Annotated in this window: 34 protein-coding genes (2 of these 34 cut by a window edge); 21 read left to right on the top strand and 13 right to left on the bottom strand. The window is 69.2% G+C overall.

Annotation, left to right across the window (positions count from 1 at the left end):
• From OV287_RS01280 to OV287_RS01260, 5 genes are all read left to right on the top strand, one after another.
• A protein-coding gene (locus OV287_RS01280) for a sensor histidine kinase (RefSeq protein ID WP_267532121.1) crosses the window boundary here: on the top strand, positions 1-2,474 show its 3' portion. 34 nt of this gene lie to the left of the window's left edge; the window shows 2,474 of its 2,508 coding nt (coding positions 35-2,508); its start codon lies beyond the left edge, outside the window; the stop codon is at positions 2,472-2,474.
• 131 nt (positions 2,475-2,605) lie between these two features.
• The gene (locus OV287_RS01275; RefSeq protein ID WP_267532120.1) at positions 2,606-5,125 is read left to right on the top strand and encodes an ATP-binding protein; all 2,520 of its coding nucleotides are present in this window, start codon (positions 2,606-2,608) and stop codon (positions 5,123-5,125) included.
• 105 nt (positions 5,126-5,230) lie between these two features.
• Positions 5,231-6,643, top strand: coding sequence for a vWA domain-containing protein (locus OV287_RS01270; RefSeq protein WP_267532119.1), 1,413 nt, complete (start codon positions 5,231-5,233; stop codon positions 6,641-6,643).
• A gap of 16 nt (positions 6,644-6,659) precedes the next feature.
• Positions 6,660-7,754, top strand: coding sequence for a hypothetical protein (locus OV287_RS01265; protein WP_267532118.1), 1,095 nt, complete (start codon positions 6,660-6,662; stop codon positions 7,752-7,754).
• 184 nt (positions 7,755-7,938) lie between these two features.
• A complete protein-coding gene (locus OV287_RS01260) occupies positions 7,939-9,648 on the top strand; it encodes a lamin tail domain-containing protein (RefSeq protein WP_267532117.1) in 1,710 nt (569 codons plus the stop codon).
• 93 nt (positions 9,649-9,741) lie between these two features.
• Here the strand turns inward: OV287_RS01260 and OV287_RS01255 are convergent, their stop codons facing one another.
• Entirely contained in the window at positions 9,742-10,107 is a 366-nt protein-coding gene (locus OV287_RS01255; protein ID WP_267532116.1) for a hypothetical protein, read from the bottom strand.
• A 218-nt stretch (positions 10,108-10,325) separates the two neighbouring features.
• Between OV287_RS01255 and OV287_RS01250 the strand changes: the two genes are divergently transcribed.
• The 6 genes from OV287_RS01250 to OV287_RS01225 all read left to right on the top strand — a co-directional run bounded on the left by OV287_RS01250 (position 10,326) and on the right by OV287_RS01225 (position 18,828).
• Positions 10,326-11,993 (top strand): hypothetical protein, encoded by a 1,668-nt coding sequence (locus tag OV287_RS01250; RefSeq protein WP_267532115.1) that lies wholly within the window; start codon positions 10,326-10,328, stop codon positions 11,991-11,993.
• 8 nt (positions 11,994-12,001) lie between these two features.
• Entirely contained in the window at positions 12,002-12,658 is a 657-nt protein-coding gene (locus tag OV287_RS01245; protein WP_267532114.1) for a hypothetical protein, read from the top strand.
• Positions 12,659-12,783: 125 nt separating this feature from the next.
• Entirely contained in the window at positions 12,784-13,179 is a 396-nt protein-coding gene (locus OV287_RS01240) for a BlaI/MecI/CopY family transcriptional regulator (RefSeq protein ID WP_267532113.1), read from the top strand.
• On the top strand, positions 13,176-15,245 hold the full coding sequence (locus tag OV287_RS01235; RefSeq protein ID WP_267532112.1) for a M56 family metallopeptidase: 2,070 nt from the start codon (positions 13,176-13,178) through the stop codon (positions 15,243-15,245). The genes OV287_RS01240 and OV287_RS01235 overlap by 4 nt, the downstream gene beginning before the upstream one ends.
• 103 nt (positions 15,246-15,348) lie before the next feature.
• Positions 15,349-16,233: a 4-hydroxy-3-methylbut-2-enyl diphosphate reductase gene (locus OV287_RS01230; protein ID WP_267532111.1), complete on the top strand. Its 885-nt coding sequence runs from the start codon at positions 15,349-15,351 to the stop codon at positions 16,231-16,233.
• Between the two features lie 27 nt (positions 16,234-16,260).
• A complete protein-coding gene (locus OV287_RS01225) occupies positions 16,261-18,828 on the top strand; it encodes a DUF5916 domain-containing protein (protein WP_267532110.1) in 2,568 nt (855 codons plus the stop codon).
• 268 nt (positions 18,829-19,096) lie between these two features.
• Here the strand turns inward: OV287_RS01225 and OV287_RS01220 are convergent, their stop codons facing one another.
• Both OV287_RS01220 and OV287_RS01215 read right to left on the bottom strand, forming a co-directional pair.
• On the bottom strand, positions 19,097-19,684 hold the full coding sequence (locus OV287_RS01220) for a hypothetical protein (RefSeq protein ID WP_267532109.1): 588 nt from the start codon (positions 19,682-19,684) through the stop codon (positions 19,097-19,099).
• Between the two features lie 217 nt (positions 19,685-19,901).
• Positions 19,902-21,677: a DUF885 domain-containing protein gene (locus OV287_RS01215; RefSeq protein WP_267532108.1), complete on the bottom strand. Its 1,776-nt coding sequence runs from the start codon at positions 21,675-21,677 to the stop codon at positions 19,902-19,904.
• Positions 21,678-21,791: 114 nt separating this feature from the next.
• On the opposite strand from OV287_RS01215, the gene OV287_RS01210 reads away from it, so the two are divergent.
• The 5 genes from OV287_RS01210 to OV287_RS01190 all read left to right on the top strand — a co-directional run bounded on the left by OV287_RS01210 (position 21,792) and on the right by OV287_RS01190 (position 28,666).
• Positions 21,792-23,330 (top strand): hypothetical protein, encoded by a 1,539-nt coding sequence (locus OV287_RS01210; protein ID WP_267532107.1) that lies wholly within the window; start codon positions 21,792-21,794, stop codon positions 23,328-23,330.
• Positions 23,331-23,570: 240 nt separating this feature from the next.
• Positions 23,571-26,273: an AsmA family protein gene (locus tag OV287_RS01205; RefSeq protein WP_267532106.1), complete on the top strand. Its 2,703-nt coding sequence runs from the start codon at positions 23,571-23,573 to the stop codon at positions 26,271-26,273.
• Positions 26,274-26,470: 197 nt separating this feature from the next.
• Positions 26,471-27,574, top strand: a complete 1,104-nt coding sequence (locus tag OV287_RS01200) for a hypothetical protein (protein WP_267532105.1) — start codon at positions 26,471-26,473, stop codon at positions 27,572-27,574.
• Positions 27,567-28,100 (top strand): hypothetical protein, encoded by a 534-nt coding sequence (locus OV287_RS01195; RefSeq protein ID WP_267532104.1) that lies wholly within the window; start codon positions 27,567-27,569, stop codon positions 28,098-28,100. Before OV287_RS01200 ends, OV287_RS01195 begins: the two co-directional genes overlap by 8 nt.
• Positions 28,097-28,666, top strand: a complete 570-nt coding sequence (locus OV287_RS01190; RefSeq protein ID WP_267532103.1) for a hypothetical protein — start codon at positions 28,097-28,099, stop codon at positions 28,664-28,666. Before OV287_RS01195 ends, OV287_RS01190 begins: the two co-directional genes overlap by 4 nt.
• A gap of 14 nt (positions 28,667-28,680) precedes the next feature.
• On the opposite strand, the gene OV287_RS01185 is transcribed toward OV287_RS01190, so the two are convergent.
• The 9 genes from OV287_RS01185 to OV287_RS01145 form a co-directional block, all read right to left on the bottom strand.
• Complete coding sequence (locus tag OV287_RS01185; protein WP_267532102.1) at positions 28,681-29,322, bottom strand: hypothetical protein; 642 nt, start codon at positions 29,320-29,322, stop codon at positions 28,681-28,683.
• A 169-nt stretch (positions 29,323-29,491) separates the two neighbouring features.
• Positions 29,492-29,935, bottom strand: coding sequence for a DMT family transporter (locus OV287_RS01180; RefSeq protein ID WP_267532101.1), 444 nt, complete (start codon positions 29,933-29,935; stop codon positions 29,492-29,494).
• 30 nt (positions 29,936-29,965) lie between these two features.
• Positions 29,966-30,970 carry an alpha/beta hydrolase gene (locus tag OV287_RS01175; RefSeq protein ID WP_267532100.1) on the bottom strand — a complete coding sequence of 335 codons (1,005 nt, stop codon included), beginning with the start codon at positions 30,968-30,970 and terminating at the stop codon, positions 29,966-29,968.
• An 81-nt stretch (positions 30,971-31,051) separates the two neighbouring features.
• On the bottom strand, positions 31,052-35,176 hold the full coding sequence (locus OV287_RS01170; RefSeq protein ID WP_267532099.1) for a protein kinase domain-containing protein: 4,125 nt from the start codon (positions 35,174-35,176) through the stop codon (positions 31,052-31,054).
• Between the two features lie 88 nt (positions 35,177-35,264).
• Positions 35,265-39,377 (bottom strand): protein kinase domain-containing protein, encoded by a 4,113-nt coding sequence (locus OV287_RS01165; RefSeq protein WP_267532098.1) that lies wholly within the window; start codon positions 39,375-39,377, stop codon positions 35,265-35,267.
• 156 nt (positions 39,378-39,533) lie between these two features.
• Complete coding sequence (locus OV287_RS01160) at positions 39,534-40,532, bottom strand: glutathione S-transferase family protein (protein WP_267532097.1); 999 nt, start codon at positions 40,530-40,532, stop codon at positions 39,534-39,536.
• A 134-nt stretch (positions 40,533-40,666) separates the two neighbouring features.
• Positions 40,667-43,018: an ATP-binding protein gene (locus OV287_RS01155; RefSeq protein WP_267532096.1), complete on the bottom strand. Its 2,352-nt coding sequence runs from the start codon at positions 43,016-43,018 to the stop codon at positions 40,667-40,669.
• A 33-nt stretch (positions 43,019-43,051) separates the two neighbouring features.
• The gene (locus OV287_RS01150) at positions 43,052-47,140 is read right to left on the bottom strand and encodes a protein kinase domain-containing protein (RefSeq protein ID WP_267532095.1); all 4,089 of its coding nucleotides are present in this window, start codon (positions 47,138-47,140) and stop codon (positions 43,052-43,054) included.
• Between the two features lie 102 nt (positions 47,141-47,242).
• Positions 47,243-51,373, bottom strand: coding sequence for a protein kinase domain-containing protein (locus OV287_RS01145; RefSeq protein WP_267532094.1), 4,131 nt, complete (start codon positions 51,371-51,373; stop codon positions 47,243-47,245).
• A 304-nt stretch (positions 51,374-51,677) separates the two neighbouring features.
• Here OV287_RS01145 and OV287_RS01140 point away from each other — a divergent pair, with 304 nt between their 5' ends.
• Positions 51,678-52,955 carry an NAD(P)/FAD-dependent oxidoreductase gene (locus OV287_RS01140; protein ID WP_267532093.1) on the top strand — a complete coding sequence of 426 codons (1,278 nt, stop codon included), beginning with the start codon at positions 51,678-51,680 and terminating at the stop codon, positions 52,953-52,955.
• 107 nt (positions 52,956-53,062) lie between these two features.
• Complete coding sequence (locus OV287_RS01135) at positions 53,063-54,391, top strand: sigma-54 interaction domain-containing protein (RefSeq protein WP_267532092.1); 1,329 nt, start codon at positions 53,063-53,065, stop codon at positions 54,389-54,391.
• A gap of 82 nt (positions 54,392-54,473) precedes the next feature.
• Here OV287_RS01135 and OV287_RS01130 read toward each other — a convergent pair whose 3' ends face one another.
• Entirely contained in the window at positions 54,474-55,895 is a 1,422-nt protein-coding gene (locus OV287_RS01130; RefSeq protein ID WP_267532091.1) for an IS4 family transposase, read from the bottom strand.
• Positions 55,896-56,120: 225 nt separating this feature from the next.
• Between OV287_RS01130 and OV287_RS01125 the strand changes: the two genes are divergently transcribed.
• The 3 genes in view from OV287_RS01125 to OV287_RS01115 are tightly spaced (at most 23 nt apart) and all read left to right on the top strand, a layout consistent with a single transcriptional unit that may run on beyond the window.
• Positions 56,121-56,819, top strand: coding sequence for an MBL fold metallo-hydrolase (locus OV287_RS01125; protein WP_267532090.1), 699 nt, complete (start codon positions 56,121-56,123; stop codon positions 56,817-56,819).
• Between the two features lie 23 nt (positions 56,820-56,842).
• On the top strand, positions 56,843-57,463 hold the full coding sequence (locus OV287_RS01120; RefSeq protein WP_267532089.1) for a rhodanese-like domain-containing protein: 621 nt from the start codon (positions 56,843-56,845) through the stop codon (positions 57,461-57,463).
• Positions 57,460-57,671 carry the 5' end (the start) of a sulfite exporter TauE/SafE family protein gene (locus OV287_RS01115; RefSeq protein WP_267532088.1) on the top strand. 685 nt of this gene lie beyond the right edge of the window, so only the first 212 of its 897 coding nucleotides appear in the window; it begins with the start codon at positions 57,460-57,462; the stop codon falls past the right edge of the window. The genes OV287_RS01120 and OV287_RS01115 overlap by 4 nt, the downstream gene beginning before the upstream one ends.

Below are 57,671 nucleotides of genomic sequence, written 5' to 3'. Positions count from 1 at the left end.
CCCTCACCTGGCCCGCCGCGGTGTTCGGCCTCATCTTCGGCGTGGCGATGACGTATGCGCCCTACGAGTTCCACGCGGCGTACTTCCGGCCGCTCTACCCGCATGTGCGCACCATGGGCGTGGCCTACCTGGGCAGCAGCATCGTGCTCATGGCCACCATGCTCTACCCCCATGCGCCGCGCTGGTTGGACGTGCTGGGGCGCGTGGGCTTCGGCGCTGTCACCGGGCTGTACTGGTGGGTGCTCAACGTGCGCACCGGCGGCCTCACCGGCGCCATCCTCTACCCGCTGCTGCTGGCGGGCCTGGCGCTGGAGACGTCCCCCGCGTGGCGGCGGCGCGAGGTGTTCCGCGGCGTGGTGGCGCTCATCGCACTCGCCTTCGGCCTGCTCATGCTGGTGGCGCGCCAGCGCTTCCCCCCCGTCTTCTACGCCTCGGTGGCGCCGATGCTGGTGCCCATGGGGCTCATCTTCATCGGCTGTGGCGCGGGGCTGCTGGCCCCCGTGAGTGAGCGCTGGCCCCGGCTGCCACGCATCCTGCTGGGCGTGCTCGCGGTGGACTTCTCGCTGCTGGCCTGGGCACTGGCCCGCATCGGCTCGGGGCCGGGCGCCAGCATCTACCTCATCCTCACCCTGGCGTGCGTGGCCTCGGCGGCCGGCTTCCACCCGCGCGCTCCCCGCACCGTGGGATTCAAGCTGCTGCGCGGGCTGGCCTTCGCCGGCGTGGTGCCGCTGCTGGCCCTGGGCGGCTTCGCGGCCTGGCTGGCCCAGGGCGCCATCGAGCGCCAGGTGCGCGACGACACCATCCGCGCCGCGGCCGGCGAGGCGGACTTCCTCGTGCGCTACCTCGACGATGCGCGCGAGTCCCTGCAGTTGCTGCTGGAGTCCCCCGGCTTCCGCAAGGCCTACGCGCGCAGGGACCCCGAGCAGGTGGCGCTCTACCTCAACAACCTCCCCGCCCAGGCCCGCGCCTTCGACGCCGCCATCATCGTGGACAAGGACGGCGAGGGCTTCGCCGCCTCCTACGGCACCAAGGGCCTGGGGAGCTTCGCCCACCGCGACTACTACGCCGGAGTCATGAGCACCGGCGCCCCCTACATCTCCCGCCCATACATCAGCTCGTTGGACCTGCCCCACGTCGCCGTGGCCCTGCCCTTCAAACAGGACGGAAAGCTGGACGGCATGCTCGTGGGCCTGCTCTCCCTGGAGCGCCTGTCCGCCGCCGTGACGCCCGCGGCCCAGCGCTTCCGCGTGCAGGTGCTGGACCGGCGCGGCCTGCTGCTGCTGCGTGACACCCAGCCCGGCGCGCCCCTGCTGAGCGAGGCCCACCTGCCCGGCGTCCTGCGCCAGCAGCTCTCCACCAGTGAGGAGGGCGTGGTGGAGACGTTTGGCCCGGAAGATCAACGGATTCTCCTGGCCGCGGACGCTCCCGTGCCCGGCACCGAGTGGAGCGTCGTCGTCGCCCAGGACATGGGCATCGCCTACCGCGCCATCACCCGCACCAGCGTGGCCTTCATCGCCACCCTCGCGCTCGGCGTGTTGCTGATGCTGGCCCTCTCGCAGTTCGTGGCCCGCGACATCATCCGCCGCCTGGAGACGCTGGTGGAGGCCACCGCCGCCATCGGCCGGGGCGAGCTGTCCCGGCGCGTGACAGAGGAGGAGGATGACGAGCTGGGCGGGCTGTGCCGCGGCTTCAACGAGATGGCTGCCCGCACCGAGACCGCCCAGGGCGAGCTGCGCGAGGCGGTGCGGCTGCGCGAGGAGTTCCTCTCCGTGGCCAGCCACGAGCTGCGCACGCCCCTCACGCCCCTCAAGGGCTTCGCCGCCCTCACCCTCAGCCGCATGGAGAAGGGCGGCGACTTCCCCGAGCGTGAGCGCACCCTCAAGGCCCTGCGCTCCATGGCCCGACAGACGGACCGGCTCACCCGGCTGGTGGACGACTTGCTGGACACCTCTCGGATTCAGGCCGGCCGCTTCGAGCTGGAGCGCGCCCCGTTGGACCTGCTGCCCCTGGTGCGCGAGGTGATTGAGCGCTTCGAGCTGAGGGGCAACGAGGGGCTGCGCTTCGTCCTCGACGCCCCCGCCCAGGCCGTGGAGGGCGTCTGGGACGGCCCCCGCCTGGAGCAGGTCATCACCAACCTGCTGGCCAACGCCGTGCGCTACTCGCCCCAGGGCGGCACCGTGCGCGTCAGCTTCCACCTGTCCCCCGAGGCGGTGGAGCTCCGGGTGCGCGACGAGGGTATCGGCATCCCTCCCGAGAGCATCGCCCTGCTCTTCCAGCCCTTCGCCCGCGCCTCCAATGCCACCGCGCGCCACTTCGGCGGCCTGGGCCTGGGACTCTTCATCTGCCGGGAAATCGTCCAGCGCCATGGGGGCGCCATCTGGGCGGAGAGTCCCGGCGCACAACTGGGGAGCTGCTTCCACGTCCGCCTGCCCCGCGAGGTGCCAGCCACTCTCGCGGCCGCCGTGGCCAGTTAAGGCTAGAAAACGGGAAGACGCGTTTTCTTGGAGGATGGTGCAGAAGGGTGTAGGCAGGCTATCGTAATTCTCCAACGAGGCGGTTCCCTCGGGCTCCCCAACCCGTTGGACCGAAGCCCCCGCTCATCCTCATGCACCCGAAGCCTCAGCAGACCCACGCCACTCCACCACAAGAGCAGCGCTACCGGGACCTCGCCGAGCGGCGGGCGTCCCCGGACGCGCTGGCTCGTCGCGAGCGCTACCTCACCGCGGTGGTGGAGATTCAACAGCGGCTGCTGGCGGCCTCTGCCTCGGAGAACCTCTTCGAGCGGCTGGTAGCACCCCTGGGAGAGGCCTCGGACGCCAGCCGCGCGTACATCTTCGAGGCGCATCGCTCCCCGGATGGCAACCAGCTCTTCAGCCAGCGCGCCGAGTGGTGCGTGCCTGGAGTGCAGCCGGAGCTCCACAACCCAGCGATGCAGAACATGCCGCTGGAGCAGCAGATGCCACACCTGTACGAGCTGCTGTCGCGCGGCCAGGTGCTGTGCGGGCTGGTGAAGGACTTGCCGCCAGAGGAGCGGGAGGCGCTGGAGCCGCAGCAGATCCGCTCGCTGCTGATTCTGCCCCTGTGGGTGCATGGCACGCTGGTGGGCTTCATCGGCTTCGACAACTGCACGGAAGAGCGCGAGTGGGACAAGCTGGAGGTGGACCTGCTGTGGGCGGCAGCCGGGGCCATCGCGCTGGCCATGGAGCAGCGGCAGTCCGAGCGGGCGCTGCGTGAGCGGGAGCTGCGCTTTCGGCGCATCGCGGAGAACGCCTCGGATGTGCTGTACCGCTACCAGCTGGCGGGTACGCGCAGCTTCGCCTTCATCAGCGGCGTGGTGACGAAGAGCCTGGGCTTCACCCCCGAGGAGCACTACCGGGACCCGGGGCTCTGGCACCGCCAGGTGCACCCGGAGGACATGCCGCTCCTCGAGCAGCTGCTGTCGGAGCCGCACCGGATGCCGGACGCGCCCGTGGTGGTGCGCTTCACCCGGCGCGACGGGCGGCTGGTGTGGTTGCAGCAAGTGGTGACGCCGGTGCTGGACGCCACCGGGCTGTGCGTGGCCGTGGAGGGCATTGCCCGGGACATCACCGAGCGCCGCCAGTTCGAGGAGGCCCTCAAGCTGTCCGAGGCCAGCTTCCGCCTGCTGCTGGAGGGCGTGCCGGAGCCAGCGGCCATCCAGCGCGACGAGCACATCATCTACGCCAACTCGGCGCTGGTGACGGCCCTGGGCTTCGAGCGTCCGCAGGACTTGATGAACCGGCAGCTCCAGGAGTTCCTCGTGGACGAGCCGCCGACACCCGAGGGCATGGTGTCGCTGGTGACGGGCGAGAAGCGCCTGCGGCGCAAGGACGGCACGGTGCTGGTGACGGAGTTCGCCTCGCTGCCACTGCTCTTCGACGGAGAGCCGGCCGTGGTGTCCATCGCGCGCGACGTCACCGAGCAGCGCAAGCTTCAGTCGCAGCTCTCGCTGACGGACCGCATGGCCTCCATGGGCACGCTGGCCGCGGGCATCGCCCACGAAATCAACAACCCGCTGGCCTTCGTCATCTCCAACCTGGGCTTCCTCCTGGACGAGATGCGCCGCATGCCCTCGGTGCTGCCGGGCGGCCTGGTGGCGCGGCCCGAGGTGGACGAGTGGCGCTCGGTGCTGATGGAGGCCCGCGAGGGCGCCGAGCGCGTGCGGCAGATTGTCCGCCAGCTCAAGTCCTTCTCCCGTCCGGACGAGGAGCGGCAGGAGGCGGTGGATCTGCACGCGGTGCTGGACTCGGCGGTGATGCTGGCCGCCAATGAAATCAAGCACCGGGCGCGGCTCACGCGCGAGTACGGGCCGACGCTGCACGCGAAGGGCAACGAGGGCCGGCTGTGCCAGGTGTTCCTCAACCTGGTGGTGAACGCGGCGCAGGCCATCCCCGAGGGCGCGGCGGAGAAGAATGAGATCCGCCTGGTGACACGCGCGGGCGAGCCGGGCCGGGTGGTGGTGGAGGTGCGGGACACGGGCACGGGCATCTCCCCCGAGGTGATAGGGCGCATCTTCGATCCCTTCTTCACCACCAAGCAGGTGGGGGTGGGCACGGGACTGGGCCTGTCCATCTGCCACGGCATCATCACCAGCCTGGGCGGTGAAATCTCCGTGGAGAGCCAGCAGGGCCAGGGCACCACGGTGCGGGTGGTGCTGCCCGCGGCCGAGCAGGGGGCCCGAGTGGAGAAGCCGATGGCCGCACCGCAGATCCCCATCACCCAGCGTGGACGGGTGCTCATCGTGGACGACGAGCCGGCGGTGGGACGTGCGCTGAAGCGGATTCTGCGCGAGCACGAGGTGGAGCTGGCCACCAGCGGGCGGCAGGCACTGGAGAAGCTGTCGGCGGACTCGCGCTTCCACGCCGTGCTGTGCGACGTGATGATGCCGGACCTGGGTGGCAAGGACCTGTACGAGGCCATCCAGCAGGCCGGCTCGGGGCTGGAGCGGCGCTTCGTCTTCGTCTCCGGCGGTGCCTTCACCCAGGGAGCCCGAGACTTCCTGGCTCGGGTGCCCAACCCCACGCTGGAGAAGCCCTTCGACGAGACGGCGGTACGGCGCATCGTGCGCGAGCTGGTGCTGAGCAACGCGGCGACAGTGGGGAACTGACGGCATCCTCCAGTTGTCGGACCCTCCTCCTGGTGACGGATGGGGAAAACGGGGCACCTGGGTCAGGCTGTCCTTCCCGCCCTCCCCGCCTTCCGAGGTCTTCCGATGAACCGGACATCCCTGCTGCTGGTCACCGCCGCCGTGCTCGCCCTCGTGGCGGGGGTGGTGGGCCTGCCCCGCCAGAAGGACACGAGCCACACCGTGGCCAGGCCCGGCGAGACGCCCACGGGGGTGGTGCTGCCTCCCGTCACGGCGAAGGACGGCGCGCTGACGCTGACGGGCAAGCTGTCCGGGGCGTACCTGATGGCCGGGCAGAGCGAGGCCTACGCCGTGCTGACGGCGCGCGCGGACCAGCCCCGCGAGGTGAAGCGCGTGCCGGTGAGCCTGGCGCTGGTCATCGACCGCTCGGGCTCCATGCGCGGACAGAAGCTGACGGACGCGAAGCAGGCGGCGCGGCTACTGGTGCAGCGCCTGGGCGAGGAGGACCGGCTGGCGCTGGTGCACTACGGCTCGGATGTGCGCGTCTTCCCCAGCCAGCTGGTGACGGATGAGGCTCGCCAGCAGATGCTGGCGTTCGTGGACGCCATCGAGGACGAGGGCGCCACCAACATCAGCGGAGGCATGCAGGCGGCGGCCCAGGAGCTGCGGCCGTACGTGAAGAGCTTCCGGGTGAGCCGGCTCCTCCTGCTCAGCGATGGGCACCCCACGGAGGGCCTCGTCGAGGACCGGGAGCTGCTCCAGCTCGCGGACAACTACCAGCGCGAGGGCATGACGGTGAGCGGCCTGGGCGTGGGGGACGAGTTCAACGAGCGGCTGATGCGGGGCCTGGCCGAGCAGGGCGGCGGCTTCTACGGCTACATTCAGGACTCGGAGAAGCTGGCGGACATTCTCCGGCGCGAGCTGGAGCAGGCGGCGGGGACGCTGGCGCGCGGGGTGGCGCTGAGGCTGGAGCTACCCGAGGGGGTGGTGGACGCGGAGGTGATGGGCGTGTCGACGCGGCGTGAGGGCCGCACCCTGGTGGTGCCACTGTACGACCTGGCAGGCGGGCAAGAGGTGCAGGTGGTGGTGAAGCTGACGCTGGCCCTGGAGACCACGAGTGCGGACCGGACGGTGCTGGGAGTGAAGCTCCGCTACCAGGACGTGGAGGCGGACCGACTGGTGGAGGTGGCGCTGGCGCTGGCGGCGAAGGTGACGGAGGACGAGGAGGAGGTGCGCTCCCACCTGGACCAGGAGGTGCGGGTGCACGCGGTGAGGGCGCTCGGGGCCCGGGAGATGCAGGCGGCGGCCGAGGAGATGAAGCGGGGCAACCGGCAGAAGGCGCTGGGCATGCTGGACAACGCCCGGACCCTGTTCGGCAGCTCGGCGGATGCGCTCGCGGGGGAGCTTGCGGACGTGGACCGGACGAAGGCAGCCTATCTCAACGCCCAGGATGAAACCTCCGTGAAGCGTGAGGCGTTACAGCTTCATCGCAAGTCGCTGAAGACCTTCGGACAGAACAACTCCTACGGCACAGACTAACCAGGAAAGCCCAGCCATGCCCCTGTCGGTACAGCTCCAGGATCGCGAGGACTTCGAGGTGCGCACACTGCGTGCGCTGGGTGGAGGAGCAGCCGCGGGCCTGCTGGCGGTAGCCGCCTCGAGGATGCACATCCACGTGGACGCGGGCTTCTTCGCGGTGGCGGGGGCGGCGCTGGCCGGGGCACGCACGGACTGGAAGGTGCGCGTGGGGATGCTGCTGGGCTTCCCCGTGCTGCTGAACCTCCCGGACATGCTGTACGTCCCCTGGCCCCTGGGTGAAGCGTGCATGGGCGCGCTGGCGGCCGGAGTGGTGGGCTGGCTGGGGACGAAGTGGAAGCCCAGGCCGATGCAAGTGGTGGCCGGCGCGGTGGGCGCGGGGGCGATGGTGCCCCTGGGGCTGTACGTGAAGACGGTGATGGACGCGCGGCTCTTCGACGGGCGCCTGGGGGCCGTGGGCGCGGTGCTGGGCCTGACGGCGGTGGCGCTCTTCTGGAGCGTGGGCATGCTGGCGGCGCATGTGTCGGTGCACGGCAACGCGGTGGAAGCACGGGGCATGGCGCTGGAGAAGCAGATGTCCGGCGAGGCCCAGGGTCTGGTGGCACGCGCGGTGACGCTGTACCGGCAGTGCCAGAAGGAGACGGCACGGCTGACGGCGGGGCCGGGGAAGTCGGAGCTGGTGGGCGTGCTGGAGAAGATGGTGCGCGAAGTGTTCGCCCTCGCCGAGTCGCACACGGAGTTGGAGACACAGCTGCGCGCAGTGCAACAGGGCGACGTGGACGCCCAGGTGAAGGAGCTGCGAGCCAAGGCGGCTGCGGCGACGGACTCGGTGGCGCGGCGGCAGTTGGAGCTGGCGGCCTCGTCGCTGGGCGAGGAGCTCAACCACCTGGATTTGCTGGGCCGCAAGCGGGAACGGTTGCTGGCGCAACTGCACGCCCAGGTGGCGCTGTTGGAGCGGGCCCGCGTGTCCCTGGTGGGCGTGAAGGGAGGCGACGTGGCCTCCAAGGGCGCTCAGGCCGAGCAGCTCGCGCGCAAGCTTGCCGCACTGGGCCAGGAGGACTCGGGTGCACCCGCTCCGGCCCCGCTGCCCGAATCCACCAAGGTGATGAGCTGAGCGTCCCGCTTCGACGCATGCGTTGAGCCTCAGCGGAATTCACACACCGTTACGCAACAGCCCCCCGTTTTTCGCCGATAACGAGAGGAGGAGAAGCAGGCGAGCACTCGCCGGCTTCACCAGGAGACGTTGTGTCTCCGCAACCTCTCCCACCGCTCCGGCTCCCGGAGCAGGAACCGACATCGTGCGAAAGACAGAATCCTCTTCGAGGCCTTGGCTCCTCGACCGCCAGCTGCTGGCGGCCGTGCTCTCCCTCACGCTGGCGGCCTGCGGGGGCCTGCCGCAGGACGAGGGGGGCGAGGATATCCTGGGCACCCAGGAAGCGGCGGCAAGCGTCCGGCTGCGCCTGATGGCCGCCAACACCACCAGCGGCAACCTGCAGAGCTACGACCCGGGCGAAGGCACCCGCATCTTCCAGGGCACCAGGCCGGACGTGGTGATGATCCAGGAGTTCAACTACGGGGACAACTCGGCCACCGCCATCCGGAACTTCGTCAACACCGCCTTCGGCTCCAGCTTCTATTACTACCGCGAGGCCGGCGCGCAGATTCCGAACGGCATCATCAGCCGCTACCCCATCATCGCCTCGGGCGAGTGGGACGACACCCAGGTCTCCAACCGCGACTTCGCCTGGGCGCGCATCGACGTGCCGGGGCCCAAGGACCTCTGGGTCGTGAGCGTGCACCTGCTCACCACCAGCAGCAGCGTGCGCAACACCGAGGCCACCAACCTGGTCAACTTCATCAAGGCCAACGTGCCCACGGGCGACTACCTGGCCATCGGCGGTGACTTCAACACCGACAGCCGCAGTGAGGCCTGCTTCACCGCCTTCGGCCAGGTGGTGAGCACCGCCAGCCCGTACCCGGCGGACCGCAACGGCAACACCAACACCAACGCCGCCCGCGCCAAGCCGTATGACCACCTCCTCGTCGACAGCGACCTGCGCGCCTACCAGACGGCCACCGTCATTGGCTCGAGCTCCTTCGCCGCGGGCACGGTGATCGACACCCGCGTGTACTCGCCCATCTCGGAGATCTCCCCCGCGCTGAGCGCTGACAGCGGCGCCACCAACATGCAGCACATGGCCATCATCAAGGACTTCCTCATCCCCTCGGATGACACCACCACCGCGAGCATCACGGTGAACGCACCCAACGGCGGCGAGAGCTATGCGACTGGCAGCACCCAGAGCATCACCTGGACGGCCACGGGCGTGACGAGCGTGAAGGTGGAGTACACGCTCAACGGCTCCACCTGGACCCCCCTCACCTCCAGCACCTCCGCCTCCACGGGCAGCTACTCCTGGACGGTCCCGAGCAGCGCCACCACCACCGCCAAGGTGCGCGTCACCGACACCTCCAACTCCGCCATCACCGACACGAGCAACGCGAACTTCACCATCACCACCGGTGGTGGGGGGGGCGCCGCGGTGGTGTTCATCAACGAGGTGCTCGCCAACGAGGCGGGCTCGGACGTGAACGGTGAGTTCGTGGAGATCGTCAACTCGGGAGGCACGGCCGCGGACCTCTCCGGCTGGACGGTCTCCGACGGCACCAGCGTGCGCCACACCTTCGCGAGCGGCACCACGCTGGCGGCGGGCAAGGCGATCGTCGTGTTCGGCGCCGCCGCGGGGATTCCCACGGGTGTGACCAACGCGGTGGGCGCCACCACCGGCATGCTCAACCTGGGCAACAGCGGTGACACCGTGACGGTGAAGAACGCGGCCGGCACCACGGTGAGCACCACCACCTATTCCTCGTCGCTCTCGGGCACGGACGGAGTGTCGGCGAACCGCAGCCCGGATGGCTCCAGCGGCGGCACCTTCGTGCTGCACACCACCTTGTCGAGCTCTGGCTCCTCGCCCGGCAAGCGCGCCAACGGCACCGCCTACTGAGTCGCGCAGTCCGTCACCCCACGCGGTGACGACATGGCCCGCCGCTCCAGTCCTGTCCGGGCTGGAGTTGGCGGGCACTCACGTCGCCAACGGCTACTTCGAGCTCTTCGTCCGCCCCGTGTCCTCGCTCCGTCCACGGGCCTCGAGGCCCAGCGGCTTCACCGTGTGCAGGCGGGCCTCGGCCGTCAGCCTCGAGATGACCTGCCCCGGCGTGCCCTGGTCCTCCTCCTTCAGGCGCAGCTCGATGCGCTGCTCGATGTCCTCGCGCAACCGCTGGGCCTCGGCGAGCGCGGCCTGGATTTGATCCCTCACCTGGATGGAGTGCTCATCCATTGCCGCGGTGCGGTACGCGGCGGTGTCCCGGCGCACCGCGATGCGTCCCGCCGAGCCTCTCACCGTCCGGCGCCGCACCACCGTCCGCTTCTGCTTCCCCGCTCCACCCTTGCGCTTGTCCGCCATCGCGGCCTCCTGCTTCACAGTCCACCTGCCCGGAAGGTGGGGCGTGCCTCCATGCGCTGGAAGTCCCCCTCCCGGTACGGCGCAGGTGCGGCCAGGCAGACAGTCGGCCCACGGCCCGCCTCCCGATAACCTGGTCAATCAATCTGCTGACGGTGCTGAGAGCCTCGTGGAGTACCCGCTGCTCAACACAGCCGCGCACTGGGTAGGCTTGCTCCGGCATGACAAAGGGAACGGCCCGAACCACCGGGTGGATATGTCTGCTGGCCCTGGCGCTCCAGGCCTGCGCGACGACGGGAGCGCTGGATGAGCTCGAGCCCGAGGAGGAACTCCCCTCGGGGGAGATGGGACGGGACCCGCCTCCGCCGTGGGAGATGCGCGACGCGGAGACGGACGAGGAAGCGCGCCGGGCCGAGGCCACGGCGGCCCTGTCGGGCATGCGTGGAGTGGCAAGCCACGTGGAGCAGGCCGGTACCGAGCTGGTCTTCCGCTTCTGGGCGCACAACGGCGCACTGACACTGCTGGCCTGGAGGCGAGATGCCAGAGGAGCGGGCCTCGCGGGGAAGGTGGATTCGTTCGCCCCGGGCTTCGAGCTCGACCTGCCCACCTATGTGGGGAGTCGCACGGGAGAGGTTGTCCTCACCTTGAGTCAGGAGCGGCGGGGCTGGGGGCTGCGGTCCTTCACCACCGCGGAGGGTTCCAAACCACTGGAGGCCAGAACGTTGCCCGTGCGGCGCACAGGGGTGACGGCGGATACCCTCGCCCAGGCGCATGCCGTGGCCTCCCAGCTGACCCGAGGGCTGCGGGTCCCCAAGGGGGGCCGTGCTACTGCATCGGTGGAGGTGCTGTTGGATGACGACCGGATTCTCGGTGCGACGATCGTTCGCTACGAATCCCAGGGCGGCGCTCCTGCCCGCGAGCCCTCACCGAACCTGGTCGCGCAAATCACCCAGGCACTCCTGCCGTTCACCCAGGGCATCGGGCCGCGCACGGTACGGCTGAATCTGGAGGCAGAGCATCGCCAGACCGAGAGCCAAGTGCGTTGGCGCGTGATGGAGGCAGAGACGCTACGCCCGGACTCGCCGGCCCCAGCCGACCTCGTCACCGAGCACTACGCGCTCTACGAGCGCATTCTCCGCGAGTGGAGGGAGGAGGCGAAGGACTCCTTCATCCAGGCTGGGGTCACCAGCACCGAGTTCCTCGCCACATGGTTCATCAGCGGTCTCGCGATACGCGGTGGCCTCGCACTCTTCGAGGCGGTGGCGCCCAGACTGGCCCCCATCCTGGCCCGGGGTGGCTCGGAGGCCGTCGCCTGGTTCCGCTCCTTCCTCGCCCGGGTACGCCCGGCGGAGCGGGAGCAGTTCCATCGCTTGTGGACGAAGGCCCAGACGCAGGGACTCTCGGCTGCGGAGATGGAGCAGTTCCGCAAGCTCATGGCCCGCTTCGAGAACCTCCTCGGGGCCAAGCTGGACGACTATGCAAGTGGGGAACTCCGGAAGATGGCTCACAACGACTTCTACGGGAAATTCCATGCCGACCTCGCGAAGCTCCTGCTGGATGAGCGGGGAATGTTCTATCCCGTGCATCATCGCATTCCCCTCGAGTACACCCATCTCTTCCAGCGGTTGAACATCAACGCGCGGGAGAACCTGTGGGGGGTACATGATCTAGTGCATAGGAAGATCAACAAGGTCTGGACGGTGTTCCGACGGGCGAAAGGCAAGGCCACCGCAGAAGACGTGCGGAAAGTGGCTGCCATCGTCGACCGGCACTTTGGCCGCTGGTTCAACCAACCTTATGAAGCGGGACGCTCCGCATCCGCGCTTGCCAGGGCCGAGGCGGATGCACTCGACGAAGTGAAGGTTCTCGTAGACCTCATCCTGAAATGAGCATGACCATGAATGCGGATATTCCACTTCCGGGTCTCGACAGGCTGATGGAGGTGTACCGGAAGCACGGTCTGCCCTTGAAAATCCTGCCGCCGGGGCGCGCTCCCCCTTCGGCTGGAGAACTCGTGGCGGGCCACCCCTTCGATCCCGTGCTCGCGGCCGTCTACAGACGCCTTGGCGGGGCTGAGTTTGGATTCGTGGATGAATTCAATGGAGAGTTCTTCCTCGACCGAGTCGATGACCAGCTCAACGGAATCGTACTGAGGACCGAGGGATTTCGCGACGAGGAGGAGCCCTGGCGCTCCTCTGTCTTCTTCGGGAACATCCCCGGGCTCGCCTACTACCACGCCGTTGTGCCAAAGCTGGCCGACGAGCGGGGCCGCCAGCCCGTCATCTACATCGATGGCTACATGAACTATGTCCTGCCCATCGCCTCCAATGTAGATCGCTTCTTCGACGCCCTCTCCCACTACATCGACATGCTCATGGTGGACCAGGGCTACCTGTTCGATGGCATGCGAGGCATCCAGTTTCCGGGGAGCGTCCCCGAGCTCATCGCCCGTGACCGGCGGCTCGTCGAGATGCTCCACACCGGCCGCTTCGACTTCATCATGAACCTGGGCGACGAGTTCCAGGACTGGCTCTCCCGCGTGAAGTCCGCGTGAGGGACGCCCCCCCGGCCCGCATCGCCCTCTCCCAGACAGAGGTGTGCCTCATCTACGAAGCCCTTCGTTGACATCTACGAACGCCTTCGTATATTTGTCGGAGGAAGCTGACGGGAGGGAGTGCGATGAGTGAACCAAAGCTGCCGCGCCCAACGGACTCGGAGCTGGGCATCCTCCGAGTGCTGTGGGAGCGAGGCCCGAGCACCGTGCGCGACGTGCACGAGGCCCTGAACAAGGGCGAGGAGGGCACCGGCTACACCACGGTGCTCAAGCTGATGCAGATCATGACGGAGAAGGGACTCGTGGAGCGCGACGAGTCCCAGCGTGCCCACGTCTACAAGGCACGAGCGACGCAGCAGAAGACGCAGCGCCAGCTCGTGACGGATCTGCTGGACCGGGCTTTTGGAGGCTCGCCGGCACAGCTGGCGATGCAGGCCCTGTCGACGAAGAAGGCCTCGGCGGAGGAGCTCGCCGAGCTGCGCAAGCTGCTGGACACCCTGGAAGGGGAGGAGACGCCATGAACGGAGCTGTGTCGCAGTCCTTGGGCTGGGCGTTGCTGCACCTGCTCTGGCAGGGCACGTTGGTGGCGGTAGCGCTGGCCGTGGCCCTGCGCGTGCTCGACCGCCGCGCGGCCTCCACGCGCTACCTGCTCGCCTGTGGCGCGCTGGCGCTGATGCTCGTGCTGCCCGCCCTCACCGGCTGGCACCACTACTCCTCCCTTCAGAATGCGGAGCCGCTCCCGAGCGCTCCCGCCTCCATGAAGCTGACCTCCGCGGCGCTCCCTGCCCCCGGCTTCGTGCTGGAGCGTGCGGTGGACGTGCGCCCCCTGGTAACCCCTCGCGCCCCCGCGCCCACGCCGGTGCTGGAACGCGCGCTGCCGCTGCTGGGCGAGCACATGCACTGGCTGGTGCTGGCCTGGGGCCTGGGCGTGACGGCGTCATCGCTGCGACTGCTCTCGGGGTGGCTGAAGCTGCGCCGTCTGGTGCGTGAGGCCGAGCCCGCGCCCGCCGAGTGGCAGGACGCGATGGAGCGGCTGGCGCGGCGCCTGGGAATGACGCGCCCGGTGCAGCTGCTGCGCTCGGCGGCGCTGGACGTGCCCGCGGCGGTGGGCTGGCTGCGGCCCGTGGTGCTGCTGCCCGTGACGGCGCTCACCGGACTCTCCGCGCGCCAGCTCGAGATGGTGCTCGCGCATGAGCTGGCCCACATCCGCCGCTACGACTTCGCGGTCAACCTGGTGCAGACGCTGGTGGAGACGCTCCTCTTCTACCACCCGGCGGTGTGGTGGATGTCGCGCGTCATCCGCGTCGAGCGCGAGCACTGCTGCGACGACATCGCCGTGGGCACGAGCGGCAACGCGGTCTCGTACGCCCGGGCCCTCACCGCGCTGGAGTCCCTGCGCGTGCTGCCCCTCGGGACGACGAGCCCGGCAATGTCCGCCCTGGGTGGCTCGCTCACGGACCGTGTCCGCCGGCTGGTGGGTGCTCCCGCAGCGCGCTGCTCCTCGCGGTGGGTGGCAGGAGCCTCAGTCGTCACGCTGATGAGCGGCGTGGCGGTGGCGGCCCCCCTGGCGGCCCTCGTCATGCCCGAGCGTCCCGCGGCCTCGGCCGAGGCCCCCGTGCCCCCGGCTCCCGCGAGTGCACCGATGGCCGTCGAGCCCCCCGACGCTCCGGATGCGGTGGTCCTGCCCACGCCGGCCCAGCTCGCGGTGCCGCGCCCGGCTCCCGTGCCCGCGGCCATGGCTCGCGTGCTCCCGGCCCCACTCGCCGTAGCGAGCCCGGTGCTCGCCCAGGCCCCGGCTCCCAACCCCAACCCGAATCCCAATCCGAAGCCGAAGATCGCCGAGGACAAGGACTCGGACTACGACGAGGACGGGGACACCACCCGCGTGGGCGACAAGCCGCTCTCGGTGGATCAGCTCGTCGCGCTCAAGGTGGCTGGGGTCACGCCCGAGCGCGTGAAGGAGCTGGAGTCGATTGGCTACGAGCCCACGGTGGGCAACCTGGTGCAGTTCGGCCACGCCCACGTGACGCCCGAGTACGTGAAGGAGATGACGGACACCCTCGGCCGCAAGCCCACCGCCGAGGAGCTGGTGGAGATGCGGCACCTCGGCGTGACGCCCGAGCGCGTGAAGGGGCTCGCGGCGGCCGGATACGGCAAGCTCTCAGCCGACGAGCTGACCCAGGCGGCGGCGCTCGGGGTGGATGCGAGCTTCATCAACGAGCTGAAGGCCGCCGGCTACGACAAGCTGACCTTCGACGAGCTCGTCCAGCTCCGCGCCCTGGGCGTGAATGGAGAGTACGTGCAGGCGCTGAAGGCCGCCGGCTACGACAAGCTTCCGGCGGAGGAGCTGACGCAGTTCAGGGCGCTCGGCGTGTCTCCGGAGTACCTGCGCGCGCTGCGCGAGGCGGGGCTCGAGAAGCTGCCCGCGGAGGACGTGGTGCAGATGCGTGCCCTCGGCGTGGACGCGGACTTCATCCGCAAGCTGCGCGATGAAGGCCTGGAGAAGCTCTCGGTGGAGGACCTGGTCCGCCTGCGCAGCAGCGGCGTGGACGCGGACTTCATCCGCGAGCTGCGCAAGAAGCAGTAACCGGCAGTCCCCTTCCCCTCACCTTCCACGAGCCCACGGCCGCGCTTCCCGCGCGCGCCGATGGGCTCCCTTTTGCCCGAAGTTCCCCAAAGGAGCCTGAACCATGAATACGCAACGGACGCAGTACACGCTGCTCTTCTCCGCCGTGCTGATGTGGACACTCTCCGCGCTGGCCGCGGCGCCGAACACCGGGACGTGGACGGCCTCGCCGCGCGAGGACAAGCTGCAGATGAACTTCCGCGTGAAGGAGCACGGGAATATGGGGCTCAGCATCCCCCGTGCTTCCTTCCAGGGGCTGAACACCGCGGAAGGCGCGGACACGAAGTTCCAGCTCGCGCGTGAGGCGGGCACCCTGCGCTTCGAGGGCCGCTTCGCCAACGGCAAGGGCGCGGGCCACTACACCTTCGAGCCGAGCGCCGCGTACCTCGAGGAGATGGGGAAGCTCGGCTACACGAACATCACCCCGGACGAGCAGCTCCAGCTCGCGCTCTTCGACCTGGGGCCGGCACGGGTGAAGGCGCTGGCGGAGCTCGGCTACGCGAAGATGTCGCACGACGAGCTGCTCCAGGTGGCCATCTTCCAGGTGACACCCGAGCACATCCGCGCGCTGAAGGCAGCCGGCTACGACAAGCTCACGCTGGAGGACCTGGTGGCCTCGCGCATCCACGGGGTGACGCCGGAGCACATCCGCGAGATGGGTGAGCTGGGCTTCCGCAAGCTGGACTTCGACGACCTGGTGGCCACGCGCATCCACGGGATTACGCCGCAGTTCGTCCGCGAGGCGAAGGGCCTGGGCTTCGGCGAGCTGAAGCTGGATGACCTGATGTCCATGCGCATCCACGGTGTGAGTCCCAAGTTCATCCAGGAGATCCGCGAAGCCGGGTATCCGAACGTGACAATCGAGCAACTCGTGGAGATGCGCATCCACGCAATTGACGGGAACTACGTTCGTTCCCTCTCACGGAATAAGGAAGGCGGCCGGAAGTAATAGAGGGCCTGGAGGGGGAGATTCCACATGCTGCGTAAGTGGATGCTGACAGCGGGATTGCTGTGGGGCGCGGTTGCGTCCGCGGCGATCGAGGGCCCTGGCCGCAATCAGTTCCTCCACGCAGCACGGGCCCAGGGTCCGGTCACGGTGGACGGCAGGCTGGACGAGGACACATGGGCCCGAGCCCCTGTCTTCGACGGCTTCGTGCAGCGCTTCCCGGAGGCGGGCCAGGCGCCCAGCGAGCGCACCGAGCTGCGCGTCCTCTACGATGACCGGAACCTCTATATCGCCGTCACCAGCCACGACTCGGAGCCGGCGCTCATCAACCGCAACCTGGGGCGGCGCGACAGTGACCTGTACTCGGACCGGGTGAAGGTGCTGCTGGACCCGACGCACGACCACCGCACCGCATACGTCTTCACGGTGAATGCGGGCGGAGTGCAGTCGGACGGCCTGTACTACGACGATCGGCAGTACAGCACGGACTGGGACGGAGTGTGGGACGCGGCAGCGGGGCCGCGCGAGGGGGGCTGGGTGGCCGAGTTCGCCATTCCCCTGTCGCTGCTGCGCTTCCCCGAGGCACCGGTGCAGACGTGGGGCTTCTCCGTGCGCCGGGACATCGCCCGCCGCAATGAGGAGCTGGAGACAGTGCTCAACCCGCGCACCAGCAACGCGGTGGTGTCGCGGCTGGGGCACCTCACGGGGATGGAGGAGCTGAAGCCGCAGCGAGCGGTGGAGCTGGTGCCGTACCTGGCGGCACGCACGGTGGCCCGGCCGCAGTTCTCGGACGCGGCGAAGCCCTGGCCGCGGTTGATGGACCCCTCGGCGGACCTCGGGCTGGACTTCAAGCTGGCCCTCACCAGCAACCTGGCGCTGACGGGCACCTTCAACCCGGACTTCGGACAGGTGGAGGCGGACCAGCTCATCCTCAACCTCTCCACCTTCGAAAGCTTCTTCCCGGAGAAGCGCCCCTTCTTCACGCAGGGCATGGAGCTGTTCAACCCGGTGGGGGGACAGGGAGGGCCGCAGACACTCTTCTACTCGAGGCGCATCGGACTGGAGACGCCCATCCTCGGGGCGGCGAAGCTGACGGGCACGGTGGTACCGGGCGTGGAGGTGGGCCTGCTGGACGCGGTCGTCACCGGACCTTGGCGGCGAGACGTGGACGAGGAGCGGCCAGACCGGACGGTGGGCTTGCACCTGACGCGCCCGCTGCACGTGGGCCCCAACAACGCGCTGCCCACGGACCCAGCGGTGCCCATGAACTACCTGGCGGCGGTGGTGCGCGGGCAGGTGGGCACGAGCTCGCGCGTGGGCGGCATGGTGACGATGGCCACGCCGCTGACCGGCGGGTGCTCGCACGAGAGCGCGGCATTGGATGAGGACCTCCAGCCAGTGCAGTGCCTGGCGAGGGGAGGCAACGCGGCGGCGGTGGACTTCGACCTGAAGACGGAGAACGGGGAGTACGGGCTGATGGGGCAGGTGGACGCCTCGCAGGTGGTGGGCGGAGTGCCCGAACGAACGCTGCGGGACGGCACCGTGCTGCGCCGAGGAGACACGGGTTTCGGAGGCTACGTGCGCGCGGGAAAGTTCGGCGGCGAGGGCTTCCGGTGGGACCTGGGCGATGACTTCTCCTCGCCTCGGCTAAACCTCAACGCCAGTGGCTTCCAACGTACGCAGAACGAGCACGCACCGAGGCTCTCGCTGCGCTACCAGCGTCCGGATGGAATGGGACCGCTGAAGGCGTACTCGGCCAACTTCAACGTGGGCACGAAGTGGACAACGGATGGCCGGGCGGTGAACCGGGGGAGCTGGTTCAACTTCAACACAGGCGCGCAGCTGCCGAGCTTCGACTACGTCGGAGTGGAGGTAGGCGCGGACGTGGGCGGCTGGGACGTACGCGAGCTGAACAGCACGGGCGTGCCGCTGGAGAACAGGAACTCGGCCTTCCTGGCACTCATCGTGGAGACCAACGAGAACCGGATGGCGTCCATGGGAGGCTTCGTGGCGGCCTCGCGCCGCTTCCAGTCGGGACCGGTGGCACCGGCGTGGGAGGGACAGGTGAACCTCTACGGGACCGTGCGGCCCCACCCGGCGCTGGAGACGCGGCTGGAAGTGTTCCTGGACCGCACGTCCTTCGCCCCGCGCTTCATCGAGGACCTGGGAGACCACCGCTTCCTCCTGAGCCCGCTGCTGACGGACTCGATGTCGCTGACGCTGCGGCAGCAGTGGGTGGTGACGCCGAGGCTGACGCTGCAGGCGTACGCACAGCTCTTCACCGCCTACGGGGCATATGGCCCCTACTACGAGGGGGTGTCCGACGCAGCGCGCACACGCATCCACTTCGCCAGCCTGGTGCCAGTGGAGCGGGAGAACACGGACGACTTCCACGACGTGGCGCTGAACCTGAACGTGGTGCTGCGCTGGGAGTACCGGCTGGGGTCAACGCTGTACGTGGTGTACACGCACGGCCAGCAGCGCTTCCCGGTGGCGGACGGAGCGAGACCGCCACACACCCTGATGCCGAGTGGGCTGCTGGCGGGAGCAGCCAACGACGCGCTGCTGGTGAAGTGGTCCTGGTTCTGGGGAGCGTAACCAACCACCCCTCTCCCCTCGGGAGAGGGACGGGGTGAGGGTATCTGGTCCCCAGGTTGAGCCCAGATGCACCGCAGGGCGCCTGGCCGAAGGGGTGAGGCAAGAGTTCTAAGCCAGTGGGAGTAAGTCCCTTCAGGGGGAGGTTCCGGCCGCACGCGGGAGCAACTGGTCCGATGGTCGGACCAGTCGGCACGTTGCGCGGCCGGAAGGTGCCCTGTTCTTGCGGCATGAGCACCCCTGAAAGGACTTGGTTCGAGTGGCTTAGCGCTCAATTTGTGTCTGCTCCGTCCGGCCTCTTCGGCTGGTCCGCCCAGCGGAACGCGCGGGCGATATACATCCGCAGCCAAACGTAGGAGCCAAGAAAACCCATGGGGCCACAGTAGAGCACGATGGCTGCCGCCAGGCTCTGTGTATATCCCGCACCAGCCGAGGCGGTCAGTCCAGTGGCCATGTACCCTGCAATGGCAGTCACCATGTCCGGAAGCTCCTTGAGTTGCACCAGCCCGACCCCCAGCAGGAGCTTGGTCAACCAGTCGGAGACCTGCTCCAGATTGGTATTGACCCTCTGATCGTAGAAAGGGAGCGCTCCGGGAGATGCGGCCGGCGGGGGGCTTTCAACGGCCGGCTCTTTCTCGGTCGAGGGAGCTGCAAACTCGGTCTGGAGTACCCGGGGAATTCCAAAAAGAAAGCCCAGCAGCGAGCCCAATCCAAACCAGGCCATGCTCCAGAGCAGTGCGAGAGGAACAAAGCCTTTCTCGGCCTGCAAGCCGATGAGGAGCAGACCGAAGCTGTCCATGGCGAAAATGCCGAGCAATGGGAAGTACCGCCACCACCACAGACCCATCTTCTGAAGCATCTTCGGCTCCACGTGGAATAGGACGGCGCGCTCGGTGCGTGGCTGTTCCTGTCCCTCCTCCTGTTATCGGTAGGGTTCGTGGGTCAGCATGTATCAGGGATGATGTGCCTTCCACCGGGCTGGCAAGGCACTGTCGACTAGCAGTCCGTGGGCCAGCTCATGAGACGAGTTCCAGGACTGGCTCGCCCGGGTGAAGTCCGCTTGAGGGAGAAGCCCCTCACTCCAACGACGGCCCCATATCCCCCGGCATCAACGCTTGCCGCGCCAGCGACACTGGCAGCCCCAGTTGCAGGAACCGGTCGTGGAAGTCGCGCAGCGAGAACGTCTGTCCCCTCGCCTCCAGGTACCTCTTGTAGTCCTCGCGCAGCTTCAGAATCTGCATCCGCCCCAGCGCGTAATAGAGATACGTCGGGTTGAACGTGCCCCGCTGCACCTCGCGCAGCGCCGGGAAGGGCTCGAAGTAGGCAATCTCCGCGTAGCGCTTCGCCGCCCCCTCCACCGACTCCCCAAAAGCGTGCATCGACAGGCCCGCGTGCCACCGCGCATGCCTTTGCAGCGCTCGCCGCAGTTGCCCCAGCCGCACCGCCGGGTCTCCCCCGCCGAAGCCCTCGTCCACCATCATCTGCTCCACGTAGTGCGCCCAGCCCTCCACCAAAGACGCGGGCGTGAACACCTTGCGCACCTCCGTCGGAATCCGAGCCTCGTACAGCAGCTGCACGAAGTGCCCCGGCATCCCCTCATGCACCGTGATGCCCAACAGCCCCGCTCGATTGAAGTACGTCAGGTGCTGCGCCTTCTGCTCCCCCGTCCACTCGGAGTCCACGTTGGTGATGTTGTAGAAGGCCTCCGTCGCTCGCGTCTCGAACGGTCCCGGCGTGTCCATCGACGCGAAGCCCATCCGCGCGTACGGCGGCGTCTCTCGCACCGTCGGCAACCGCTCCGAGGGCAACGTCAGCAGACCCTTCTCCGCCACGAACCGCTGGCACTCCTCCAATTGCTTGCGCGCCGTCGGGATCAGCTCCTCGGCCGTCGGGTGGTCGTGCACCAGCGCGTCCATCACCTCCACCGGTGACTTCATCGCGTCCACCCGCGCCGCCTCCTTCGCCACCCACTGCTGGTACTCCCGAATGGCTCGCTCGTTGATGTCCCGGAGCTGCTCGGCCGTCAGCTCCACATGCTCCTCCAGCGCGAGCTTCTTCTCGAAGAGCGCCTTCCCCAGCCGAAAGTCCCCATGGGCCTTCGGCAACAGCTCCTGCTCCTGCCACCGTACGAAGCCCTCCACCTCGGCCGTGGTCCGCGCCAGCGCAGCAGAGAACGCCTCACGCAACGTCGCATCCACCCGCGACAGGCCCTGGGCCTCCAGCGCCTTCGGCAAGTCCGAGCGCAAAAACCCCACCGTGCCACGCGTGTCACGCAGGCCCTGCTCGGCCCAGGGCTTCGGCACGTCGCGCAGGTTCGCCTTCGCCGCGGCCACCACCTCGGGAATCCGCTCCATCCGCGCCATCAGGCTCCGCACCCGCTCCTCCACCGGAGCGAACTCCCGCTGCGACAGCGACGAGAGGGCACTCGCGATGGCGCTGTTGTAGAGCATCGGATTGCGCCTCCAGCCACGCGCCTCCTCCAGCTCCAGCAACTCCGCGCGGATGGCGTTCTCCAGGATGCGCACGTCGAACACCGCATCCCCAGTAAGCGCCGCGCGGTCCAGCCGCGCCAGCCGCGCGAGCCACCCGTGCAGCTCCCGCGCCTGACGCTGGAAGGCCTCGGCCGACATGTCCTGCAGCCGTGAGTCGTACTGGTGCAGGCCCAGGTTCGTCGAGCGCACCGGGTGCGCGGCGTAGTACCAATCGAGGAACTCGCGAGCGAAACGAGCGTATTCAGCATCGGCGGGAGTGGGGGCCATGGCGGAAGCGGAAGCCGCCGGCCCAGGGCCCGTACGCGGAGCGCAGGCGGGGACCAGCAGCAGGGCGGCACAGCAGAGGGTGGCTCGAAGCATCACCCTCCCAGTCTCCATCCCCCGTATGCGGCAGGGAAGGCGCTCGGAGTGGACCCCATACAGCTTGCACACTCGACGCCTCTTCCTCCAGCCTCTCCCTCCATGAAACTCCACGTGCTGCTCGCCTCTGCCCTCCTCCTGCCCGCCTGTGCGGCGCGGAGAGTCTCGCCCACTCCAGAAGAGCCCACGACTCCACCAGCGGTCGCTCCCACGCCAGCCCCCACGGTAGCAACCCCCACCGGACTTCAGCGGGAGGTAGGCCCCATTGGCACGCCCCACCCCATCGTCTTCCAGCGGGCCGCCACGGACGGGCGCTGGGTCGTCGCCTGCCAGGCGCGCGAGGACACCAACGGCGATGGAGCGCTGGAGGTCCGCTTCGGCCAGCACGGAAACACGAGCGGTGACGCGCTCACCCCCTACTTGTTCCTCGAGCCCGGTGCGGGTGAGCCGCTCGACGACTTCCTCACCGCGGACCCGACCGACCGCTACCTCGTGGTGGCCCGCGGTGGCTCGCTCCGGCTGCTCGACACGTACACGCACACCGACACCGAGCTGGCCCCTCTCGAGGCCATCCCTGACAGCAACACGCCCGGCTCGCCCCTGCCCGTGTCCTTCTCCAGCGACGGCAAGCGCCTGCTCCTGGTGACGCTGACAGGGCAGGACAAGCGAGCCACGGCCTTCCTCATCAACCTCGAGAACGGCAGCAGGCAGGAGGTGCCACATGGCCCCGGAGTGCTGGGCTATGCCGAGCTCGACCCGGAAGGCCGGTGGGCAGTGCTCGGCGTCGTCACCCAGGACTCCGATGGAGATGGACAGCTCTCCTGGCCTCGAACGAGGACTTCGCTCTCGGCCAGATTCTGCCGGGGCCCCATCATGTCGTACGGCCGCTATGGCCGTGAGGGAGACTCGCCCACGTGGCTGCTGAGCCATGTGGACGGAGGCGAGCTCGCCCCCATCCAGGGCCTCCTCCAGGTGCTGGGAGACTCGGTGTTGCGCCAGGGCGAGCAGGGCGAGGTCTTCGTCGAGCAGGTCTCGGGCCAGCGCACCGAGTGGGTGCCCGCGAGCTGCCGCGCCAACGTCCTCTACGTGGATGCCGCACGGGAGCAGGTCCTGGTGGCCTGCACCGCGCAGGGCGAAGCGCTCGAGCTGCACGGGGCCCGCATCCACCAGCCGCTCGGGCTGTCCGCCGAGCGCTCCAGGAGGATTCCCTTCGCTGGCACTCCGCCCCGGCTGATACCAGTCACTCCCGCGTCCACCGCGGGCGGCGAGTCGTCCTCCCAGAGCGTGGTGGACCTGGAGACACGCACCGTGCATCCCGTAGGAGGCCAGGTGAAATACACTCAGGAGACCCGTGTCCTCGTGGCGCGCAACGCTGGCGCCGACGACAAGGACCGGCGCCTCTGGCTCGTGGACATCGCGAGTGGGGAGCAGCGCGAGCTCGGCACGCCGACCGAGTACGGGCTCGAGCTCGCGGGAAACCTCATCTATGTCGACGGCCTGCTGGTGGACATGAGCACCGGGCAGCTCGTCGGTCCGGTGAAGGGCGAGGTGCAGGCCCTCGACACCCAGGGGCGTGTGCTCCCCGACCACATTGGGCAAGGGCGGGCTCCCCTCGGGCCGCTCCAGTGGACTCCGGTCGTGCGCCCTCAATAAGTCCCGAGAAAGCCAGGGACACGGGCCTGGAGGGCAGCCGGGCGGGCCTGCCCCATAGGGCCGGATGCATCTCCGCGACCGGCTCCCGTCCAAGCCCGTGAATGCCATCTTCAACTTCCAGTCCCGAGCCCCCGCACGAGGAACGTGCGGGATGGGTCCTCCTGGGCTAAGGGTTCGCCTGCCTGATAGCCCGAGCACCGAGCAACCCCCAGGCCCGCTGGCTGGTGGAGGTACCGAGAGATGTCCGAACAGCAGCCGAAGAAGAAGCGCTGGCCCTATGTCCTGGGCGGCATCGTCCTGTTCCTGGTGGCGGCCGTAGCGGTGGCCCTGTGGCGGCTCGACGCCATCCTGCTCCAACAAGCCCGCGCCGAGGCCACGAAGCTCTCCCAGACACTCGGGCGGCCCGTGGAGGTGGGGGACATCTCCACCCAGCTCATCCCCCACCTGGGCGTCGAGGTGGAGAACGTGGTGGTGGGCGCCGCCGAGGGCGAGCAGGTGCCCCTGGCGGAGCTGAAGGGAATCGACGTGGCGGTAGCGGTCTGGCCCGCCATCACCTCGCGCGGCCAGGACCTCCAGGTGAAGAACGCCGAGGTATCCGGGCTCACCGTCAACGTCGTCCGGCTGCCGGACGGCACCACCAATCTCTCCCGGCTGCAGGAGAAGCTCGCTCAGCAGCAGCCGAAGGAGGAGGAGCCGCCTCCCGCCGAGGAGCAGCCAACGGACCTGTCGGCGGTGCGCGTGGACCGGGCGGCACTCACGGATGCGACCATCCGCTTCATCGACCGAGGCGGGGCCCAGGCGCGCGAGCTGGCCATCTCGGATCTCGATGTCGAGGTGAAGGATCTGCGCGCGGGCAAGCCGCTGGAGGTGGTGCTCCACGCCGCGGTGCTGGCGGAGAAGCAGAACTTCCACCTCACGCTGAACACGACGCCGCTGCCGGCCTCGCTCATCCCCGTGCCCGAGCGCGTGGTGCTCAAGTCCGAGCCCATTGACCTGGCGCCGCTGGGCCCCTTCCTCGGCCCGGAGATGGGGCTGCAGGCGGGCACACTGCAGGCGGACTGGACGGCGCAGCTCGGCGCGGCGGTGCCTGGCGGTGTCGGACCTACGAACCTCAAGGGTGGCCTGCGTGCGCAGGGCCTGCGCTTCGCCGGAACCGAGGGTGGCAAGGCGCTCGACGTGGTGCTGGACACCGACGTGACGGGCGACATGAACACGGGTGACCTGTCGCTCCAGAAGCTGCTGGTGGAGCTCGGCCCGGCACGCCTCACCGGCAAGGGCCAGGTGAAGGGACTGCTCACCGAGACGCCCGCCATGCAGGACTTCGAGCTGGTGGGGCAGAACCTCGACCCGGCGGTGCTGGCCGAGTATTACCCGCCGTTGCGCAAGCAGCTCGCCAACCAGATAGCGGGCCCCATCGGGCTGGTGGTGCGGGGCGGCGGCACTCAGGAGTCGCAGGCGCTGACGGCGGAGGTGGACCTGACGCCGGTGCGGCTGCGCATCCCCGAGCAGCTCTCCAAGGAGGCGGGCGCGCCCATGCGGCTGACGGCGCGGCTCACCGGCGCGGCGGCCAGCGGGGGCGCCATGCGCTTCGACGCGAAGACGGACCTGTCGGGCGTGGACATGCGGCCGGGGCTGCTCCTGGACAAGCGGCCCGGACAGACCTTCAAGGTGGACGCGGCGGGCACGTACCAGCCGGAGGGCGGCAAGCAGCCGCTGAAGGTGGACCTGAGCCGGCTGAGCGTGGCGCTGCTCGAGTACACGATGGCGGGCACGGCCTCGTACTCGCAGGCGGGCCAGGGCGCGAAGCAGACGATGGCGTTCGCCCTGGCGCTCGAGAGCCCGCGCCTCGACGTGGACGAGCTGATGATGACGGACGAGGAGGTGGCGGCCACGGCGGGCGGCACGCCGCAGGAGGAGGAGGAGGGGCCCTCGGATCCCAAGCGCTTCAACGGCATGCGCGGGGACATGTCGTTCAAGATTGGCGCGCTGCGGATGAACGAGATGGACCTGTCCAACATGGTGGCCCAGCTCAAGATGGTGGACGACCTCATCACCGTGGAGCGCTTCACCACGGGCATCTACGGGGGCACGGTGTCGGCGAGTGGCAGCTCGGTGCGGCTGGGGCCCGAGGCGGCCCAGCGGCCCTTCGAGCTGAAGGCGGAAGTGAAGGGCATGAACATGGCGCAGGCGCTGGCCCCGCGGGTGCCGCGCAAGGTGCTGGACGGGAAGTTCGACGGGCAGATGAACCTGTCGGGCGTGGGCTACGAGATGAAGAGTCTGCAGGATCGGCTCGCCGGGGCCATCGACGGCACCCTGCTGGGCGGGGCGTTCTCGGGCCTGGACATCCCGGCGGCGGTGTCTGGACCGCTGGTGAAGGCGCTGCCCTTCGCGGGCAAGGTGCTGGACAGTGATGGCGTGACCGAGCTGGCGGATCAGCTCCCGTTCGGAGTGACCATCAAGAACGGCGTGGCGCAGCTCTCCAAGCCCATCACCTGGACGAGGCCGGAGGCGGCGATGAGCTTCGACGGCGGCATCCGGCTGGACGGAACGCTGGACCTCGCGGGCACGGTGAACCTGGGGCCGCCGCTCATCGAGAAGATGACGATGGGCCGAGCGAAGCCGACCGACCCGGTGCCGGTGGCGGTGAAGCTGACGGGCAAGGCATGGAGCCCGGAGGTGACGGAGCTGGACGTGAAGCCGGCGGCGGTGGCCATCGCCAAGATGGCGGCGGCGAGCGCGGCGACGGAGCTGCTGGGCGAGAAGGGCAAGGAGGTGGGGAAGGTCATCACCGGCGGCACGGACGCGGCGAAGGAAGCGGCGCAGGCCGAGGCGGAGAAGCGGAAGAAGGAGCTGGAGGAGAAGGCGCGGCAGGAAGCAGAGGCCGCGCGCAAGAAGGCCGAGGAGGAAGCCAAGAAGCGCCTCCGCGGCATCTTCGGTCGCTAACCCGATTCACCGCAGTGTCACCCCTCCCTCACCCTGTCACTCCTCCCTCTCCCCCCGGGAGAGGGTCGGGGTGAGGGTACCCGGACCCGTATTCTGTCTCCTGGATGAGGGCTGGAGTGCGGGTATAAATCGGTGCAGCACCTGCCCCCCCTGTGGGTAGGAACGTCTTTTAGACACCGTCAAAGCAGAGGCAACAGATGGATTGGAAGGCGCTAGCCCCACACAAGCCGCTCGGAGGGGACGATCCTCTGCATGTTCCACGACCCATGGGCGATGGACGCCGCCTCGCATCGATGATGCGCGCAGGGCTCGGTCCTTTCGCGGTCGCTGGACCTGTTGGTAGCGGCAAGAGCACGGAGATAGCCACTGCCGCCGAGGAGTTGCGTCTTGGTGCCGAGTTCTTTGCGTTAGATCTCTCGCTGGATCAGGTCCTGAACATGCGGCAGATCACAGGTGCCGACCTTCTGTGGGTTCTTGGAGGATCAATATTTGAAGTGACCCGGACAAAGCTCCAATTGCAATTGGAGATACCGGATGAAGCACGCTCCCGAATGACCGGAAAGGCCCCCAGCCATCAAGGACATCTGGAGCCAGGTCCCTACCGCGACGCATTCCTGGCAGTGATTCGCGAGTTCAAGAAGAAGAGCCCTGCGTCTCAGGTCGCCATCTTGGTGGATGGACTAGAGAAGTGCCCGGAAGAACAAGCCCGTAGCGCGGTCCGAACCTTCCTTTCCTTGAAGGATGAGGTCGAGCTCGCGTTCGTCGTGCCCCCATCCCTGGTCATCGGACCCGCGAATGCCGAGTTGCTGAGTGAGCTGCGGGTCTTTCCCATCCGCCCCGTTCCAGTGATCGAACAGCAAGGGTCTCACTGGAAGGAGGGACGCCAGTTCCTCGCGGACATCTTCCGTCGTCGAATGGGAAAGGAGGACACGAACGTCGACGCCCTGAAGCCCCTCCTGGAAACAGCGGCCATTTCCAGCGGAGGACTCCCCCGAACCTTCCTCCAACTCATGAGGGATGCAGGAGGCTACGCCACGGTCGCCAACCGGGAACTGCCAACACGCGAAGATCTCGACAACGCCATGAGGGACCAGACCGACAGCCTCCGTCGGTTGCTGCGGGATGGAGACATGAAGGTAATGCGGGTGGCAGACGGCTCGGACGGCCTCGAAATCCCCATCGAGCGGCGCGTCCGGCTGCTGTCGCACGGCATTCTTCTCGAGAACGAAGTGGACGACAGGGTCATCGTGAAAATGCACCCCCTCCTCGCCCAGTCGGATGGGGAAGCGTTGTATGCGTGACGCCTCTGGGGCCCTCTGGAAGCTGGCCCGCACAAAGACTCCCATCGGGCTGGTCATCTATTCGGATTACGAGCAACGGAGCGAGCTCATCACGGAATTGGAGTTGCTCGCTCCGAGCGGCATCCAGGTGCTACGAGCCACAACGCTCGATGAGGCGCTCCCGCACCCCAGAGCGCTGGTCCTGCTCACTCCACCCGATGAGGGTGCAACCGTTATCGAGCTCGACGGGCGGCGCGAACATTTTGTGGAGCGACAAGTGCCGCTCCTTCTCTTCCTCCTTCGTGGAGGAGAAGGGCTCCGAGTGCTCGCCGATGCGCCTGGACTCGCGAGCTGGCTCAGCGGCAGCGAGGTCGAACCTGAGCGGTTGCAAAACATCGACGTCGCGGCAGAAACCAAAGCCTTCATCGAACGCACCGGAAAGAGCCCGGAGGCATGGCTCACAGCCTATGAGGCGGGTGAGCTTCCGGAGACATTCGAGAACATTCTGCTGACCCACCGGGCCCGGTTGTTGGGAGGCCCACCTTGAGGGGAAAGGGTGCCTGGGAAACCCGAGATACAGCAATCCGGAAAGGATTCGAGGAACTCGGCGCGAAACGCATCCATCACGGCAACGAACTTCGTGTCCGGCTCAAGCTGCTCGCGGACCGAGGATTCTGCGCGGGGCAAGCGGTTGGCTGGTTGACCCAGCAGAACCGGGATGGGCGTGCTTCGACATTCGTCTTCTCCTCCAACGCCGATGGGCAGGCGGGAGGTCATCCGGCGCTCCGGCTCAACAAGCTGAAGAGCCTTGATGAAGGAGCACTCCTGACAGTGGTCGTGGTCGTCGACCAGCGCACCACCAGAGTGAGCAGCTTCAGCATTGGAATCCAGGGCAAGGGACGAACAACCCAAGTGCCCTGGTATGCACGCGTCGACTTCACCGAAGCGCCAGCAGGCAAGGGCCCATGTGGGCATCCACTGCTCCATTGTCATGTCGGACAGAATCCAGACGCGACAGAAGAGCCGGAGATACGCGTACCTCATGCATGGATGAAGCCCGCCGAGGTGCTCGACTGGCTTCTGGCTACGGTCGACTCCAGCCTCGAACCTTAGAGGGAGTTCCCGCCTCACTGCGTCACGGATGGCATCCGGGTGGTATGCGCACCCGGTGCCACGGGCCCGCGCTGGCGCAGCAGGAACTCGCGGCGGAGCTCGAGCTTCGGCACGGTGCGCTGGAACACCTCCAGCCCCGCGTCGCTCAGCAGGCCCACGTTCACCACGTGCTTGCAGTAGCCCCAGTGCCCCGTATCCCAATACGGGATGCGCTCGTTGTACACGCCGCGCGCCCACTCGCCGGGAGACAGGTGGAACAGCTCCTCGTGGCGCTCGCCTCGGGCCTGGCCGCTCCACTCGAGCTGCCCCGGCATCCCCATCTTCCCGTAGTCGAGCAGCACCCGGACGCCCTCCTCCGAGCGCTCCACGCGGAAGGCCTCCACCTCGACGAAGGACTTGCCCTTGCGCACCTCCGTCCATTCCCGCCGCAGGAAGTGCCGCTGCTCGGAGAAATAGACGTGGTGCAGATGGAAGAGTGCGTCCCCGGCCCCGCTCCAGGCGTCCGGCAGCACACTCGCGATGGGCGTGGCGTTGCGCACCCGCGCCCCCGCTCCTCCCCGCGACTCCTTCGTCCACTCAGTCGTGAGCAGCTGGATGAACACGCCAGAGATGCGCGTGTCCGCGTGAGGAGAGCGTCTGCTTCGATGCCGGGCCATGGTGCGACTCCCAGACGGGGCGCGTATCCGCAATCGCCGAGGGGCCCCCTGCCCTCGTGATTTCCCGGGGTGCTACCCACCCGGCCATCCCCTTCAGGCGCAAGGTATATCGGCAACCACCGTAATCCCTGCAATCCCCCCCATGCTCAATCCCCGACGAAGCGGGCGATCAGCGTCGGAGGACCAACAGTGCACCCGCCAGCAGCAGCACGATTCCCACGGCCCGAGAAGCGGAAAAGGGCAGCTCGGGGTAGCCCACCAGCCCGAAGTGGTCGATGAGTGCGGCCGCGGCGAGCTGCCCCGCCACCAGCGCCGCGAAGAGGGCCGCCGCTCCGAGCCTCGGCGTGAGGAGCACCGTGCCCGTCACCAGCGTGGCCCCGATGAACCCGCCCACCCAGGCCCACCACGGGGCCTGCTTGGGCTCGGCCGTTTCACCGCGCGTGAGCAGCACGAGCACCAACAGTGCCACCGTGCCGAGGAAGAAGCTGACCAGGGAAGCCCGGTACGGACTGCCGAGCGCATCCCGAAGCCGGACGTTCATCCCCGCCTGCACGGGCAGGAGGGCCCCCATACCGAAGGCGATGGCGAACCAGAGCAGTTGCGCGCGGAGCATGGGCGCGGCGTATACCCTCGAATGCGCGCCTCAGGCCACGGCCGATCCGGGCGCAGATTGCCTCAGGACACTTCGCAGGTGCTCGCACAGTTTGGCGGTGCCGCGCACGGCCTCGGGGAAGCCCTCGCCGAAGGTCTGGAAGTTGTGGACCATCTCCGGCCACACCTCCAGGTGCGCCCTCACTCCTGCGGTGCGCGCCTTCTCAATGATGCGCACGCCGTCGTCGTGCTGCAACTCCGCGCTCCCCACGTGGACGAACAGCGGAGGCAGCCCGCGCAGGTCCGCGTACCACGGCGAGATGAGCGGATTGCGCACGTCCGCGTTGCCCACGTACCACTTCGCCCAGTGCAGCAGCATGCGCTTGTCGCCCCAGTCGAAGCGCTCGTGCGCCACCACGCTCTCCCCGCTGCACTCGAGGTCCACCCAGGGCGCGATGAGCACCGCCCCCGCCGGCAGCGGCACGCCCGCATCGCGCAGCGACACCAGCGCAGCGATGGCCAGCCCTCCTCCCGCCGAGTCCCCGCAGAACGCTACCTGCTCCGGCTTCACCCCGGTGGACAGCAGCCAGCGGTACGCGGCCACCGTGTCCTCGACAGGCGCGGGGAAGGGGTGCTCGGGCGCCAGCCGGTAGTTGAGCCCCAGCACCCGCGCCCCCGTGCCCAGCGCAATCCGCGCGATGAGGTCCCCATGCGTGCGCGTGGAGCCGAAGACGTAGGAGCCTCCGTGCAGGTACAGCACCACGTTGTCGCTGGCGCCCTCACGGGGGATGAACCACTCCGCGGGCACGCCCCCCGCGTCCACCGGCTCGCGCCGCACCCGCTTCAGCGCGGACGAGGGCATGGACATCTGCTCCATCTCCGCTCGCTGCGTGGCTGCGTCGAGGTGGATGACGCGCTCGTTGGTCGCCCTCATGAAGGCCACCGTGGCCTCGAACTTGAAACTCCACCCGGGCCGCAGCGGGCCGTGCTTCAGGCGCCGCGCCGCCGTCGTGAAGCTCGCGCCCATCAGCGTCGACAGGATGGTGAGCATTCCCATGTGTTTCCCCCTGGTGGACGTACTGTGCACCAGGTGGGCACGGTGGGGCGAACGGGATGGAGCCCGGGGTGCCCGCTACCCTCACCCCGACCCTCTCCCGGGGGGCGAGGGAGGAAGGGAGAGCTGCTCCAGCAACGTCCGCGCCTCCGAGAGGTCGACGGAGTCCACGCCCACCTCGAACCGGGTGAGGACTCGCGCCAGGAGCCTCCGCGCCACCTCCGGCCGCCCCGTGTCCCCCAGCAGCCGGCCCAGGCCCACCGTCGAGCGCAGCTCGAAGAGGAGGGCCCCCTGCTCGCGAGCGACAGCGAGGGCACGGAAGAAGTCATACTGGGCTTCGCGCTCCCGCCCGCTGGCACGCAGCAGCTCTCCGCGCAGGCGGCGCAGCTCGGCCTCGTTACCGCGCTCGCCTGTCTCCCGCGCCTCGCTCAGCGCTTCGTGCACCGCCCCCAGGCCCTCACTGAGCTGACCCAGCTTCAAGTGGACCGCCGCGAGCACGCCGAGGTAGTAGGTCATCATGAATCGGGCTCCACTCCCTCGCCAGCGCGCGATCTCCTGCCGGATGAGCTTCAGCCCCTCGCGCGGCTGCCCCAATTCGGCCAGGGTCCACCCCTGGATGACTCTCGCCCACGCCTGCCACAGCCAGTAGCTGCGCTCGCTGGAAATGGTGACGGCCTCCTCCGCACACCGAGAGGCCTCCTGGACCTCCCGGCGGCCCTGGCAGGCCAGGGCCGTGAACGTCAGGATCAGAGCCGTGGTGTGTGGATGGTCGATGCACCGGGCCTGATCCAGCGCCTCGCGGCCGTACCGCCGGGCCTGCTCCAGCCGCCCCAAGGCCGAAAGGCTCATCGAGGCGAAGGACAGGAGCCCCGCTGGGGAGAGCGTAAACTGACCCGCCACCGTCAGCTTCCAGTTCTGCTCGAGGCCGGAGCGCACGCAGGCCAGCGCGCGCTCGTTGGACTCGTGCGCGAGCCGGAATCGTCCCTGGCAGCCCAAATTGGACGCCATCATCTGATGGCCCATGGCCAGCAGCGAGAGGCTCTCCTGGCGCTCTCCCTGGCGCACCACCCGCTCGGCCAGCTCGCAAGCCAGGGAGTACTCCGCCCGCATCTGGTGGTAGTCGTGGAGGCTCCAGATACCCAGCTCGAGCAGAGGTGGGAAATCGTCCATCTGCCGCACCAGTTCCAGCGCTCGTGCCTGCGTCCTCGCGGCTTCCGGCGAGTCGAAGCCCTGCACATGCGCCAGGGAGAAACCCCGACCGGCCAACACCATCAACTCCACCACCGGGTGCCGTTCGGCCTCTGGCAGCTCGCGCAGCAGTTCCTGCGCCCGGGTGAGGTGTGTCACCGCTTCCAGGTTGGCCGTGCGCTGGAGGGCGAGGTTCCCGGCCTGGCACCAGTAGGGGATGGCCAGTGCAGGAGCCCCCGCCTCCGTATGGTGGTGTGCGAGCACCTCGGGCCTCGCCTGCACCACCGTGGGGAAGCGCTCCGCCAGCACCCACGCGATTCTCCGGTGATGCTGCCTGCGCTCGCCGCGCGGCAGGGACTGGTACGCCGCCTCCTGGAAGAGCGCGTGCCGGAACTGGTACCCGGGATCGCCTGCCCCTTCCCGCTCCTCCCGCAGCAGCCCCGCCTCCACCAGTCCCGCCAACTCGCGCCGCAAGTCCGAGGACTCGCGCTCCGCGACCGACGCGAGCATCCTCCATGAGAAGTCCCGCCCCACCACCGCACACAGCTGGGCCAAGGCCTTCTGCCGTGAGGGCAGCAGGTCCAAGCGCGCCAGCAGCAGCTCGTGCAGGGTGGCCGGGATGGACGCCACCTCTCCTCCCTCAAGCACCCTGCGCGTCATCTCCTCGATGAAGAGGGGAATCCCGTCCGTCTTCCCCACCAGCTCCCGCACCCTCTCCTCCGGAAGGGGCGTACCGCGGGCCACCTCCTTCACCAGCTCCGCCGCGAGCCCGGACGGCAGGCGCTCCAGGGTGAATCGGTGGAGCCAGGGGTGGGAAGGCCAGGAGGGCTGGAACTCGGGACGGGCGCTGAGGACGACGAGCAGGCGCGCGCCCTCGACGCGCTCGAACAGGGTGCCGAGCAACTCGAGCCAGGAGGAGTCCGCCCAATGCAAGTCTTCGACAGCGAAGAGCACCGGGCGCTGCCTCGCCACATGCAGGAGCAGGTCCACCAGCGCCGCATACGTCTCTTCCCGCCGCCGCTCGGGTGTGAGCCGGTACACCGGAGAACCCTGGGGGACGGGCAGCGAGAGAAGCAGTCCCAGCAGCGGCACGTCCTTCTCGGGCAGGCCCATCGTGCCCAACTGTGCCTCCAACTCCTCCAGGTGCCGCTGGGGCGTGCCCTCCGGGGAGAACCGGAGCAGGCGCTGGAGAACCTCGGCAACCGGAGGGAGTACGCTGGCGCCGAGCCTGGACCAGCACTGGAACTGCAAGCGCGTGGCGGTCTCCGCGGGCACCCGCTCGCGCAACTCCTGAAGGAGACGGGACTTGCCGATGCCCGCTTCGCCGCGGACCAGGACGAAGGCGCCCCGACCCTCGCGGGCCTCGTCCCAGAGCGTCAGCAGGTGCCCCAGCTCGTGCTCACGTCCCACCAGCGGCGTGAGGCCACCGGCCACCAGCGTCCGCTCGAAGCGCACCCGCACCTCCCGCTCGCGCAGCACGCGGTGGACATCCATACGCGCCAGCCCGGCCCATCCCGTGAAGTCACGAGGGCCGAGGGCCTCCGTCTCGAAGGCCCCACGCACCTGCCTCCAGAGCGTCTCGCCGACGAGCACCTCCCCGGGCCCGGCCTGGCTCGCGAGCCGGGACACCACCCTCGGCGCGTTACCTTGAAGGGTACGTGTGTCCAGGCCCACCCGGTCCGTGTGCAGGCCCACCCTCGCCTTCAGCCCGGAGAGGGACAGGTGCGGCAGCTTCCGCTGGAGCGTCTCCGGCAGGCCCTGGGCCAGGAGCAGTGCGGCGCGCACGGCCCGCTCCGAGTCGTCCTCCCGCACCTGGGGGCAGCCGAAACAGGCGAACACCTCGCCACTCATGTACAGGTTGACGCTGCCTCCGTGCCGCTGGATGACCTCCGCACAGCTCTGCTGGAAGGCCGCCTCCAGTTCGCCCACGTCCTCGGAATCCAGCCGTTCCGCGAGCCTGGAGAGACCCCTGAGCTGGCAGGAGAGCAGCACCAACTGCCGCCGCTGCTGGCTCTTGGGTCCCGCCTCCTCGAAGCCGGGACCCGCGAGGCGCGCCCGCAGCTCGCGCAATTCGTGCCGGAGTTCCCGCGCCGTGGGGAAGCGCCGGTCCAGGTCCTTGGCCAGCGCCGTGGCCAGGAGTGCCTCTACCTCCGGTGGCACCTCCGGGTTGCGCGCGCGCACCAGGGGCGCTGGCTCCTCCGACAGCACCCGCTCGCGCAACTCCGCCACCGTGGCACCAGCGAAGGGCAGCCCTCCCGTGAGCATCTCGTAGAGCACCACGCCCGCTGCCCAGATGTCGGTGCGCGCACCCTGCGTCTCGCCCCGCCACTGCTCCGGTGCCATGTACGCAGGCGTCCCCGCCGTGAGCAGGTGCGGTGCGTTCTCCGCACTGGCCAGGGTGAGATGGGACAGGCCGAAGTCCAGCAGCTTCACCGTCCCCTCGCGGGTGAGGAAGACGTTGCCCGGCTTGAGGTCTCGGTGGACGAGGCCCCGCTCGTGCGCGTGCGCCAGCCCCGCGCAGATGCCGTCCAGTACCTCCAGCGCGCGCCCCACCTCCAGCCGCCCCCGCTTGAGCAGCGCGGCGAGCGACTCTCCCTCCAGGCACTCCATCACCAGGAAGGGCACACCCGGCGCCTCCGGGATGCCGCTCCACTCGGCCACGTCGAAGATGCGGACGATGTTCTCATGGTCCAACCGGGCCACCGCCCGCGCCTCGGCGAGCGCCTCCGCCTCGAAACCCGGACGCGGCAGCAGGAACTTGAGCGCCACCTCCCGCCGCAGCGTCTCGTCGCGAGCACGGAACACCTGGCCCATCCCTCCGCCGCCCATCCACTCGAGCACCTCGTAACGTCGGCCGTCCAGGCCCCCGAGCACCTCTCCGGGCAGCGGCAATACAGGCAACGGCTCGGACTGCCCCAGCTCCCGCAGGAAGGAGTCCTCGAAGTCCGAGGCTCCCGAGGTTTCACCCCCACTCATGGGCAGCGCCCCGTCCTCGCCCTCCTGCATGGCATCCCTGCTCATCCCGTGCTCCGGTGGCGCCACCGCCTCGTCTCCGCCAGTGGTCTCTTCCGAGGGTTGAACCCGGGAGCCCCGGATGTGACTCCGGGATTCAACCTGGGATTCTCGATACCCTCACCCCGTCCCTCTCCCGGGGGGAGAGGGGAAGTTGTTCCAGCAACGCCCTTGCATCCGAGAGATCGACTGAGTCCACGTCCGGCTCGAATTGCTCGAGGACTCGCGCCAGGAGCCTCCCCGCCACCTCCGGCCGGCCCGTGTCTCTCAGCAGTCGGCCCAGTCTCACCGTCGCGCGCAGTTCGTAGAGGAGCGCTCCCTGCTCCCGGGCCATGGCGAGGGCACGGAAGAAGGCACTCCGCGCCTCGCGCTCCCGCCCCTCGACGCGCAGCAACTCTCCGCGCAGGCGGAGCAGCTCGGGCTCGGCGCCGAACATTCCCTTCTCCCGCACCATGCCCAAGGCCTCGTCCACCGTCCTCAGCCCCTCGCCGGCCTGACCCAGCTTCAGGTGGACATGCGCGAGCAACACAAGGCAGTAGAGCAGTAGGTCCTGACGCCCCAGGGCTCTGCAGCGTGAGACCTGCTGTTGCACGAGCATCAGACCCTCTCGAGGCTGCCCCTGCTCGGCCAGGTACCTACCCCAGGTGGCCTTCGTCCACACCGGCCAGATCCAATCGCCGTGCTCGCCGGGGATGGCGCGGGCCTCGTCCATCAACCTCAGGGCTTCCTGGATGTCCCAGCGGCTCACGGCGGCCCAGCATGCGTAGACCAGCACCACGCACAGGAAGAGGGGTTCGCCAATGCTCCGGGCCAGGGACAGCGCCTCCCGCCCGGACTCCCGGGCCTGCTCCAGCCTGCCTGACGCCGATTGGATGATGGAAGCATGGGCCAGCAACCTCGCCAACAACCTCCCCCGGTGCGCCTCGGGGATGGAGCGCGCACAGGCCATCGCGCGCGCGTTGGACTCCAGCGCGGACCGCACATGGCCCCTGGAACTCAACACGAGCGCCCTCATCCCATGGCCCATGGCGAGCAGTTCCGGGCTTCGCTGGTGCTCTCCCTCGCGCACCACTTTCTCGGCCAGCTCGTGGCACAAGGGCAATTCAGCTCGGTGCCGGTGAAACGCGAAGAGGTCCCAGAGGCTCGATTCGAGCTGGGGCGTGAGCTCATCCATCCGCCGCACCAGCGCCCAGGCCCGCGCATACGTCCGCGCCACTTCCGGCGAGCCGAACCCGTACAGCACTGATTGGGCGTAGCCCAGGCCCATCAACAGCAGCTGCAGCTCCTGGACAGGGTGGAGGGGCTCCGGCAGGCTGCTCAGCAGTGCCTGCGCCCGCGAGAGGTACCCCACCATTTCCGGCATGGCCAGGCGCTTGAAGGCGAGTGTCCCGGCCTGGCTCCAGAAGGGAATGGCCAGCGCGGGCTCTCCCGCCTCCGTGTAGTGGTAGGCGAGCACCTCGGGCCTTGCCTCCACCACCGCGGGGAAGCGCGCCACCAGCACTCGCGCGAGGTGCTGGTGATGCTGTCTCCTCTCGCTGCGCGGCAGGGATTGGTACGCCGCCTCCTGGAAGAGCACGTGCCGGAACTGGTACCCGGGATCGCCCGCCCCTTCCCGCTCCTCCCGCAGCAGCCCCGCCTCCACCAGTCCCGCCAACTCGCGCCGCAGGTCCGAGGGCTCTCGCTCCGTGAACGCCGCGAGCATCTCCCATGAGAAGTCCCGCCCCACCACCGCACAGAGTCGGGCCAGCGCCTTCTGCCGTGAGGGCAGCAGGTCCAACCGCGACAGCAGCAGCTCCTGCAGGGTCACCGGGATGGACGCCACCATCCCTCCCTCCAGCACCCTGCGCGTCATCTCTTCGATGAAGAGGGGAATCCCATCCGTCTTCCCCACCAGCTCCCGCACCGTCTCCTCCAGCAGCGGCGCACCGCGGGCCACCTCCTTCACCAGGGCCGTCGCCTGCCCCGGCGGCAGCCGCTCCAGGGTGAGCCGGTGGAGCCAGGGGTGGGAGGGCCAGGAGGGCTGGAACTCCGGACGGGCGCTGAGCACCACGAGGAGGCGCGCGCCCTCGATATGCTCGAGCAGGGTTGTGAGGAACGCGAGCCAGGTGGAGTCCGCCCAGTGCAGATCCTCGACGGCGAGAAGCACCGGGCGCTGCCTTGCCATACGCAGGAGCAGGTCCTCCAGGGCCTCCTCCGTCTTTTCCCGCTGCCGCGCGGGGGAGAGCCGATACACCGGGGACCCCTCGGGGACGGGCAGCAAGAGGAGCAGCCCCAGGAGCTGCACATGCTCCTCGGACAGGCCCATCGCGCCGAGCTGCGCCTCCATCTCCTCCAGGTGCCGCTGGGGCGTGCCCCCGGGAGAGAACTGGAGGAGGTGCTGGAGCCCCTCTGCAACCGGAGGGAACACGCTGGCGCCGGACCTGTACCAACACTGGAACCGCAAGCGCGTGGCGGTCTCGGCGGGCACACGCTCGCGGAGCTCCTGGAGGAGGCGGGACTTACCGATGCCCGCTTCACCGCGGAGCAGGACGAAGGCACCGTGCCCCTCGCGAGCCCTGGCCCAGAGCGCCAGGAGCTGCCCCAGCTCGCGCTCACGCCCCACCAGCGGCGTGAGGCCACCCGCCACCAGCGTCCGCTCGAAGCGCACGCACACCTCCCGCTCGCGCAGCACGCGGTGGACCTCCGAGCGTACCGGCCCCGCCAGGCCCGTGAAGTCACGAGGGCCGAGGCGCTCCGTCTCGAAGGCCCCGCGCACCAGCCGCCACGCCGCCTCGCTGGCGAGTACCTCCCCGGGCCCGGCCTGACCCGCGAGCCAGGACGCCACGCGCGGGGCCTCGCCCTGCATGGCGCGCAGGTCCAGCAGCATCCGGTCCGTGTGGAGGCCCACCTTCGCGCCCAACCCCGGGAGGGACAGGTGCGGCAGCCTCTGCTGGAGTAGCTCGGGGATGGCGTGGGCCAGGTGCAACGCCGCGCGCACCGCCTGCTCCGAGTCATCCTCCCGCACCCGCGGGCAGCCGAAACAGGCGAACACCTCGCTGCCCAGGGACAGAGTTCTGCCGCCGTGCTGCCGGATGACCTCCGCACAGCTCTGCTGGAAGGCCACCTCCAGCTCGCCCAGGTCCTCGGCATCCATCCGCCCCACCAGCCCGGAGAGGCCCGTGAGCTGGCAGCAGAGCAGGACCAGATGCCGGAGTTGCCGGCTCACCGGCTCCGGCTCCTCGACTCCAGGACCCGCGAGGCGTGCCCGCAGTTCATGCACCTCCCGCCGAAACTCACGTGCCGAGGGGAAGCGCCGGGCCGGGTCCTTGGCCAGAGCGGTGGCCAGCAGCGACTCCACCTCCGGTGGCACCTCCGGGTTGCGCGCTCGCACCGGGGGCGCTGGCTCCTCCGAGGTCACCCGCCCGCGCAACTCCTCCAGCGAGCCCCCCGCGAAGGGGGGCCCTCCCGAGAGCATCTCGTAGAGCAGCACACCCGCCGCCCAGATGTCGGTACGCGCGTCCTGCGCCTCTCCCCGCCACTGCTCCGGCGCCATGTACGCGGGCGTTCCCACCATGGCCAGGTGTGGCGCGCTCTCGGTGCTGGCCACCATCAGGTGCGCGAGGCCGAAGTCCAGCAGCTTCACCGTCCCCTCCCGGGTGAGGAAGACGTTGCCCGGCTTGAGGTCGCGGTGGACGATGCCCCGCTCGTGCGCGTGCACCAGGCCCGCGCAGATGGCCTCCAGCACCTCCAGCGCACGCTCCACTTCCATGTGTCCCCGCTTCAGCAGCGCGTCGAGCGACTCTCCCTCCAGGAACTCCATCACCAGGAAGGGCACGCCCGGCGCTCCTGGGCTGCCGCGCCACTCGGCCACGTCGAAGATGCGGACGATGTTCTCCTGGTCCAACCGGGCCACCGCCCGCGCCTCGGCGAGCGCCTCCGCCTCGAGGCCCGGACGCGGAAGCAGGAACTTGAGCGCCACCTCGCGCCGCAGTGTTTCGTCGCGCGCACGGAATACCTGGCCCATTCCCCCGCCGCCCATCCACTCGAGCACCTCGTACCGCCGGCCGTCCGGGCCGCCGAGCGCCTCTCCAGGCCTCGGCAGGAGAGGCAATGGCTCGGAGCGGCTTACCTCCCGCAGGAAGGAGTCCTCGAAGTCCGAAGCCCCCGAGGATTCATACCCGCTCGTGGACAGGCCCCCGTGCTCGCCCTCCTGCGTGGCTTCCCTGCTCATCCCGTGCTCCGGTCCCCTCTAAGGGTTGAACCAGAGAGCCCCAGATGTGACTCCGGGATTCAACCCGGGGTCCGGGTACCCTCACCCCGTCCCTCTCCCGGAGGGCGAGGGGAGATGGGCGAAGTAGGGAGAGGGCATAGAGAGGCGGAGGCGGGCTCAGTGACGCGTGACGCCCGGAATGAGCGCCATCTGCCTCGGGCCGAACCGGTCCCGATTGTGCCGAGCGAGCAGGTCCACCTGCGGCCCCACCGGCACGATGCGCGACGGGTTCACCGTGTCCTGGCTCCAGTAGTAGTGCACCTTGATGTGCTCGATGTTCGTCGTCTCCGCGAAGCCCGGCGTCTGGTACAGGTCCAGCAGGTAGTTCCACAGGTTGGGGTAGTCCTGCACCCGCGCCAGGTTGCACTTGAAGTGCAAGTAGTAGACGAAGTCGAAGCGCACCAGCGTGGTGTAGAAGCAGATGTCCGCCTCGGTGAGCACGTCCCCGCACAAGTAGCGCTGCCGCTCCAACACCTGCTCCCAGTGCTCCAGCGCCGTGAACAGCTCACGCACCGCCAGCTCGTAGGCCCCCTGGTTCTCGGCGAACCCCGCTTTGTACACGCCGTTGTTCACCGGCTCGTAGAGCGCCTCGATCGTCTCATCCACCTGCTCGCGCAGCCCCTCGGGCCACAGCGTCACCGGGTGCTCGGCGAAGGCGTCGAACTCCGTGTCCAGCATGCGCAGCAGCTCGCGCGACTCGTTGTTGACGATGGTGCGCTCGCGCGTGTCCCACAGCACCGGCACCGTCACCCGCCCCGAGTAGTGCGGATCCGCTTTCAGGTACACCTCGCTCAGGTAGTGCGCACCGTTGAGCTTGTCCTCGCCCGAGCGCGGGTAGCCCCCGAAGCCCCAGCCATTGCGCCCCATCCGCGGATCCACCACCGTGACGCCCACCGCCTTCTCCAGCCCCTTGAGCTTGCGGATGTGGAGCGCGCGGCTCGCCCACGGGCAGGCATACGAGACATAGAGATGGTAGCGGCCTGCCTCCGCCGGGAAGCGCCCTTCCCCGCTCGCGGAGACCTGGTCATGGAAGCGCGTTCGCGGACGCACGAAGCGTCCGGCCTCGTCCGGGGCGTACCAGTCCGTACGCCACTCTCCGTCCACCAACAATCCCACGAGACACCTCCGTTACCCTGACGTTTGGCACGCTGCGTCAGGCGGGCAACCACCCGTGCTGTCGGAGAGGTTGGAGCAAGCCCGCACGCAAGACGGGCAGGCGAAGGAGCGGAGGCCCGGGCTCTCTGGCGAGCTCAGACCCGGGGCAGCTCCACCGTGAAGGTAGCCCCCTGCTTCGGCGCGCTCTCCACGTGGATGGTGCCCCCCATGGCGGTGACGATCTCCCGGGTAATCCAAAGTCCCATCCCCAGGCCGCCGTAGTGCCGGTCGCTCACCGCGCGCTCGAAGCGCTCGAAGATGCGCTCCTGGGCGGCGGCGTCGATGCCGATGCCCTCGTCGCGCACCCGCAGGAGGACGCGCTCGCCGAAGTCACTCAGCGCCACCTCCACCGGCCGGCCCGCGCCGTACTTGAGGGCATTGGAGAGCAGGTTGCTCAACACCTGCTCCAGGCGCAGCCGATCCCACCGGGACACCACCGGCCCGGGGACGAGCACCCTCAGGGTACAGCCGGCCCGCTCGGCCTCGGAGTGGATGCGCTCGGCCACCTCCCGCACCAGCCCGGCCAGGTCCAGCTCCTCCGGATGCAGCACCAGCCTTCCCGAGGTGATGCGCGACACATCCAGCAGCTCATCCACCAGCACGCCCAAGCGGCCCACCCCGCGCTCCAGGCCCATCATCCGCGCCACGGTCCGCTCGCTCCAGGCCTCCTCCCGACGCGCACTGGTCACCAGCGCCTGGACGTTGAGCTTCAGCGCGGTGACGGGCGTGCGCAGCTCGTGCGCGGCCACCTGGAGGAAGCCATCCCGCAGCCCGATGGCCTTCTGCGCCTCGCTGTAGAGCAACGCATTGTCCACCGCGACGGCCGCCCGGCGCGCCAGCTCCTCGGCCAGCCGCAGCTCCTCCTGCCCATACCGCCGCCCCGTCTCGGCGCGCACGAGCGTGAGGGCCCCCAGCACCCGCTCGCGCGAGCGCAACGCCACCACGAGGTAGGAGCGCAACCCCAGCTCGCGCAGCATCCGCAGATGCTCCGCGTCCCGCGCGTACTGGGCGAGCCCCTCGTCAGTGATCTCCGGAATGAGCAGGGACTCGCCGGTGCGCAGCACCTGGGGGGAGCCGACCGTCGCGTTCGGGTCGATGGGGTAGCGCCGGTGCACCTCCTCGCTCAGCCGCAGCTTGGACGGGTCCCTGTGTAGGTTGAGGAGCCGGTGCAGCCGTCCTCGCTCATCCACCACGTCCACCCCGCACCAGTCGGCGAGCATGGGCACGGCCAGGGTGGCCACGCGCCGCAGGGTGTCCTCATAGTCGAGCGAGGTGGCCAGCAGCGTGCTGGCCTGGGCGAGGAAGCGCAGGTTGTCCTCCGCGCGCCGGCGCTCGGTGACATCCAGCACCGTGCCGATGAAGCGCTTGGCGCGGCCCTGTGCGTCGAAGAAGCAACGGCCGCGAGAGGAGATCCACCGCTCCACGCCGTCCAGGAGTCCCCGGATGCGGAACTCCTCGCGAAACTCGCCGTCACTGCCAGGGCCGAGCACCTGCCCCACTGCCGCGTCCAGCCGAGCGCGCTCCTCCGGGACGACGCCCGAGAGGAAGGTGGCGTAGTCCACCTCCGCCGCCGCCGGCACCCCGAAGAGGGCCTTGCACCGCGCGTCCCAGCGCAGCTCGCCCGTCCTGGGGTTGAAGTCCCACGTGCCGAGCGCGGTCGACTCCACCGCCAGCCGCAGGTGGGTCTCGCTCTCGCGCAGCGCCTCCGCCTGCCGGCTCAGCGTCCGGGAGAGAGCTTCCGCGCGCTGGCCCGCCTCCGCGGCCTCGAGCAACTCCCGCTCGCGCTGCTCCCGCTCGGTGCGCACCCGCTCACCGTAACGCGCGAAGAAGTCTCCCAGCCGGGGCTCCTCCCGAAGCATCGGCCCCAGGTTCTCCCGGACGCGCGGATCCGCCTCGTAGGACAGCTCCGGATGGGCCTCCACCCACAGGTGGCATGCCTTCACATAGGCGAGGAACGCGGTGAGGTGCCCGTAGAACATGGGGCTGAGCAACCGGCGTATCCGCTCGCGACACCGCTCCGCCTGGGCCTGCTGGACGAAGAGGAAGACCGAGCAACGGAACAAGTCCTCCTCCAGCTCCGCGCCGGGCACCGGCCAATCCCCCGGAGCTTTCCCCGTGGCGTCCATGCGGGCGAGCACCTCGTCGATGGCCCCGTGGGCGGGCGGGAGGGCCTCCAGGAACTCCAGCACCTGCGAGGACTTCATCCCCAAGGGGCGCAGCGCACAGGCGTGGCACACGAGGCAGTAGGGCACCACACAGTAGCGCGACAGCCAGGCGAAGAGCTTCTCGCGGAAGAGCACGGGGAGGGAATTCTCCACGTAGGCCCGGAGCGTCTGCTGCCACAGGTTTTCCAGCACCTGGGGGTTGTCCTGTGCGGGCTCGAAGAACGCGGGGAAGAACCCGAAGCGCGCTTCGATCTCCTCCTGGATTTCCCGTGCCGTGCGCATGGCTGGACCGCGGTGGACAGAGGCCTGAGGGCTTCAAGATGCGGCCGGAAGCCGCCGCGGCGCCAGTTCCGGTCCGCCCGCCTGGAGCTCGTCCAGGAGTGCCCTCGCCGCCTGGAGGTGGGCCGACTCCCCGCCCGCTTCGAACCGCGCGAGCGCCCGTGACAGCAGCCGCCGTGCGACCCTCGGCCGCCCCAGCTCCCGCAGCTGACGGCCCAGGCTCACCGTCGCGCGCAGCTCGAAAAGGCCCGCCCCCTGCTGGCGGGCGATGGCAATGGCGCGGAGGAAGCCTTGCCTCGCGTCCTCCTCCCTTCCCAGGCGCCGCAGGCACTCACCCCGGAGCTGGTGCAGCCGGGCATCGACGTTGCACTCCCCGATCTCCGCGCCCCGAACCAGCCCTTCCTCCACTGCCGCCCGTGCTTCCTGAACCTGCCCCAGCTTCAGATGGACTTCCGCGAGCAGACTCAGGTTGTAGGGAACACCGGTACGAAGGCCGAGCACCCGCCAGCGCTCGAGCGCCTGCCGCTGGAGCGCGATGCCCTCCTGCGGCCGCCCCAGCTCGGACAGCGCCCAGCCTCTGAAGAGTGCGGCCCACGAGAGCCACAACATGAAGCCGCGCTCGCTGGAGAGCGCGAGGGCCTGCTCCGTCAGCTCCAATACCTCTGGTACATCCCCGCTGAGGACGTGGGCCAGGGCCCCGTGGACCAGCGTGAAGGCAGTGGTATAGGGATGGCCGACGCGCCTGGCCAGCTCCAACGCCTCCCGAGCCCACCGCCGGGAGTCCTCCCTCTGGCCCAGGAGCGCATGCACCACGGAGCCGTAGGCCAGCGCCGCCGCCCGGGGGACGATCCCCTGGTACGTGGCCAGCGTCCGATGCTCCTCGAGGGTGAACTCCGAGCTGGCCAACACCCGCTCCAGATATGCCAGGGCCTCTCGCGGCCGTCCCCAGCAGAAGAGGACGCTCGCCATCCCCCGGTAGCCCACCACCAGCAACCCCCGATGGCCGTGGCGCCGGCCCAGGTCCACAAGCTTCACCGCCAGCGCATAGGCCTGTTGGAATTCAGCCCGCACAAAGTAATGGGAGAAGGGCGCCCACCAGGACAGCGCGAGCTGCGGCAACTCCTCGCCCACCTGGGAGATGAGTTCCCCAATGCGGTCATACAGCCGCTCCACCTCGGGCGTGAAATAGCCCTGCACATGCACCATCGCCAGGCCCAGGAGCATGCGGATCCGCAGCTCCTCGACGGGTCCGGCATCCGGCAGCCCCTGCTGTAGCTCCAACGCCCGGGCGAGATGGCCCTGCGCCTCCGGCTGCTCCTGGCGCTGGATGGCGAGCACTCCGGCCCGTTCCCAGTAACCAATGGCCAGCGCGTGCTCCCCCGCCTCCGTGTAGTGGTAGGCGAGCACTTCGGGCTTTGTCTCCACCAGCGCGGGGAAGCGCTCCACCAGCACCCGCGAGATGCGCTGGTGGTATTGCCTCCGAGCGCTCCGGGACAAGGACTGATACGCCGCTTCCTGGAGGAGCGCGTGCCGGAAGCTGTACCCGGGCCCCTTCTCCGCGCACGTCTCCGCCTGGAGCAGTCCCGCCTCCACCAGCCCGGCGAGCTCGCGCTCCAGCACGGACTCCTCCAACTCCAGCAGCGCGGCGACGAGGGCCCGCGAGAAGTCGCGCCCCAAGACCGAGCACAGCTGGGCCAGCGCCTTGTGGCGAGAGGGCAGCATGTCCAGCCTCGCCAGCAACAGCTCCCGCAGGGTGACCGGGATGGACGCCGCCGCACCGCCCTCCAGCACCAGGCGCGTCATCTCCTCGATGAAGAACGGGATGCCGTCCGTCCTGCCCACCAGCCTTTGGACGGTCTCCTCTGGCAGCGCATGGCCCCGCGCCACCTCCTTCACCAGGGCCGCGGCGAGTCCGGCCGGCAGGCGCTCCACCGCGAGCGTATGGAACCAGGGCCGTCGAGGCCAGTCCGGCTGGAGCTCCGGGCGGGCGCTCAGGATGACGAGGAGCCGCGCCTTCTCGATGCGCTCCAGGAGGAAGCCCAGGAACTCCAGCCGGGTGGAGTCGGCCCAGTGCAGGTCCTCCACGACCAGGAGCATCGGCGCCTCCCGGGAGGACCTGTACAGCACCAGGCGCACCAGGGCCTCGAAGGTCCTCTCCTTGCGCCACTCGGGGGTGTACTGGAGGACCGGTGAGTCATCGGGAGTGGGCAGGGAGAGGAGCCGCCCCACCAGATGCGCGTCCGCCAACGTCAGACCCATCGGCCGAAGCCGCTCCTCCAGCAGCCGCATGCGCCGCGCCGGGGAGGACTCCGGCTCGAACCGGGCCACGTCCTGGAGCAGCTCGGGGACCGGAGACTCGGCGCGGGTGCTGAACCGGGACCAGCACTGCACGCGAAGCAGGAGGGCCGGCGCTGGCGCCACCCGCTCGCACAGCTCCTGGATGAGCCGGGACTTGCCGATGCCCGCCTCGCCGCTCACCAGGACGAAGGCCCCCTGTCCGCGCCCGGCCTGCTCCCAGAGCGCCAGGAGCCGCTCCAGCTCGCGCTCCCGCCCCACCAGCGGCGAGAGGTTCCCGGCCCCGCGCGAGCGCTCGAACCGGGAGCCTCCCTCGCGCTCGCGCAACACGCGGTGGACGCGCATGCCCACGGTCCCGGAGAGTCCCTCGAAGGCGTGGGACCCGAGCGGCTCGGTGTGGAAGGAGCCGCACACGAGCCTCCATGACGTGTCGCCCACCACCACGCTCCCGGGCGCTGCCCGCCGCGCGAGCCACGCGGCCACCTTCGGTGCCTCACCCTGGAGCGCACGTCCCCGCACCGCCATCCACTCCGTGTGGATGCCTCCCCTCACGGACAGCCCGGAGAGGCCTGGCCGCGGCAGCCTGCGCCGGAGCGTGTCCCGCAGGCCATGGGTGAGCTGGAGCCCCGCCCGCACCGCGCGCTCCGCGTCATCCTCCCGGGCCTGGAGCCCACCGAAACAGGCGAGCACGTCGCACCCCATGGCCAGGGTCACGGCGCCGCCGTGCTGCTCGATGACCTCCGCGCACGTCTCGTGGAAGGCCGTCTCCAGCTCGCCCATCTCCTCGGCGTCGAGCAGCGAGCCACTCCCGGCGAGCCCCGTCAGCTCGAACGCCACCAGGGTCATCTGCCGGCGCTGAGCCGTGGCTTGCTTCGGGGCCTCAGCTCCAGGCCAGAGCCGAGCCCCCACCTCGAGCAGCTCCTCCCGCAGCTCCAGCGCCGTACGGAAGCGCCGGGCCGGGTCCTTGGCCAGCGCGGTGGCCAGCAACGCCTCCACTTCCCGAGGCACCTCCGGGTGGCGCGCGCGCACGGGGGGCACGGGCTCGGGGGAGGTCACCCACGCGCGCAGCTCGCTCAGCGTGGGCCCCGGAAAGGGCGGCCTGCCGGTGAGCATCTCGTACAGCACCACGCCGGCGGCCCACACGTCCGTGCGCGCATCCTGCGTCTCGCCGCGCCACTGCTCTGGCGCCATGTAGGCCGGCGTTCCCGCGGTGGCCAGGGCCGGTCTGCGGGCGATGCTTGCCGGTGTGACGTGACACAACCCGAAGTCCAGCAGCTTCACCGTCCCCTGCTGGGTGAGGAAGACATTGCTGGGCTTGAGGTCGCGATGGACGATGTGCCGCTCGTGGGCGTGCGCCAACCCCGCCGCGATGGCCTCCATCAGGCCCAGCGCTTGCCGCACTTCCAACCGCCCCCGCTTCAGCAGCGCGTCGAACGAGCTCCCTTCCAGGCACTCCATCACCAGGAAGGGCACGCCCGGCTGGTCGGAGATGCCGCGCCACTCGGACACGTCGAAGATGCGGACGATGTTCTCATGGTCCAACCGGGCCACCGCCCGCGCTTCCGCCAGAGCCTCCTCTCCGAAACCCGGGCGCTGCAAGAGGAACTTGAGCGCCACCTCGCGGTGCAGCACCTCGTCCCGCGTCCGGAAGACCTGGCCCATTCCCCCTCCGCCAATCCACTCGAGAACCGTATACCGGCGGCCATCCGGCCCTCCGAGCCGCGCTCCGGGAATCGGCAGCAGCGGCAACGGCCCGGCCCCGAGCACCTCCTGCAGGAAGGAGTCGCTCCTTTCCGTGCCTTCACTCACCGAATAGGCGTCGCCTCGCATCCCGCACTCCCCTCACCACCCTCTTCGCCTTTGGGATGGAGTGGCCCGATGGAAGCCGTGACGGGGTGCCTGCCCGGTTGCCCTCCTCGGAAGGGGGCGCCTTCAGGGGAGGACCCGCACCTCGGCCCTCGAGAGCGACGCCAGCAGCACCCGCGCCTCCTGGAGATCGACGCACTCCCCGCCCGCTTCGAACCGGCCACACGCCCGCTCCAGCATCCGCCGCGCCGCCTCCGGACGGCCCAGGTCTCGCAGCAACTGGCACAGGCTCACCGTCGCGCGCAGTTCGAAGAGGCCCGCCCCCTGCTCGCGGGCAATGGCGATGGCGCGGATGAAGCGATACTTCGCCTCCCGCTGCCTTCCCCACCGCAGCAAACACTCGCCCCACAGCCGGTGCAACCCGGAATCAGCGTTGCGCTCCCCCGTCACCGCGCTCGAGGTCAGCCCCTCCTGTATCGCATCCAGGGCTTCCCGCACCCGCCCCAGCTTCAGGAGACAGTCTGCGAACAGGAGTTGCTGGGAGGGGCAGGACGTGAGGAACCCCATCACGCGCGAGGACGCGAGCTGCTGCTGGATGAGCTCACTCCCTTCCCGGGGGTGTCCCAGCTCGGACAAAGCCCAGCCACGAAAGACCAACGCCAGCATGTGCCATATCCTGAAGCTGCGCTCGCTGGCGAGCTCGATGACCTTGTCCGTCAGCCGCAACACCTCCGCCGGCTCCCGGCGCAGACAGCAGCCCACGGCCGTGTAGAACAGCGCGAAGGCCGTGGTGTTGGGGTGGCCCACGCGTCCGGCCAGTGCCAGCGCTTCCTGGCCCCACCGCCGCGACTCCTCCATCCGCCCCAACAACGCCTGCACGATGGAGCCATAGGCCAGCGCCGTCGTCCGGGGCTCGCCCCAGTATTGCGCGGCGAGCCTCCGATGTTGCTCGAGGGTGAACTCCGAGCAGGCCAGGGCCCGCTCCAGATACTCCAGGGACTCCCGCTGCCGGCCCCAGAGTCCGAGTGTGCTCGCCATGATCCGGTGGCCCAAGGCGAGCAGCCCCCGATCACCGTGGCGCCGACCCAGGTCCACGAGTCTCTCCGCCAGCTCGTAGGCCCGCTGGAACTCACTCCGCGCGTAGTAATTGGAGAAAGGCTCCCACCACTGCAGCTCGAGCCGTGGCAACGCCTCTCCCACCTGGGGGATGAGTTCGTGGAAGCGGTCATTCAGCCGCTGCACCTCGGGCGTGGAATAGCCCTGCAGCAGCGTCATCGCCATGCCCAGGAATGTGAGGATCCTCAGCTCCTCCTGAAGGCGTTGGGCAGCATCCGGCAGGGCTGGCACCAGCTCCAACGCCCGGGAGAGATGGCTCTGCGCCTCTGGGTAGGCCCCGCGATGAATGGCGAGCTGGCCCGCCCGCGTCCAGTGACCGACGGCGGGCGCGGGCTGCCCTGATTCCGTGAGGTGATACGCGAACACCTCGGGCTTTGCCTCGACCAACCCGGGGAAGCGCTCCGCCACCACCCGCACGATGCGGCGGTGGTGGCTCATCCGCGTCTTCCGCGACAGCGACTGGTACGCCGCTTCCTGGAGGAGCGCGTGACGGAACTCGTACGCGAGCCCCTTCACGCAATCCCCCTGCCGCAGGAGCCCCGCGTCCACCAACCCGGCGAGCTCACGCCGCAGGAGCTCCTCGTCCCGCTCCGCCACCGCCGCGAGCAGGTCGTACGCGAATTCGCGTCCCAACACCGCGCCAAGCTGGGCCAGCGACTTCTGCCGCGAGGGCAGCATGTCCAACCTCGCCAGCAACAGCTCGTGCAGGGAGAGCGGGATGGACGCCGCGGCCCCGCCCTCCAGCGCCATGCGCGTCATCTCCTCGATGAAGAGCGGGATGCCGTCCGTCCTCTTCACCAGCCCCTGGACAGCCTCCTCCGTCAGTGCGTGGCCTCGCGAGACCTCCCGCACCAGCTCTGCCGAAAGCTCGCTGGGCAATCGCTCCAACGTGAGCCGGTAGAACACATCGCGCGGGGGCCAGTCCGGCTGAAACTCCGGCCGAGCACTGAGCACGACGAGGATCTGCGCGCCCGCGCTCCGTTCCAGGAGCACGCCCAGGAACTCGAGCAGGCAGGAGTCGGCCCAATGCAGGTCCTCGATGATCAGGAGCACGGGCGCGTCATCGCAGGTGCATTGCACGAGGAGATGTACCAGGGCCTCGAAGGACCTCTCCTTGCGCCGCTCGGGCGTGAGCCTCAGGACCGGAGAGTCCTCGGGCACGGGCAGCTCCAGCAGCAGCGCCAGCAGGTGCGTGTCCTCCTCGGACTGCCCCAGCTCCTTCATCCGCGCCTCCAACCTTCGCAGGCGCTCGAGTGGCGGCTGCTCCGGGCCGGCGTCCACCAGGCCCAGGAGCAGCTCGATGATGGGGTGCAGGGACTGGGTGCTGAACCGGGACCAGCACTGCATGCGGCACAGGCGGACCGGCTTCGGAATCCGCTCACGCAAGGCCTCGATGAGCCGGGACTTGCCGATGCCCGCCTCGCCGCTCACCAGGACGAAGGCCCCCTGTCCCCTCCGCGCGCGCTCCCAGAGCTCCAGCAGCCACTCCAGCTCGCGCTCCCGTCCCACCAGCGGCGAGAGGCTCCCCGCCAGGCGGGCCCGCTCGAACCGGGAGGCCACCTCCCGCTCGCGCGATACCCGGTGGGCCTCCAGATGCATGCGGCCCGAGAGCCCCTCGAAGTCCTGAGCCCCGAGCGACTCGCCGAGGAAGGAGAGCCGCACGAGCGTCCAGGTGCTGTCGCTGACGACCAGCTCCCCGGGTCCGCCCCGGTGTGCGAGCCACGCGGCCACCTTCGGGGCCTCGCCCTGGAGCCGCGGGCCCACCACCATCAACTCCGTGTGGACGCCGCCGCGCACGGACAGCCCGGAGAGGGGCAGGTGCGGCAGCCTGCGCTGGAGCGTGTCGCGCAGCTCTCGGGTGAGCTGGAGCCCCGCGCGCACCGCGCGCTCTGAGTCGTCCTCGCGGCCCTGCGTCCAACCGAAGCTCGCGAGCACCTCGCCGCCCATGGACAGGGCCACGGAGCCCTCGTTCCGCTCGATGACCTCCACACTGGCCTCGTGGAAGGCCAGCTCCAGCTCGCCTACGTCCTCGGTATCCAGCGGCGCTCCGCCCTCGGAGAATCCCGAGAGCTGGCAGGACACGAGCGTTACCTGCCGCCGCTGGAGCTCGGTGCTGGGGCCCCGCGCCTCGCGCCCGGTGCCGAAGAGACGCCCCCGCAGCTCACGCAACTCCTCGCGCAGCTCCAATGCCGAAGCGAAACGCCGGGCCGGCTCCTTGGCCAGCGCCGTGGCCAGCAACGCCTCCACCTGCCGGGGCAACTCCGGGTGGCGCACGCGCACCGGGGGCGCGGGCTCCGAAGACGTCACCCGCGCACGCAGCTCCGCCGGGGTGGCCCCCTGGAAGGGCAGCTCGCCGGTGAGCAGCTCGTAGAGCACCACGCCGGCCGCCCAGATATCGGTGCGCGCGTCCTGCGCCTCGCCGCGCCACTGCTCCGGCGCCATGTAGGCCGGGGTGCCTCCGGCGAGCTGGAGCGCGGAACGGACCGGCTCCCGGGTGAGGTGGGACAGGCCGAAGTCCAGCAGCTTCACCGCGCCTTGCCGCGTGAGGAAGACATTGCCGGGCTTGAGGTCGCGGTGGACGATGCCCCGCTCGTGGGCGTGCGCCAGGCCCGCGGCGATGGCCTTGAGGAGGTCCAGCGCACGCCGGAGCTCCGGGCGCTCGTGCTCGAGCAGCCTGGCGAGCGACTCGCCCTCCAGACACTCCATGACCAGGAAGGGCACCCGGAGCTGTCCGGGCACGCGGCTCCACTCCGCCACGTCGAAGATGCGGACGATGTTCTCGTGGTCGAGCCGGGCCACCGCTCGTGCCTCGGCGAGCACCAGCGCCTCGAAGCCCGGACGCGGCAGCAGGAACTTGAGCGCGACCTCGCGGCCCAGGGTCGCGTCGCGCGCGCGGAACACCTGTCCCATGCCGCCCCGCCCCATCGGCTCGAAGAGCTCGAAGCGCCGGCCGTCCGCTCCTCCGAGCCACTGCCCAGGGACGGGCAGGCGCGACGATGGCTCGGCGTGGAGCACGTCCTGGAGGAAGGAGTCACCGGAATCCGAGACCCAAGAGGAGCTGTCCTTCTCCGGCGGCCACGCCTGTATGTCCTCCTGAGGAGCCTCCCTGCTCATCTCATCGACCTCCCGGATCGCGTCCAAGCTCACACTTCTCCTTGGAGGATGAGAGGCCTGTCCTCGGGACGTGAGCGAGCCGGAGGGCTCCGCGCGCCATGCAGGCAGCCCCCCGGGGAAGCGCGAAGGCCCCGGGCGGAGCCGCGCCAGCTCTCGGATGAAACGTCGTGAAACAGCCGCGGGCTCGTCCGTTCGCCCCCTTAACCTCACGAGTGATAAGCACCCGACGGGTGGCACGCCATCTGCAGATTCCGCGTGAACCAGGCCTGGCTCCAATGAGACAGGTGTTTCACGAAACATGGGCGGCCCGTCAGGGGCGCAGGAGGCCGAGATGAGTGAAGGGGTGACCGAGCACGTCTGCAAGGATCCGGTGATGGTGCCGGTGGCCCGGGTTCCGGGAATGGAGCGGCACCGGGTCGTCATCATCGGCGGAGGCACGGCGGGCATCAGCGTGGCGGCCCGGCTGGCACACGCCGGGCAGAAGGACGTGGCCATCCTCGAGCCCAGCTCGCACCACTACTACCAGCCGATGTGGACGCTGGTGGGGGCGGGCGAGGCGCGCGTCGAGGACACCATCCGCGACGAGTCCCGCTGCATCCCCCGGGGCGTGAAGTGGATTCAGGACTGGGCGGAGGAGGTGGACCCCGTGGCGCGGACGGTGAGCACCCGGGGCGGCAAGCGCATCGAGTATGACTTCCTCGTGGTGGCGCCCGGCATCCAGCTCGACTGGGACAAGGTGAAGGGCCTGCGCCAGGCGCTGGAGCAGCGGCCCAACGTCTCCAGCAACTACGACGTGCGCTATGCGCCCAAGACATGGGAGATGCTGCGTGCGTTTCAGGGAGGCACCGCCCTCTTCACCCACCCGGCCACGCCGGTGAAGTGCGCGGGTGCGCCGCAGAAGATCATGTACCTGGCCGCGGACCACTTCCGGAAGCGGAGCTTCCAGGACAAGGCGCACGTCATCTTCGCCTCCGCCGGCAAGGTCATCTTCGGGGTGAAAGAGTACGCCGCGGTGCTGGAGCAGGTGGTGCAACGCTACGGCATCGACACGCGCTACCAGCACAACCTCACCGAGGTGCGCGGCGACAAGAACGAGGCCGTCTTCACGCGGACGCTGGCGGACGGGAGCACCGAGGAGGTGGTCATCCCTTACGACCTCCTCCACGCGTGCCCGCCGCAGAGCGCGCCGGACTTCATCAAGCGCAGCCCGCTGGCCTGGCAGGAGGGAGGGACAAAGGGGTGGGTGAAGGCGAACAAGCACACGTTGCAGCACCCGGACCACCCCGAGGTGTTCGCGTTGGGAGATGCCTCGGACCTGCCCACCTCGCGCACCGGAGCCGCCATCCGCAAGCAGGCGCCCGTGCTGGTGGAGAACCTGCTCGCCATCATGGCCGGCCGGGCTCCCACCGCGAGCTACGACGGCTATGCGTCCTGCCCGCTCACCACCGGCTACGGCAAGCTGCTGCTCGCCGAGTTCGACTACGACGGCAAGCCCACGCCCAGCATCCCGCTCATCGACACCCTCAAGGAGCGGCATGACATGTGGCTGCTCAAGAAGTACGGCCTGCCGCAGCTCTACTGGAAGCTGATGCTGCGCGGGTGGGCCTGACGGGCGCGATGACGAGCAACTGGTCCGACCATCGGACCAGTTGGTGAAGCGCGCGCCCGAGAGGGGTATGAAACGGGTGAAACAGCGTGTTTCACCCGTCTGAGCCCATGCCCACCTCGCGCGCCCTGCCCTCTCCGCTCCTGCTGCCCGCCCTGGAGGCCCTGGCGGGTGCCGTGCTGCTCGTCGACCTTCAGCAGCGAGTGACGACCGCCACGCCCGAGGCGGAGGCTCGCCTGGGCCCCGAGGCGGTCCGCCCCGGCACACCGCTGGCGGAGGTGCTCTCCGTGTCCGAGGGCGCCCGGGGACTCGAGGCGCTGCTCTCCCAGGGGCGCCAGGTGGAGGCCCGACCCCACGCATCCGGGCCCTCACGGGTGATGCGGGTGCGGGCCGTGCCCTTGAGCCAGGGAGCGAAGCGGCTCGGGTGGGCGGTGCTGCTGGGCGCGGAGACGGAGGCCGAGGGGACGAAGGGTGACGCCGAGGAGACGTTCCACGGCATGTGGACGCGGAACCCGGGGATGAAGCGCCTCTTCCGCATCGTGGAGAAGGTGGCACGCACCGAGTCCAGCGTGCTGGTGCGCGGCGAGTCGGGCACGGGGAAGGAGCTGGTGGCCAACGCGCTGCATGCCATCTCGGCGCGGCGCAAGGGACCCTTCCGCGCCATCAACTGTGCCGCCCTGCCTCCGAGCCTCCTGGAGAGCGAGCTGTTCGGCCACGTGCGCGGCGCCTTCACCGGAGCGGTGCGCGACAGCCCGGGCCACTTCCGGCTCGCTGACGGGGGCACACTCTTCCTGGACGAGGTGGCGGAGATTCCCCTGGAGCTCCAGGGCAAGCTGCTGCGAGTGCTGGAGACGCGCTCCATCATTCCCGTGGGAGGACGCTCGCCGGTGCCGGTGAACGTGCGCATCGTGGCCGCCACCCACCGGCCCCTGCGGCGCGAGGTGGAGGCGGGCCGCTTCCGCGCGGACCTGATGTACCGGTTGCGCGTGGTGCCCCTCTTCCTGCCATCCCTGCGCGAGCGCCGGGAAGACATCCTCCCGCTGGCCCGGCGCTTCCTCAATGAGTTGGAGCAGAGTGGCCCCCGCCACGTGGAGCGCTTCTCCCCCGGAGCCCGGAACCTGCTGGAGTCACATGGCTGGCCGGGCAACGTGCGCGAGCTGCGCAACGTGATGGAGTACGCCTACGTCATTGGCGAGGGCCCAGTGCTGCACGAGGCCGATCTGCCCCCCGAGTTCTCCGAGCCGCGCGCGCCCCCGGAAGCCACCGGCTCTGCCCGGCCCCTGGTGGCGGCGCTGGACACAGGAGGAGACGACCACGACCCGGCGACGCTGCGGGCAGCCCTGGCGAGGGCGGGAGGCAACCGAACAGAAGCCGCCCGGCTGTTGGGCATCAGCCGCGTCACCCTCTGGCGCCGGCTCCGGGCGGCTGGAAACCCGTAGCGCGTTTCAACCTGTTTCACCCGTTTCACGAAACGTTTCACCGTGCCTATCCCCTCTCCCTCTGGGCTGAGGATTGCACACGCTAAGTAGGCGGGGGAGCGGAGGAAAGGTGCTGGGCGAGGGTGAAGCCGGCGACGTAGTCGCCCAGCCGTTCGTAGCCGCGCCAGAGGACGAGCCAGCCCGGAGGTTTCTTGTCCGGGTTGGCCATGTAACCGCCTAGGGCGGCGATGAGCAGCAGGGCCTGACGAAGCGTCAGCGCCCCTTGCAGTCGCATGCGTGGAGAGAGTTGGGGTGCCATGGCTTGGAGCACCTGCACCTCGGCGGGCTCCAACACTTCATCTGCGGGCTCGTCCGGGAGAGTGCGGCTCAGGGTGCGCAGGCGCAGCATCTTGACGGAAACCAGCAGAGTGAGGACGAGCAGGTTTTCAAGGTGCTCGCGCCTCTGGTGCTGACGCCCCTCCAGGCGGCAGCCCGTCTTCAGGGCCTTGTGCAACTCCTCAATCCCCCACCTCTTCTGGTAGGTGGACACCGCGCCCCAGGCCGCCTCCACGCTTTCAATGGGCACGTTGCTCAGCAGCAGCCACTCCACTGCTTTCTGTCCCTGTGGCGGCTCTTCTTCGCGCACCAGCACGCCCCACACCGGCACCGGCTGCCCACCCTGGCGCCCGGGAGGCAGCAGCGTGAGAGGGACGTAGCGCAGCACCAGCGTGGCGTCGCGTGCCGTGCGCGCCGGCTTGTCCGCCCGGGCTGGTTGCGCCGACACGTGCAGCAGCCGGCTGTCCACCACGGGCAGCCCCTCCATGGTGGCCCACAGCCTCCCCCCTTCTCCCTCCACGCGCCTGTCCTGGCCGGCGCGCACCAGCAGTTGATACGACGCGCTAGCCGAGCGGGAGAACAACTCGAAAATGTCTCCTTCGGCGTCGATGACGTGCAGCAGTCGCCCTGGCTCGCCCACTCCCTCTTCGGCCTCCACCATGGCCTGCCACCACAAGCTGCTTTCCTTCTGCTCGAAGGGCCGCTGCTTCCTGCTCTTGGCCTTTCCCCTTTGCGCGGCCGGGCGCGCCCAGGTGCGCGCTCCCAGCACTCCAAAAGCGGCGCCGTCGGCCTGCACCACCAACGCCGTCTGCAGAAAGAAGCCCTGACACACGGGATTGCCCACCTGGCCCACCCCGCTCATGGACAGATGGCTGAGCTCCACCTCGGTCCGGTCGTGTACACACAAGGCCACCTCTCCCGCCTGCCCTTTCGCCACCGCCTTGCCCACTGTCCGGGCCGCTGGCTCCAGCAGCTGCCGGAAGCTGACGTCTTCGTTCTCCAGCATGCGGTAGGCCCCCATTCGCTCCGCCCGGCTGGTGCCCAATCGGTTGATGGTGACGCCGGGCTGCCCCTCCATCAGGTGAAGGGTGTGCAGCAACCTCTCCCTCAGCCACACCTCCTCAAGCGGACCGAAACTCCCTGCTGGATAGAGAACCTCGTACGTCAGATACAAAGGGGCAGCTTCCATGGGCTGCCTCTCTATCCGGCCCTACCGCTCACGTCATGCTCCATCCAGCTTGCTCACCCCTTGCTCCCTCTCTCCCTCTGCGTGTGCATTCTTCAGCCCTCTGGGAGAGGGCAAGGGTGAGGGTCTACTCACCGTGCCGCCCTTGGACACCCTCACCCCAGCCCTCTCCCAGAGGGAGAGGGGGCTCCGCGCGCCCCTGGCACGACCCTCGCAAGGACCCCCCGCATGCTCTTCCGTCAGCTCTTCGACCCGGAGACGTCGACCTACACCTATCTCATCGCCGATGAGACGACGCGCGAGGCAGCGCTCATCGATCCGGTGCTCGAGCAGGTGGAGCGGGACCGCCAGTTGGTGGCGGAGCTGGGCCTGAAGCTGACGCTGGTGCTGGAGACGCACATCCATGCGGACCACGTCACGGGAGCGGGCCGGCTGCGTGAGCTGAGCGGAGCGCGGGTGGCGGCCAGCGCCGCGGGTGCGCCGTGCGTGAACCTGCCGGTGAAGGATGGCGAGGTGCTCGCGCTGGGGAGCCTGCGCATCCAGGTGCTCGCGACGCCGGGACACACCGATGACAGCGTGAGCTTCCGGGTGGGCTCCCGGCTCTTCACCGGCGACGCACTTCTCATCCGCGCCTGTGGCCGCACTGACTTCCAGAACGGCGACGCCGGCCAGCTCTACGACACCATCACCCGCAGGCTCTTCACGCTGCCGGACGAGACCGAGGTGTACCCGGGTCACGACTACGCGGGCCTGACGATGAGCACCATTGGCGAAGAGAAGCGCCACAACCCGCGGCTGGCCGGCAGGAGCCGCGAGTGGTTCGTCGAGTTCATGAACAACCGCAAGCTGGCGCCGCCCAAGAAGCTGGACATCGCGGTGCCCGCCAACCGCGCCTGCGGCAAGTCCGCCACAGAGGCGATGAGCTGAGCCCTGGAGCACGGAGACAGACGATGAGCGCACTGTACGAGAAGGGCACTCCGCATGCGGAGGGCTACCGGGACGTGGACGTGAGCACCGTGGCCGGGGTGGGGAACGGAGTGCGGCTGGTGGACGTGCGCGAACCCTCCGAGCTCGAGGGCCTCCTCGGCCACATCGCGGGCGTGGAGCGCGTCCCGCTCGGCACGGTGGAGGAAGCCTGCGGACGGTGGCCGCGTGACGCGGAGCTGGTGATGGTGTGCCGCTCCGGAGCCCGCTCGGGGCGCGCCGCCGCGCAGCTCGTGCGCAAGGGCTTCCACCGGGTGATGAACCTGCGCGGGGGAATGCTCGCGTGGAACGAGGCGGGGCTGCCCGTGGTCCGCCCGGCGTCCGCATCCCCGCTCCTGATGACGGATGTGTTCGACACGCTGCTCGCACGGATGCGGGAGCTGGGCAGCGCCGTCCCCGCCACCACCCCGCGAGTGCTGCTCCAGGCGCACGGTGGCGTCCCCACGCGAGAGCAGTTCCTGCGCATGCTCGAGTTGCTGCAGGCGGCCGGACAGGTGGCGGTGAAGGACCCCGGCGCCTGGGAGCAGGTGCTGCGCGGTTGCCGGGACATGCTCGCCGTGGCGCGTCCGGAGAGCAGCGCCACATGATGGTGCTCGGCATCGCCGCCTCGCTGCTCATCGGGGTGTCGCTGGGGCTGCTGGGCGGCGGCGGCTCCATTCTCACCGTCCCCCTGCTCGTCTACGTCCTCGGTGTCGAGCCGAAGACGGCCATCGCCATGTCCCTGCTGGTGGTGGGCCTCACCAGCGCCTCGGCCGTGGTGGTGCATGCGCGCGCCGGCCGGGTGCACTGGCGCAC

Source organism: Archangium lansingense, assembly GCF_026626635.1.
GTDB lineage: Bacteria > Myxococcota > Myxococcia > Myxococcales > Myxococcaceae > Archangium > Archangium lansingense.
The sequence above is the reverse complement of the archived record's forward strand: the minus strand, read 5'-3'. Positions and strand labels throughout refer to the sequence as shown.

What these genes read in the sequence shown, in the direction of transcription:
- OV287_RS01275 (WP_267532120.1), top strand. Translation starts at nt 2,606, where the DNA reads ATGCACCCGAAGCCTCAGCAGACCCACGCCACTCCACCACAAGAGCAG.
- OV287_RS01270 (WP_267532119.1), top strand. Translation starts at nt 5,231, where the DNA reads ATGAACCGGACATCCCTGCTGCTGGTCACCGCCGCCGTGCTCGCCCTC.
- OV287_RS01265 (WP_267532118.1), top strand. Translation starts at nt 6,660, where the DNA reads ATGCCCCTGTCGGTACAGCTCCAGGATCGCGAGGACTTCGAGGTGCGC.
- OV287_RS01255 (WP_267532116.1), bottom strand. Translation starts at nt 10,107, where the DNA reads ATGGCGGACAAGCGCAAGGGTGGAGCGGGGAAGCAGAAGCGGACGGTG.
- OV287_RS01250 (WP_267532115.1), top strand. Translation starts at nt 10,326, where the DNA reads ATGACAAAGGGAACGGCCCGAACCACCGGGTGGATATGTCTGCTGGCC.
- OV287_RS01245 (WP_267532114.1), top strand. Translation starts at nt 12,002, where the DNA reads ATGAATGCGGATATTCCACTTCCGGGTCTCGACAGGCTGATGGAGGTG.
- OV287_RS01240 (WP_267532113.1), top strand. Translation starts at nt 12,784, where the DNA reads ATGAGTGAACCAAAGCTGCCGCGCCCAACGGACTCGGAGCTGGGCATC.
- OV287_RS01235 (WP_267532112.1), top strand. Translation starts at nt 13,176, where the DNA reads ATGAACGGAGCTGTGTCGCAGTCCTTGGGCTGGGCGTTGCTGCACCTG.
- OV287_RS01230 (WP_267532111.1), top strand. Translation starts at nt 15,349, where the DNA reads ATGAATACGCAACGGACGCAGTACACGCTGCTCTTCTCCGCCGTGCTG.
- OV287_RS01225 (WP_267532110.1), top strand. Translation starts at nt 16,261, where the DNA reads ATGCTGCGTAAGTGGATGCTGACAGCGGGATTGCTGTGGGGCGCGGTT.
- OV287_RS01220 (WP_267532109.1), bottom strand. Translation starts at nt 19,684, where the DNA reads ATGCTTCAGAAGATGGGTCTGTGGTGGTGGCGGTACTTCCCATTGCTC.
- OV287_RS01215 (WP_267532108.1), bottom strand. Translation starts at nt 21,677, where the DNA reads ATGCTTCGAGCCACCCTCTGCTGTGCCGCCCTGCTGCTGGTCCCCGCC.
- OV287_RS01205 (WP_267532106.1), top strand. Translation starts at nt 23,571, where the DNA reads ATGTCCGAACAGCAGCCGAAGAAGAAGCGCTGGCCCTATGTCCTGGGC.
- OV287_RS01200 (WP_267532105.1), top strand. Translation starts at nt 26,471, where the DNA reads ATGGATTGGAAGGCGCTAGCCCCACACAAGCCGCTCGGAGGGGACGAT.
- OV287_RS01195 (WP_267532104.1), top strand. Translation starts at nt 27,567, where the DNA reads ATGCGTGACGCCTCTGGGGCCCTCTGGAAGCTGGCCCGCACAAAGACT.
- OV287_RS01185 (WP_267532102.1), bottom strand. Translation starts at nt 29,322, where the DNA reads ATGGCCCGGCATCGAAGCAGACGCTCTCCTCACGCGGACACGCGCATC.
- OV287_RS01180 (WP_267532101.1), bottom strand. Translation starts at nt 29,935, where the DNA reads ATGCTCCGCGCGCAACTGCTCTGGTTCGCCATCGCCTTCGGTATGGGG.
- OV287_RS01175 (WP_267532100.1), bottom strand. Translation starts at nt 30,970, where the DNA reads ATGGGAATGCTCACCATCCTGTCGACGCTGATGGGCGCGAGCTTCACG.
- OV287_RS01170 (WP_267532099.1), bottom strand. Translation starts at nt 35,176, where the DNA reads ATGAGCAGGGATGCCATGCAGGAGGGCGAGGACGGGGCGCTGCCCATG.
- OV287_RS01165 (WP_267532098.1), bottom strand. Translation starts at nt 39,377, where the DNA reads ATGAGCAGGGAAGCCACGCAGGAGGGCGAGCACGGGGGCCTGTCCACG.
- OV287_RS01155 (WP_267532096.1), bottom strand. Translation starts at nt 43,018, where the DNA reads ATGCGCACGGCACGGGAAATCCAGGAGGAGATCGAAGCGCGCTTCGGG.
- OV287_RS01150 (WP_267532095.1), bottom strand. Translation starts at nt 47,140, where the DNA reads ATGCGAGGCGACGCCTATTCGGTGAGTGAAGGCACGGAAAGGAGCGAC.
- OV287_RS01140 (WP_267532093.1), top strand. Translation starts at nt 51,678, where the DNA reads ATGAGTGAAGGGGTGACCGAGCACGTCTGCAAGGATCCGGTGATGGTG.
- OV287_RS01135 (WP_267532092.1), top strand. Translation starts at nt 53,063, where the DNA reads ATGCCCACCTCGCGCGCCCTGCCCTCTCCGCTCCTGCTGCCCGCCCTG.
- OV287_RS01130 (WP_267532091.1), bottom strand. Translation starts at nt 55,895, where the DNA reads ATGGAAGCTGCCCCTTTGTATCTGACGTACGAGGTTCTCTATCCAGCA.
- OV287_RS01125 (WP_267532090.1), top strand. Translation starts at nt 56,121, where the DNA reads ATGCTCTTCCGTCAGCTCTTCGACCCGGAGACGTCGACCTACACCTAT.
- OV287_RS01120 (WP_267532089.1), top strand. Translation starts at nt 56,843, where the DNA reads ATGAGCGCACTGTACGAGAAGGGCACTCCGCATGCGGAGGGCTACCGG.